The 56,692-nt window shown below is 52.9% G+C and carries 58 protein-coding genes, 1 pseudogene and 1 other annotated feature (2 of these 60 only partly in view); of the genes and pseudogenes, 29 read left to right on the top strand and 30 right to left on the bottom strand.

Going from position 1 to position 56,692, the window contains the following annotated elements; genetic code table 11:
• From pdeR to osmB, 4 genes are all read left to right on the top strand, one after another.
• Positions 1-1,913 carry the 3' portion of a cyclic di-GMP phosphodiesterase gene (gene pdeR / locus A6013_RS08210; protein WP_028013393.1) on the top strand. It extends 79 nt beyond the left edge of the window, so the window shows 1,913 of its 1,992 coding nt (coding positions 80-1,992); its start codon lies beyond the left edge, outside the window; it ends in the stop codon at positions 1,911-1,913.
• Positions 1,914-2,031: 118 nt separating this feature from the next.
• On the top strand, positions 2,032-2,214 hold the full coding sequence (locus tag A6013_RS08205) for a hypothetical protein (protein ID WP_041909652.1): 183 nt from the start codon (positions 2,032-2,034) through the stop codon (positions 2,212-2,214).
• 43 nt (positions 2,215-2,257) lie between these two features.
• Positions 2,258-3,010, top strand: coding sequence for a DNA-binding transcriptional regulator YciT (locus tag A6013_RS08200; protein ID WP_041909650.1), 753 nt, complete (start codon positions 2,258-2,260; stop codon positions 3,008-3,010).
• A 261-nt stretch (positions 3,011-3,271) separates the two neighbouring features.
• Positions 3,272-3,490, top strand: a complete 219-nt coding sequence (gene osmB, locus A6013_RS08195) for an osmotically-inducible lipoprotein OsmB (RefSeq protein WP_008501216.1) — start codon at positions 3,272-3,274, stop codon at positions 3,488-3,490.
• Positions 3,491-3,594: 104 nt separating this feature from the next.
• Here the strand turns inward: osmB and yciH are convergent, their stop codons facing one another.
• The 5 genes from yciH to pgpB form a co-directional block, all read right to left on the bottom strand.
• Entirely contained in the window at positions 3,595-3,921 is a 327-nt protein-coding gene (gene yciH / locus A6013_RS08190; RefSeq protein WP_069732848.1) for a stress response translation initiation inhibitor YciH, read from the bottom strand.
• A complete protein-coding gene (gene pyrF, locus A6013_RS08185; RefSeq protein ID WP_045260660.1) occupies positions 3,918-4,658 on the bottom strand; it encodes an orotidine-5'-phosphate decarboxylase in 741 nt (246 codons plus the stop codon). Before pyrF ends, yciH begins: the two co-directional genes overlap by 4 nt.
• A gap of 186 nt (positions 4,659-4,844) precedes the next feature.
• Positions 4,845-6,014: a lipopolysaccharide assembly protein LapB gene (gene lapB / locus A6013_RS08180; protein WP_041909646.1), complete on the bottom strand. Its 1,170-nt coding sequence runs from the start codon at positions 6,012-6,014 to the stop codon at positions 4,845-4,847.
• Positions 6,015-6,020: 6 nt separating this feature from the next.
• A complete protein-coding gene (locus tag A6013_RS08175; protein WP_069732847.1) occupies positions 6,021-6,329 on the bottom strand; it encodes a LapA family protein in 309 nt (102 codons plus the stop codon).
• Positions 6,330-6,477: 148 nt separating this feature from the next.
• Positions 6,478-7,245, bottom strand: coding sequence for a phosphatidylglycerophosphatase B (gene pgpB, locus A6013_RS08170; protein WP_028013400.1), 768 nt, complete (start codon positions 7,243-7,245; stop codon positions 6,478-6,480).
• 197 nt (positions 7,246-7,442) lie between these two features.
• On the opposite strand from pgpB, the gene ribA reads away from it, so the two are divergent.
• Positions 7,443-8,033 (top strand): GTP cyclohydrolase II, encoded by a 591-nt coding sequence (gene ribA / locus A6013_RS08165; RefSeq protein ID WP_028013401.1) that lies wholly within the window; start codon positions 7,443-7,445, stop codon positions 8,031-8,033.
• Positions 8,034-8,070: 37 nt separating this feature from the next.
• On the opposite strand, the gene acnA is transcribed toward ribA, so the two are convergent.
• From acnA to topA, 6 genes are all read right to left on the bottom strand, one after another.
• Positions 8,071-10,746, bottom strand: a complete 2,676-nt coding sequence (gene acnA / locus A6013_RS08160) for an aconitate hydratase AcnA (RefSeq protein WP_069732846.1) — start codon at positions 10,744-10,746, stop codon at positions 8,071-8,073.
• 163 nt (positions 10,747-10,909) lie between these two features.
• Positions 10,910-11,008, bottom strand: a complete 99-nt coding sequence (gene ymiC / locus A6013_RS27540) for a small membrane protein YmiC (RefSeq protein ID WP_032644994.1) — start codon at positions 11,006-11,008, stop codon at positions 10,910-10,912.
• A gap of 137 nt (positions 11,009-11,145) precedes the next feature.
• Entirely contained in the window at positions 11,146-11,316 is a 171-nt protein-coding gene (locus tag A6013_RS27270; protein WP_032644881.1) for a hypothetical protein, read from the bottom strand.
• 2 nt (positions 11,317-11,318) lie between these two features.
• Positions 11,319-11,459, bottom strand: a complete 141-nt coding sequence (locus A6013_RS08145) for a YmiA family putative membrane protein (protein ID WP_213743510.1) — start codon at positions 11,457-11,459, stop codon at positions 11,319-11,321.
• 338 nt (positions 11,460-11,797) lie between these two features.
• Entirely contained in the window at positions 11,798-12,772 is a 975-nt protein-coding gene (gene cysB / locus A6013_RS08140; protein WP_028013403.1) for an HTH-type transcriptional regulator CysB, read from the bottom strand.
• A gap of 187 nt (positions 12,773-12,959) precedes the next feature.
• Complete coding sequence (topA, locus tag A6013_RS08135) at positions 12,960-15,557, bottom strand: type I DNA topoisomerase (RefSeq protein ID WP_041909639.1); 2,598 nt, start codon at positions 15,555-15,557, stop codon at positions 12,960-12,962.
• 399 nt (positions 15,558-15,956) lie between these two features.
• Here topA and A6013_RS08130 point away from each other — a divergent pair, with 399 nt between their 5' ends.
• Positions 15,957-16,208 carry a YciN family protein gene (locus A6013_RS08130; protein WP_003856804.1) on the top strand — a complete coding sequence of 84 codons (252 nt, stop codon included), beginning with the start codon at positions 15,957-15,959 and terminating at the stop codon, positions 16,206-16,208.
• Between the two features lie 34 nt (positions 16,209-16,242).
• Here A6013_RS08130 and sohB read toward each other — a convergent pair whose 3' ends face one another.
• Complete coding sequence (sohB, locus tag A6013_RS08125) at positions 16,243-17,289, bottom strand: protease SohB (protein ID WP_069732845.1); 1,047 nt, start codon at positions 17,287-17,289, stop codon at positions 16,243-16,245.
• A gap of 251 nt (positions 17,290-17,540) precedes the next feature.
• On the opposite strand from sohB, the gene A6013_RS08120 reads away from it, so the two are divergent.
• Together A6013_RS08120 and cobO are read left to right on the top strand one after the other, a co-directional pair.
• Positions 17,541-18,302 carry a YciK family oxidoreductase gene (locus tag A6013_RS08120; RefSeq protein ID WP_069732844.1) on the top strand — a complete coding sequence of 254 codons (762 nt, stop codon included), beginning with the start codon at positions 17,541-17,543 and terminating at the stop codon, positions 18,300-18,302.
• Positions 18,299-18,889 (top strand): cob(I)yrinic acid a,c-diamide adenosyltransferase, encoded by a 591-nt coding sequence (gene cobO, locus A6013_RS08115; protein WP_069732843.1) that lies wholly within the window; start codon positions 18,299-18,301, stop codon positions 18,887-18,889. Before A6013_RS08120 ends, cobO begins: the two co-directional genes overlap by 4 nt.
• A gap of 35 nt (positions 18,890-18,924) precedes the next feature.
• Here the strand turns inward: cobO and rluB are convergent, their stop codons facing one another.
• Positions 18,925-19,800 carry a 23S rRNA pseudouridine(2605) synthase RluB gene (rluB, locus tag A6013_RS08110; protein WP_069732842.1) on the bottom strand — a complete coding sequence of 292 codons (876 nt, stop codon included), beginning with the start codon at positions 19,798-19,800 and terminating at the stop codon, positions 18,925-18,927.
• Between the two features lie 445 nt (positions 19,801-20,245).
• On the opposite strand from rluB, the gene A6013_RS08105 reads away from it, so the two are divergent.
• Both A6013_RS08105 and A6013_RS08100 read left to right on the top strand, forming a co-directional pair.
• Complete coding sequence (locus A6013_RS08105) at positions 20,246-20,716, top strand: PAAR domain-containing protein (protein ID WP_069732841.1); 471 nt, start codon at positions 20,246-20,248, stop codon at positions 20,714-20,716.
• Positions 20,716-21,870, top strand: a complete 1,155-nt coding sequence (locus A6013_RS08100; protein WP_069732840.1) for a PAAR domain-containing protein — start codon at positions 20,716-20,718, stop codon at positions 21,868-21,870. The genes A6013_RS08105 and A6013_RS08100 overlap by 1 nt, the downstream gene beginning before the upstream one ends.
• A gap of 586 nt (positions 21,871-22,456) precedes the next feature.
• Here A6013_RS08100 and A6013_RS08085 read toward each other — a convergent pair.
• Positions 22,457-22,681, bottom strand: a pseudogene (locus tag A6013_RS08085) (Sua5/YciO/YrdC/YwlC family protein); the annotation flags it as partial.
• Positions 22,682-22,901: 220 nt separating this feature from the next.
• On the opposite strand from A6013_RS08085, the gene A6013_RS08080 reads away from it, so the two are divergent.
• A complete protein-coding gene (locus A6013_RS08080; RefSeq protein WP_069732839.1) occupies positions 22,902-23,372 on the top strand; it encodes a PAAR domain-containing protein in 471 nt (156 codons plus the stop codon).
• The gene (locus tag A6013_RS08075; RefSeq protein ID WP_069732838.1) at positions 23,372-24,535 is read left to right on the top strand and encodes a PAAR domain-containing protein; all 1,164 of its coding nucleotides are present in this window, start codon (positions 23,372-23,374) and stop codon (positions 24,533-24,535) included. The genes A6013_RS08080 and A6013_RS08075 overlap by 1 nt, the downstream gene beginning before the upstream one ends.
• A gap of 343 nt (positions 24,536-24,878) precedes the next feature.
• Here the strand turns inward: A6013_RS08075 and A6013_RS08070 are convergent, their stop codons facing one another.
• Positions 24,879-25,499, bottom strand: coding sequence for an L-threonylcarbamoyladenylate synthase (locus A6013_RS08070; protein ID WP_003856793.1), 621 nt, complete (start codon positions 25,497-25,499; stop codon positions 24,879-24,881).
• Positions 25,496-26,377, bottom strand: a complete 882-nt coding sequence (gene rnm, locus A6013_RS08065) for an RNase AM (protein WP_028013409.1) — start codon at positions 26,375-26,377, stop codon at positions 25,496-25,498. Before rnm ends, A6013_RS08070 begins: the two co-directional genes overlap by 4 nt.
• Positions 26,378-26,516: 139 nt before the next feature.
• Between rnm and trpL the strand changes: the two genes are divergently transcribed.
• The 8 genes from trpL to yedF all read left to right on the top strand — a co-directional run bounded on the left by trpL (position 26,517) and on the right by yedF (position 34,811).
• Positions 26,517-26,561 carry a trp operon leader peptide gene (gene trpL, locus A6013_RS27865; protein ID WP_106993556.1) on the top strand — a complete coding sequence of 15 codons (45 nt, stop codon included), beginning with the start codon at positions 26,517-26,519 and terminating at the stop codon, positions 26,559-26,561.
• Positions 26,538-26,631: a sequence feature (Trp leader region), on the top strand. Its footprint overlaps the gene before it by 24 nt.
• A 25-nt stretch (positions 26,632-26,656) precedes the next feature.
• On the top strand, positions 26,657-28,219 hold the full coding sequence (locus A6013_RS08060) for an anthranilate synthase component 1 (RefSeq protein ID WP_069732837.1): 1,563 nt from the start codon (positions 26,657-26,659) through the stop codon (positions 28,217-28,219).
• Entirely contained in the window at positions 28,219-29,814 is a 1,596-nt protein-coding gene (trpD, locus tag A6013_RS08055) for a bifunctional anthranilate synthase glutamate amidotransferase component TrpG/anthranilate phosphoribosyltransferase TrpD (protein ID WP_028013411.1), read from the top strand. Before A6013_RS08060 ends, trpD begins: the two co-directional genes overlap by 1 nt.
• A gap of 3 nt (positions 29,815-29,817) precedes the next feature.
• The gene (gene trpCF / locus A6013_RS08050) at positions 29,818-31,176 is read left to right on the top strand and encodes a bifunctional indole-3-glycerol-phosphate synthase TrpC/phosphoribosylanthranilate isomerase TrpF (RefSeq protein WP_069732836.1); all 1,359 of its coding nucleotides are present in this window, start codon (positions 29,818-29,820) and stop codon (positions 31,174-31,176) included.
• A gap of 10 nt (positions 31,177-31,186) precedes the next feature.
• Positions 31,187-32,380, top strand: a complete 1,194-nt coding sequence (gene trpB / locus A6013_RS08045) for a tryptophan synthase subunit beta (protein ID WP_028013413.1) — start codon at positions 31,187-31,189, stop codon at positions 32,378-32,380.
• Complete coding sequence (gene trpA / locus A6013_RS08040) at positions 32,380-33,189, top strand: tryptophan synthase subunit alpha (RefSeq protein ID WP_063437440.1); 810 nt, start codon at positions 32,380-32,382, stop codon at positions 33,187-33,189. The genes trpB and trpA overlap by 1 nt, the downstream gene beginning before the upstream one ends.
• A 180-nt stretch (positions 33,190-33,369) precedes the next feature.
• On the top strand, positions 33,370-34,581 hold the full coding sequence (gene yedE / locus A6013_RS08035) for a selenium metabolism membrane protein YedE/FdhT (protein ID WP_069732835.1): 1,212 nt from the start codon (positions 33,370-33,372) through the stop codon (positions 34,579-34,581).
• The gene (gene yedF / locus A6013_RS08030; RefSeq protein WP_045260667.1) at positions 34,578-34,811 is read left to right on the top strand and encodes a sulfurtransferase-like selenium metabolism protein YedF; all 234 of its coding nucleotides are present in this window, start codon (positions 34,578-34,580) and stop codon (positions 34,809-34,811) included. Before yedE ends, yedF begins: the two co-directional genes overlap by 4 nt.
• Before the next feature lie 43 nt (positions 34,812-34,854).
• Here the strand turns inward: yedF and ompW are convergent, their stop codons facing one another.
• Complete coding sequence (gene ompW, locus A6013_RS08025) at positions 34,855-35,487, bottom strand: outer membrane protein OmpW (protein ID WP_045260668.1); 633 nt, start codon at positions 35,485-35,487, stop codon at positions 34,855-34,857.
• A 281-nt stretch (positions 35,488-35,768) separates the two neighbouring features.
• On the opposite strand from ompW, the gene A6013_RS08020 reads away from it, so the two are divergent.
• The 4 genes from A6013_RS08020 (at position 35,769) to yciA (ending at position 38,038) form a co-directional block, all read left to right on the top strand.
• Positions 35,769-36,173 carry a YkgJ family cysteine cluster protein gene (locus A6013_RS08020; protein WP_052682991.1) on the top strand — a complete coding sequence of 135 codons (405 nt, stop codon included), beginning with the start codon at positions 35,769-35,771 and terminating at the stop codon, positions 36,171-36,173.
• Positions 36,174-36,198: 25 nt separating this feature from the next.
• Complete coding sequence (locus A6013_RS08015; RefSeq protein WP_069732834.1) at positions 36,199-36,942, top strand: YciC family protein; 744 nt, start codon at positions 36,199-36,201, stop codon at positions 36,940-36,942.
• Positions 36,943-36,998: 56 nt separating this feature from the next.
• Positions 36,999-37,538, top strand: a complete 540-nt coding sequence (locus A6013_RS08010) for a septation protein A (protein ID WP_028013419.1) — start codon at positions 36,999-37,001, stop codon at positions 37,536-37,538.
• Positions 37,539-37,642: 104 nt separating this feature from the next.
• On the top strand, positions 37,643-38,038 hold the full coding sequence (gene yciA, locus A6013_RS08005) for an acyl-CoA thioester hydrolase YciA (protein WP_041909616.1): 396 nt from the start codon (positions 37,643-37,645) through the stop codon (positions 38,036-38,038).
• A 37-nt stretch (positions 38,039-38,075) separates the two neighbouring features.
• On the opposite strand, the gene tonB is transcribed toward yciA, so the two are convergent.
• On the bottom strand, positions 38,076-38,798 hold the full coding sequence (gene tonB, locus A6013_RS08000) for a TonB system transport protein TonB (RefSeq protein WP_049138284.1): 723 nt from the start codon (positions 38,796-38,798) through the stop codon (positions 38,076-38,078).
• Positions 38,799-39,020: 222 nt separating this feature from the next.
• Between tonB and A6013_RS07995 the strand changes: the two genes are divergently transcribed.
• Positions 39,021-39,317 carry a YciI family protein gene (locus A6013_RS07995; RefSeq protein WP_069732833.1) on the top strand — a complete coding sequence of 99 codons (297 nt, stop codon included), beginning with the start codon at positions 39,021-39,023 and terminating at the stop codon, positions 39,315-39,317.
• A gap of 34 nt (positions 39,318-39,351) precedes the next feature.
• On the opposite strand, the gene leuE is transcribed toward A6013_RS07995, so the two are convergent.
• Positions 39,352-39,987, bottom strand: a complete 636-nt coding sequence (leuE, locus tag A6013_RS07990) for a leucine efflux protein LeuE (protein ID WP_028013423.1) — start codon at positions 39,985-39,987, stop codon at positions 39,352-39,354.
• Between the two features lie 106 nt (positions 39,988-40,093).
• Positions 40,094-40,267, bottom strand: coding sequence for a YciY family protein (locus A6013_RS26760; protein ID WP_086379783.1), 174 nt, complete (start codon positions 40,265-40,267; stop codon positions 40,094-40,096).
• Positions 40,268-40,411: 144 nt separating this feature from the next.
• Between A6013_RS26760 and cls the strand changes: the two genes are divergently transcribed.
• On the top strand, positions 40,412-41,872 hold the full coding sequence (cls, locus tag A6013_RS07985; RefSeq protein ID WP_028013424.1) for a cardiolipin synthase: 1,461 nt from the start codon (positions 40,412-40,414) through the stop codon (positions 41,870-41,872).
• 33 nt (positions 41,873-41,905) lie between these two features.
• Entirely contained in the window at positions 41,906-42,235 is a 330-nt protein-coding gene (locus A6013_RS07980) for an HI1450 family dsDNA-mimic protein (RefSeq protein ID WP_006810881.1), read from the top strand.
• A gap of 31 nt (positions 42,236-42,266) precedes the next feature.
• On the opposite strand, the gene A6013_RS07975 is transcribed toward A6013_RS07980, so the two are convergent.
• The 7 genes from A6013_RS07975 to A6013_RS07945 all read right to left on the bottom strand — a co-directional run bounded on the left by A6013_RS07975 (position 42,267) and on the right by A6013_RS07945 (position 50,155).
• The gene (locus A6013_RS07975) at positions 42,267-43,103 is read right to left on the bottom strand and encodes an ion transporter (protein ID WP_045260682.1); all 837 of its coding nucleotides are present in this window, start codon (positions 43,101-43,103) and stop codon (positions 42,267-42,269) included.
• 48 nt (positions 43,104-43,151) lie between these two features.
• Entirely contained in the window at positions 43,152-44,156 is a 1,005-nt protein-coding gene (oppF, locus tag A6013_RS07970; RefSeq protein WP_041909608.1) for a murein tripeptide/oligopeptide ABC transporter ATP-binding protein OppF, read from the bottom strand.
• The gene (locus A6013_RS07965) at positions 44,153-45,166 is read right to left on the bottom strand and encodes an ABC transporter ATP-binding protein (RefSeq protein ID WP_028013427.1); all 1,014 of its coding nucleotides are present in this window, start codon (positions 45,164-45,166) and stop codon (positions 44,153-44,155) included. Before A6013_RS07965 ends, oppF begins: the two co-directional genes overlap by 4 nt.
• An 11-nt stretch (positions 45,167-45,177) precedes the next feature.
• The gene (gene oppC / locus A6013_RS07960) at positions 45,178-46,086 is read right to left on the bottom strand and encodes an oligopeptide ABC transporter permease OppC (RefSeq protein ID WP_028013428.1); all 909 of its coding nucleotides are present in this window, start codon (positions 46,084-46,086) and stop codon (positions 45,178-45,180) included.
• 14 nt (positions 46,087-46,100) lie between these two features.
• The gene (oppB, locus tag A6013_RS07955; RefSeq protein WP_028013429.1) at positions 46,101-47,021 is read right to left on the bottom strand and encodes an oligopeptide ABC transporter permease OppB; all 921 of its coding nucleotides are present in this window, start codon (positions 47,019-47,021) and stop codon (positions 46,101-46,103) included.
• Positions 47,022-47,104: 83 nt separating this feature from the next.
• Entirely contained in the window at positions 47,105-48,736 is a 1,632-nt protein-coding gene (gene oppA / locus A6013_RS07950; RefSeq protein WP_028013430.1) for an oligopeptide ABC transporter substrate-binding protein OppA, read from the bottom strand.
• Positions 48,737-49,507: 771 nt separating this feature from the next.
• Positions 49,508-50,155, bottom strand: coding sequence for a YchE family NAAT transporter (locus tag A6013_RS07945; protein WP_047368710.1), 648 nt, complete (start codon positions 50,153-50,155; stop codon positions 49,508-49,510).
• Positions 50,156-50,633: 478 nt separating this feature from the next.
• On the opposite strand from A6013_RS07945, the gene adhE reads away from it, so the two are divergent.
• Complete coding sequence (gene adhE, locus A6013_RS07940; RefSeq protein WP_028013432.1) at positions 50,634-53,312, top strand: bifunctional acetaldehyde-CoA/alcohol dehydrogenase; 2,679 nt, start codon at positions 50,634-50,636, stop codon at positions 53,310-53,312.
• A 65-nt stretch (positions 53,313-53,377) separates the two neighbouring features.
• On the opposite strand, the gene tdk is transcribed toward adhE, so the two are convergent.
• Entirely contained in the window at positions 53,378-53,992 is a 615-nt protein-coding gene (gene tdk / locus A6013_RS07935) for a thymidine kinase (RefSeq protein WP_028013433.1), read from the bottom strand.
• Positions 53,993-54,540: 548 nt separating this feature from the next.
• Here tdk and hns point away from each other — a divergent pair.
• Positions 54,541-54,954 (top strand): histone-like nucleoid-structuring protein H-NS, encoded by a 414-nt coding sequence (gene hns / locus A6013_RS07930; RefSeq protein ID WP_028013434.1) that lies wholly within the window; start codon positions 54,541-54,543, stop codon positions 54,952-54,954.
• 199 nt (positions 54,955-55,153) lie between these two features.
• Here hns and galU read toward each other — a convergent pair whose 3' ends face one another.
• The gene (gene galU / locus A6013_RS07925) at positions 55,154-56,062 is read right to left on the bottom strand and encodes a UTP--glucose-1-phosphate uridylyltransferase GalU (protein ID WP_028013435.1); all 909 of its coding nucleotides are present in this window, start codon (positions 56,060-56,062) and stop codon (positions 55,154-55,156) included.
• Between the two features lie 200 nt (positions 56,063-56,262).
• On the bottom strand, positions 56,263-56,692 hold the final stretch of the coding sequence (gene rssB / locus A6013_RS07920) for a two-component system response regulator RssB (protein WP_028013436.1). It continues 584 nt past the right edge of the window; the window shows 430 of its 1,014 coding nt (coding positions 585-1,014); its start codon lies off the right edge, out of view; the stop codon is at positions 56,263-56,265.

Here is a 56,692-nt window from a genome sequence, read left to right as displayed (position 1 = left end):
GCAACGCTCTGCACCTTGCCGCCAGCGAAAATGCTGACGTGACTCAGGAGATCGTACTGGATGATGAACAGGCCGCACAGATCCGTCAGCTAACGGTAATGACCACCAGCATTTCCCTGAACCTCTCTCTTTACGGCGAGCAAGTTCCCGTCCATCTTGTCGGACGCAAAATCACCCGAAACGAGTGGGCCGGAACGGCTTCCGCCTGGAACGATACGCCCTCCGTGGCACGCGATCTGGCTCAGGGACTCTCCTTTGCGGAACAGGTAGTTTCTGAAGCGAATTCCGTCATTGTCATTCTCGATCAAAACGGCAATATCCAGCGCTTTAACCGCCTGAGCGAAGAGTATACCGGTCTGAAAGAACATGAAGTCATTGGTCAAAACGTGTTTGAACTGTTCATGAGCCGCAGCGAAGCGGCAGCCTCGAAGCGCAACATTGCGGGTTTCTTTCGCAACGGCAGCTCCTACGAAGTCGAACGCTGGATTAAAACGCGAAAAGGGCAACGCTTGTTTCTGTTCAGAAATAAATTCGTTCACAGCGGCAGCGGTAAAAATGAAATTTTCCTTATCTGCTCCGGGACCGACATTACCGAAGAACGACGGGCACAGGAGCGCCTGCGCGTGCTGGCCAATACCGATACCATCACCGGCCTGCCCAACCGCAATGCGATCCATGAGCTGATTTCAGACGCCATCAATAGCCGCGGCGATACGCAGGTTGGCGTGGTTTACCTCGACCTCGATAACTTTAAAAAGGTTAACGATGCCTACGGGCATATGTTCGGCGATCAGCTCCTGCAGGCGGTTGCACTTGCCCTTCTGAGTTGTCTGGATGAAGGGCAGGTTTTAGCGCGGCTCGGCGGCGATGAGTTTATCGTTATGGCCACCAATACCTCTCAGGGCTCGCTGGAAGCGATGGCGTCGCGTATTCTGACCCGCCTGCGCCAGCCGTTCAGAATCGGTCTCATTGAGGTTTACACCGGTTGCTCCCTGGGGATCGCCCTCGCGCCGCAGCATGGGAACGATCGGGAAAGCGTGATTCGCAATGCCGACATCGCCATGTACACCGCCAAGGAGAATGGCCGTGGCAAATTCTGCGTCTTCTCCCCCGAGATGAACCAGCGCGTGTTTGAGTACCTGTGGCTGGACACCAACCTGCGTAAAGCGCTGGATAACGATCAGCTCCTGATCCACTACCAGCCGAAAATGACCTGGCGCGGCGAAGTCCGAAGCCTTGAAGCGCTGGTCCGCTGGCAGTCGCCCGAGCGCGGGCTGATCCCCCCTCTGGAATTTATCTCTTATGCCGAGGAGTCCGGTTTGATTGTGCCGCTGGGTCGCTGGGTGATGCTTGATGTGGTTCGCCAGGTGGCAAAATGGCGTGACAAGGGAATTAACCTGCGCGTGGCCGTGAACGTCTCTGCACGTCAGCTGGCCGACCAGACGATTTTCAGCGAGCTAAAGCAGGCGCTTAAGGATCTGCATTTTGAGTACTGCCCTATCGACGTTGAGTTAACCGAAAGCTGTCTTATCGAAAACGAAGAGCTGGCGCTCTCGGTGATCCAGCAATTCAGTCGGCTCGGGGCACAAATTCATCTGGACGATTTCGGTACCGGCTACTCCTCCCTTTCCCAGCTGGCGCGTTTTCCTATTGATGCCATTAAACTCGATCAGGCTTTTGTCAGAGATATTCACAAGCACTCTGTCTCCCAGTCTCTGGTACGCGCCATTGTCGCAGTGGCGCAGGCGTTAAACCTGCAGGTGATTGCCGAAGGGGTGGAGAACGCAAAAGAAGATGCCTTTCTGACCAAAAACGGCGTCAACGAACGGCAGGGTTTTCTTTTCGCTAAGCCGATGCCCGCTGCCGCATTCGAGCGCTGGCTAAAACGATATCAAGCGCGACAACAGCGTTAACGTCATACAGAGGTTCACTTTCGTATAGGTAATTTCGTTATGGCGTTTTTTCCCTTCTCTTTTGAACCTATTTTCTGCATCATTGAAATTATTAACTTTTCGCTCCTGGGGAGAGATGATGTCTACTATTGATCCACAAGCTGTAGCACAACGTATTGATACCGTGCTGGATATCCTGGTGGCGGGTGATTATCACTCTGCAATCCGTAATCTCGAGATCCTGAAGTCTGAACTTCTCGCTCAGGATGGCGCTGACAATGCCCCCGAAAACCGACAGCCTAAAGCGCCGTGGGAAGTCTAAACCCACTGTCTCAGACCTCGTTTCGCTTTATTAATTGGATGCTATGAATTCCCGACAACAACTCATTTTGCAGATGGTCATCGATCAGGGGCGCGTAAGCGTCGTTGAGCTGGCTAAAACCACCGGCGTTTCAGAAGTGACCATCCGTCAGGATCTTAATCTGCTGGAAAAACAGAGCTACCTGCGCCGTGCGCATGGCTATGCCGTGCCGCTGGACAGCGACGACGTTGAGACGCGCATGATGAATAACTACGCGCTCAAACGAGAACTGGCAGAATTTGCCGCATCGCTGGTAAACCCTGGCGAGACGGTCTTTATTGAAAACGGCAGCAGCAACGCCCTTCTGGCACGTACGCTCGCCGAACAAAAAGACGTTACCATCATCACCGTCAGCAGCTATATCGCCCATTTGCTCAAAGAGACGCGCTGTGAGGTGATTTTGCTGGGCGGCATTTACCAGAAAAAAAGTGAGAGCATGGTAGGCCCGCTAACCCGGCAGTATGTCCAGCAGGTTCATTTCAGTAAGGCGTTTATCGGTATTGACGGCTGGCAGCCGGAGACAGGCTTCACCGGCCGGGATATGATGCGATCTGACGTTGTGAATGCCGTTCTGGAAAAAGAGTGTGAAGCCATTGTGCTGACCGACAGCTCTAAATTTGGCGCCGTTCATCCTTACACCATGGGTCCAGCCTCACGCTTTAGCCGCGTAATTACCGACGAAAGGTTAAGCGACGAACATCGTAATAAACTGGAAGATGACGGTCTCATTGTCGATATTATTAAAACGCCCGCCTGAGTCCATTTGCGCCCGTATTCCGGGCGCATATGCCCCCTTCGTCTGAGAGGATTCCTATCCATCCTTTAAGAGTTTTTACCTGTTTAACCTGCCGTAAAGTCGTAAAATTAATGTTAGCGATATAACAGGAAGTGACTATCACCTGCGTGATTACGTAACGCCTGCGCGACCAGCTTTCACGGAAAAAAGAATTGAGTATTCATTTTGACTATACTTAATGTGTACATCTTTCCGTGAATCGATAATTCAGGAGAAAGTATTATGACCTTAACCAGCAAAAAATTAGCCGCCGCTGTTCTGGCAATCACTGTAGCAATGTCCCTGAGCGCGTGCTCTAACTGGTCTAAACGTGACCGTAACACCGCAATTGGCGCCGGTGCTGGTGCGCTCGGTGGTGCAGTATTAACGGATGGTAGTACGCTGGGTACATTAGGCGGCGCTGCTGTCGGTGGTATTATCGGTCACCAGGTTGGCAAATAATTATTCTATCAGCCTTCCCGTTAAGGCGATTTAGCATCGCATTTCAGGTCTGACTAACGCACGTATATAGCACGAGCCACGGCATTTGCCGTGGCTTATTTATTTTAGCCGCCTGCCAGTTTAACTTTCATGCCTTTGGCTTCAAGGAGCGATTTAATTAAATCGCGTTTATCACCCTGAATTTCGATAATGCCGTCCTTCACGGCACCGCCGCAGCCACATTTTTTCTTCAACTCTGCTGCCAGCTTGTTCAGCTCCGCATCATCCAGATCAATCCCGGAGATCAGGCAGACCCCCTTTCCTTTTCGCCCGCTGGTCTGACGCTTGATACGAACAATACCGTCACCTTTCGGACGTTCTGCTTTCGTTTTCGGTTCGTCTATGCGCCCGCTTTCCGTCGAGTAGACCAGCCGACTGTTGGAATCAGTCATTGCGCCCCCTTTTTCAGTGATGCGTTGATAGCCTTAAGCGTCTCCGCCGGGTTCGCAGACTGCGTCACCGGCCGGCCGATAACCATGTAGTCAACGCCTGCTGCCAACGCCTGCTCAGGCGTCATAATGCGTCGCTGATCGCCCACGTCGCTGCCAGCAGGACGAATGCCTGGCGTGACCAGTTTAAAATCTTTGCCCAATTCTGACTTAAAGCGTACCGCTTCCTGCGCGGAGCAAACGACGCCATCGAGACCACAACTCTGCGTCAGACGCGCGAGTCGCTCGGCGTGCCCGGCAGGTGACAACGTCACGCCAAGGTCGCGCAAGTCGCTGTCGTCCATGCTGGTCAGCACGGTAACCGCAATCAGTAATGGCGCATCGTTGCCGAACGGCAGGAGTGCTTCGCGAGCGGCTGTCATCATTCTCGCCCCGCCCGACGCGTGGACGTTGACCATCCATACCCCCAGTTCCGCAGCGGCGGCAACCGCGTGCGCCGTGGTGTTCGGGATATCATGGAATTTGAGATCGAGGAAGACATCGAAACCGCGCTGCTGCAGATCGCGGACAATTTGCGGTCCAAACAGCGTGAACATCTCTTTACCAACTTTCAGACGACAATCGCGAGGATCGATGCCGTCGACAAAGGCCAGCGCTGCGTCACGCTTATTGTAATCAAGCGCAACAACAACAGGAGAATCCGTAATAACGCGGGAAGTGGAGGAAGTAACAGACGTCATGACCAGCCCTTTTCGTCTATGGGCGCGCAGCGGCGCGGAACAGATAAACGGCCTGCATTCTACCTGCCGTCGCCGCAAAATGACAGAATCCATTTATGCCCCTGCCAGGCCAGCAAGCCGCACGGTGTTGAGAAAGCAGTAAAAGCCGTCAGTATGTTGTAACTAAAATGAAGGCTTTTAAAAAAATTACTGCCCATCCAGGCCGCGAATTGGCTTGATGGTAGACCAGGCCCGGCAGGACGGACAATGCCAGTAGAGCGTGTAGGCGGTAAAACCACACTTCTGGCAACGGTAGCGCGGCTTGCTGCGCACCTGCTCGCCAACCATGTCGCGCAGCACCATCAGGCTCTCTTTCGCGCGCCCTTCTTCCGCATCGTTCAGATGGTAGTCCATCAGCTTGTGGAATACGCGCATCGTGGGATGACGCTGCAGCTGACGGGTAATATAAACCTGTGCGGTGTCGCTCCCCTCATACTGCTCAACCACGTCAGAGAGCATCAGCTCAGCGGTCGCGCCGGTATTCTCTTCCACGCAACGGCGCAGAAATGCCACCCACTCTTCCTGCTTGTCCAGCTGTTGATAGCAGGTTTGCAGCATTTCAAGCGTTTCGCTGACCAGCTCTTTGTCCTGGTCAATCACCCGCATCAGGCTTTCAACGGCTTTAGCATAGTCGCCGCTGGCCATAAAAACGCGCCCCATCATGATAGAGATACGCGCGCTATTGCGGTCCGCGGCGGCACCTTTCTTCAGCAACGCCATGGCTTTGTCCATGTCGTCGTTGCCCATCTGCTGAAGGGCAAGCTCGCAGTAGAAATGCGCAATTTCAACGCGCTGCTTGTCTTTGCCCAGCTTCACCAGACGCTCGGCCGTATCAATGGCTTTCTGCCAGTCGCTGGTGGCCTGGTAAATCTGCAGTAACTGCTGCAACGCGCCGATACGGAAATCCGTTTCATCCACCAGCTGTGTGAACATATCTTCAGCGCGATCGTACAGCCCCGCGGCCATATAGTCTCGGCCCAGCTGTTGTACCGCCAGGAGACGTTGTTCGTAGGTCAGGGAGGCGCTTTCCATCAGAGTCTGGTGGATACGGATAGCGCGGTCAACCTCGCCGCGCGAGCGGAACAGGTTACCGAGAGTGAGGTGGGCTTCGACGGTCCCCGTATCCTCTTTCAGCATATCGAGGAACAGGTCTACCGCTTTGTCCTGCTGATTGCTCAGGAGGAAGTTCACCCCCGCAACGTAGTCGCGGGAGAGTCGGTTAGCCTCATCCTGTTTCGTTTGTTGCGCACTTCTGCGGCCCATATACCAGCCATAGGCTGCGGCTACAGGCAAAAGCAGAAACAACAACTCCAGCATAGTCGATTATTCCTTCACGACCGGCACACCTGAACTTTCCGGCATGTCGGACGCAGGCGCAATGTGCTGTTCAAGTCGTTTAATTTTACGTTCAGCGCGCGCAAGAGAAACACGAACTTTCAACCAGAAAAGACCGCAAACCAGCCAGCCGATGGCAAAGCCTGAAGCAAATAAGACCGCCAGCAGGCTGGAGACCCGATACTCACCCTGCGCCAGCAGATAGTTAAACGTCACCTGTTGATCGTTTTGTGCACCCAATGTGACTGAAATGACAAAAATCGCCAATACCAGTAAGAAAATGAGTAAATATTTCACATTACTTCCCGTTATGTGGTTCAAGCGAATAAAGTGTGTTCAACTCACCGCAATCAGCCTTATAAACTACCATTTTAGCGACGGGCGCGAAACGGAAAAAGTAACGCGCACGTCATGGATTTATGGGCAAAATGCACAATATCAACCGTCAGGCGTCGCTTTGCTCCCTTTCGGCGATCTCTTCTTTCTCTTCAGGTGGTGGCGTGAGCGGGCCGCAGAACCGTTCTGCAAGCCAGGTTGCCAGCGTCACCAGCATCCAGGAGATCAGCGTAGCGACCACCAGATCCCGCGGCCAGTGCATTCCCAGCAGCAAGCGGCTGCCCATCACCCCTGTCGCCCAAACCAGTAAAATCGCGATGGTCATGGTGCGACGTCGAGGCCAAAGCAGCCCAACGCCCAGCAACGCCCAGCTGGCTGCAAACATCGTATGGCCGGAAGGAAACGCGAATCCCGTCTCTTTTTGCCAGTGCTTACGCAGGAACTTTGGAATATCTTCCTGTTCTGAAAGCTGTTCTTTCACCAGCGCGCCGCGATCTTTACGCTTTAAATTGTAGAACTCATCCACCGGAACATGGTGCGCTTTTTCCAGCCAGACGACAAAAGGTCTGGGCTCCTGAACATGATCCTTCACCCAGGACTTCACGCCCTGTCCAATAACGATCGCGCCACCGAGGATAGCAAAGAGCATCAACGCCGCGCGCAGTCGAAAGCGCAGGCACCACAAGAACCAGCCGCAGAGGATAACGTGGGTAATAATTCCCCATGGCTGCGTGACCGTCTCCGTTACCCAGTATAACGTTTTCAGCCACGTGGCATTCTGCCCCGGCTGCCACATCCAGCCGGAGACCCACACGGCCAAAGGCATAATCAGTAAAATGGCCGCGCCTGCTGCCGTACGTCTGGCGATTGAAAGCATGTCTTCTCCTTTTTCGCTAAGCCTCACAATCATAACTGAAATTCATTCGATGGGTGGATATGTCGGATCGTGCGTTTAACGTTCATATAGCATGGCGCCCATTAGGCGAACGTGCTGAGCTTGTGGCAAAATGGACAAATACAGAAAGCAAAACAGGCGCAAGGCACGAAACGTGTCAGCCTACTCTGGAGAATCACATGCAGCTTAAACGTGTGGCAGAAGCCAAACTGCCAACCCCATGGGGCGATTTCCTGATGGTGGGGTTTGAAGAACTGGCAACCGGACAGGATCATGTCGCGCTGGTCTACGGCGACATTTCAGGGCAGACGCCGGTGCTGTCCCGTGTCCATTCGGAGTGTCTGACCGGCGACGCGTTGTTCAGCCTGCGCTGTGATTGCGGTTTCCAGCTCGAAGCTGCCCTTACCCATATTGCCGAAGAAGGCCGCGGCGTGCTGCTCTATCACCGTCAGGAAGGTCGTAACATTGGTCTGCTGAATAAAATCCGCGCTTACGCGCTGCAGGACCAGGGCTACGATACGGTGGAAGCCAACCACCAGCTCGGTTTTGCCGCCGATGAACGTGATTTCACCCTCTGCGCCGATATGTTCAAGCTGCTGGGCGTGGACGAGGTTCGCCTGCTGACCAATAATCCCAAAAAGGTGGAAATCCTCACCGAAGCCGGGATCAACATCGTCGAGCGCGTACCGCTGATTGTCGGCCGCAACCCGAAAAATGCCCACTATCTCGATACCAAGGCGGCTAAAATGGGACATCTTCTGAAAGAGTGAAAGTAAAAAGCCCGGCACAGATGCCGGGCTTTTTTTATCAATCCAGCATTTTACGAATCACATAATGTAAAATGCCGTCGTTCTGGTAATAGGTCAGTTCGGTTGCCGTATCAATACGACACCGGCATTCCAGTACCTCGCTTTTCCCGTCTCCTCGCGTAAGCTTCACCGGCACCGTTTTGCCCGGCTGCAGATTTTGCAGGCCGCTAATATCAATCTGCTCTTCCCCCGTCAGGCCCAGCGTTTTGCGCGTGACGCCCTGTGGGAACTCAAGCGGCAGGATCCCCATACCAATCAGGTTCGAGCGGTGAATACGTTCAAACGACTCGGCGATAACCACGCGAACGCCAAGCAGTCGCGGACCTTTCGCCGCCCAGTCACGACTGGAGCCGGAACCGTACTCTTTCCCGGCGATCACCGCCAGCGGCGTACCTTCCTGCTGATATTTGACGGCTGCGTCATAAATCGACACGACTTCCGTCCCCGGAAGATGGCGCGTCATCCCCCCTTCCACGCCCGGAACCATTTCGTTACGAATGCGGATGTTGGCAAACGTCCCGCGCATCATTACTTCATGGTTACCGCGGCGCGATCCGTAGGAGTTAAAATCGCGGCGCTCCACGCCCCGGCTTTGCAGATAACGGCCCGCCGGGCTGTCGGCTTTGATGCTCCCCGCCGGAGAAATATGGTCAGTGGTGACGGAATCCCCCAGCATCGCCAGTATGCGCGCCCCGTGAATATCCTGAAGCGGTGCAGGCTCGGCCAGCATTTCATCAAAGAACGGCGACAGGCGGATATAGGTGGAATCGTCCTGCCAGTCATAGGTGTCCGAGCCCACAACGTTGATGGCTTTCCATTCCGGCGTGCCTTCAAACACTTCCGCATACTCTTTGCGGAACATCTCGGTGGAGACCTTTTCAACGGCCATCGCAATTTCACGTGAGGACGGCCAGATATCTTTCAGATAGACCGGCTCATTCTTGCGGTCGTGACCAATAGGATCGGTAGCCAGGTTGATATTCATGTTCCCGGCGAGCGCGTAGGCCACCACCAGCGGCGGCGAAGCGAGCCAGTTGGTTTTCACCAGCGGATGAATACGTCCTTCAAAGTTACGGTTACCGGAAAGGACTGCGCCAACCGTCAGATCGCCCTGCTTGATCGCCGTTTCAATAGGTTCAGGCAGCGGGCCGGAGTTACCGATGCAGGTGGTACAGCCATAGCCCACGAGGTTAAAGCCCAGCTCATCAAGATACGGCGTTAGCCTGGCCTGCGCCAGGTAATCCGAGACCACTTTGGAGCCCGGTGCCAGGGAGGCTTTGACCCAGGGCTGTGGTTTCAGTCCCAGCTCAACCGCTTTTTTAGCCAGCAGGCCGGCAGCCATTAATACGCTGGGGTTTGAGGTGTTGGTGCAGGAGGTAATGGCGGCTATGACAACCGCGCCGTCCGGGAGCTGATACTGATGTCCGTTCAGAACATAGTCGATTGGGCGATGGTCCTTCTTCGCCACGTTAACTTCCAGCTCGTTGCTTGCGGCAAACGTTTTTGGCACGTCGCTTAACGCTACGCGATCCTGCGGACGTTTCGGACCGGCGAGGCTCGCCTCAACGCTTCCCATGTCAAGCGCAAGCGTGCTGGTAAATACCGGCTCATCCCCCGGATTGCGCCACATGCCCTGCGCTTTGGTATACGCCTCCACCAGCGCCACCTGCTCTTCGCTGCGTCCGCTCAGGCGCATGTACTCCAGCGTGACGTCATCAATGGGGAAAAATCCGCAGGTTGCACCATATTCTGGCGCCATGTTGGCGATGGTCGCGCGGTCAGCCAGCGGCAGCGAATCCAGCCCGTCACCGTAAAATTCAACAAATTTTCCCACCACACCATGCTTACGCAGCATCTGGGTTACGGTGAGCACCAGATCGGTGGCGGTAATGCCTTCAGACAGCTTCCCGGTGAGCTTAAAGCCCACAACATCAGGGATAAGCATGGAGACCGGCTGACCGAGCATGGCGGCTTCCGCTTCAATACCGCCGACACCCCAGCCCAGCACGCCGAGGCCGTTAATCATGGTGGTGTGGGAATCTGTACCCACCAGCGTGTCCGGATAAGCCACCCACTCTTTGTCCTGCAATTCACTCCAGACGGCTTTACCGAGATATTCAAGGTTAACCTGGTGACAAATACCGGTGCCGGGTGGAACCACGCTAAAGCGGCTGAACGCCTGCTGACCCCACTTCAGGAAGACGTAACGCTCGTGATTTCGCTCCATCTCGAGACGCACGTTCTCGCCAAAGGCATCGTCATCACCGAAGTGGTCAACGGTTACGGAGTGGTCAATCACGAGGTCGACGGGTGAAAGCGGGTTCACTTTAGCCGTATCGCCGCCGAGGCGTTTAACCGCCTCACGCATGGCGGCGAGATCCACCACGGCAGGAACGCCGGTGAAGTCCTGCATCAGGACCCTTGCCGGGCGGTAGGCAATTTCTCTGTCGGCATGGGCATTCTTAAGCCACCCTGCCAGCGCCTGAATATCGTCGAGGGTAACGGAGTCACCGTCCTGCCAGCGCAATAGATTTTCCAGCAAAACTTTCAAGGACTTGGGTAAACGCGAAATGTCCCCAAGCGTTCTGGCAGCCAGCGGCAGGCTATAGTAGTGCCAGGTTTTATTTTCTGCCTGTAACGTGTCCTTACTGGCTTCGCGTAGGGTTAACGACATAAGCTCCTCCTTAATTACAGAGATGTCCTGACAATCATCAGGGCCGTAATTAAAGATAACACAAAGATGTCGTAACGTTTTGATAACAACCCAAATTGATAAATTTAGGAATGGTCCAGAGGAGGGTAAAACAAAAAACCCCGCCGCAGCGAGGTTTTATGATTTAGTGGACGGCCAGCCAGATGAGCTGACTCCAGAACAGAATCGACAGGGTAAAAACGCCGATCCATGACCAGTATTTTTGAGACATCATGTTATTCATCATAGGGACACCAGGCATTATTTATTAAACATTCCGAGGCAGGTCCTCGTGCTATATTGCTGATGTGTATTTATTAAAGAGTACAAAGGCGCATAGTCATTATTCAGACTAACTGCATCATTACGCAATAAACTAAATTATTGTTTTTTGGGTTCGTCTTCCGCGAACACATCAATAAAAGCCTGCTGCTGCGGCGTCAGTTTCCAGGATGCTGGCACTGCTGTTGCAGGCGCTTTGCGTCCCTTGTGAACAGTGTCATGATGCTGACACATCCGCTTTGCCGTTTCTGTACGTACCGTCACTGCCATATTCAACCCCAATATTTCCAGGCCAGGAGAGCAACCATCACCCAGAACAGGGCGGAAACGAGAAAGACCGCCAGCCAGGCTTTACGCTTGAGCGCAGGATCCCTTTGCGGTTCTTCACTTCCTGAAGGCATTGCTAACCTCATACAATCGATATCGCTTATCATTTAGGACCAAACAATTGGTACAATTAATCATCTGTTGAGATAAATCCTAAAGAAACTTTAGCCGAAAAGCCAGTGAATTTACGCATCAAGAGGCATGAAATATTCAATCTTTTGACCAGAAATAAATATTTGAAAAGAAAAATTTGCGTAGCCGTTAATTAGTTTCTATTTTTGTCGCCAATTCACGACATTAAAGCCACACAAATTAAAAGGATAATGACAATATATGGCAGGGGAAGTGCAGATGATGATAATTCTAATTTAGCTTTAAGCCGATATTTCGGTATCTTTCCCTCAGGGAAAGATACCGGGTGTGATTATTTTTCGGGGAGTTTGATATCTTTAAACATCTCTTCGATATCTTCATTTGATCGTAATGCCACGGCGGTATCCACCACGTCACGCGTTAAATGCGGTGCAAAGCGCTGAATAAAATCATACATATAGCTTCGCAGGAAGGTACTGCGGCGGAAGCCAATTTTTGTCGTGCTGTGGCTGAAAATATCATGCGCATCAAGACGCACCAGGTCAGGATCTGACACCGGGTCGACCGCCATGCTGGCGATCACCCCTACCCCCAGGCCAAGCCGTACATAGGTCTTTATGACGTCTGCATCGGTGGCGGTAAAGACAATCCGCGGCGTTAACCCGGCCCGGTTGAAGGCGGTATCAAGCTCAGATCGTCCGGTGAAGCCAAACGTGTAGGTGACCAGAGGATATTGCGCCAGCTCTTCGATTGACACCGACCCTTTGCCCGCCAGCGGATGATCCGGGGTCACCACAATGGAGCGGTTCCAGTGATAGCACGGCAGCATGACCAGATCGTCATACAGATGGAGCGCTTCCGTCGCGATGGCAAAATCTGCATTGCCCTTCGACACCGCCTCCGCAATTTGCGTCGGCGATCCCTGGTGCATATGCAGGGAGACGCGCGGATAACGCTCGATAAAGCCCTTGATAACGCCCGGTAGCGCATAGCGCGCCTGGGTGTGCGTCGTGGCAATATACAGCGAGCCTTTATCCGGCCAGGTATGTTCCCCCGCCACAGACTTAATCGCATCGACTTTGGAAAGGACTTCCCGCGCAATACGGATGATTTCCTGCCCCGCTGGCGTCACCTGGGTAAGGTGCTTACCACTGCGGGCGAAAATCTGAATACCTAATTCATCCTCCAGCATGCGAACCTGCTTGCTGATGCCCGGTTGCGAGGTATATAGCCCCTCGGCGGTAGAAGAGACATTAAGGTTGTGATTCACCACCTCAACGATATAACGAAGCTGTTGTAATTTCATGCCAGACCATCCGATTTAGCGCACGCGGTCAATCGCTTAAGACTATTTGATAATAAAAAAAGGGTTAACTATAACCACTATATCACTTATAGCCTGACTGTATAGTACGGAACAAAAAATAATAATAAGGTAATAAAAAAGGGCCGGAAGTCCGGCCCTTTCACGGGTAAGCTACAGTTAAGAAAGATTATTTCTTGCCTTCAACCCATTTGCCATCGACAAAGAAGGCGGACCATCCGGTCGCTTTACCCTCTTTCTCTGCCGCAACGTACTGCTGCTTCGTTTTACGGCTAAAACGGACCACCGTCTTATTGCCTTCAGGATCCTGCTGTGGCGCATCGGCCAGATAACGCAGCTTCTCAGGCAGACGATCGCGGAAGCGATGCAGCTCTTCCACCAGCGGGGCGCGCGTTTCACGCGATTTCGGGAAGGTGTTGGCGGCCAGGAAGACACCTGCGGCACCATCACGCAGCACGAAGTACGCGTCGGATTTTTCACACGGCAATTCTGGCAGCGGAACCGGATCTTCCTTCGGCGGAGCAACCTCACCATTGCGCAGAATTTTGCGCGTGTTCTTACACTCGTCGTTGGTGCAGGCCATGTACTTACCGAAACGCCCCATTTTCAGGTGCATCTCAGAGCCACACTTCTCGCACTCCACAATCGGGCCGTCATAGCCTTTAATGCGGAACTCACCCTCTTCGATCTCATACCCGTCGCACGTTGGGTTGTTACCACACACGTGCAGCTTACGTTTAGGATCGATCAGATAGCTGTCCATCGCCGTGCCGCATTTTTTGCAGCGGCGTTTCGCGCGCAGGGCGTTGGTTTCCGCATCATCACCTTCCAGCACGTTGAGAACTTCGTTCTCCGGAACCAGGTTGATGGTTGTTTTGCAGCGCTCTTTTGGTGGCAGCGCATAGCCTGAACAGCCAAGGAACACGCCCGTTGTCGCAGTACGGATCCCCATCTTGCGGCCGCAGGTCGGGCAGTCGATGCTGGTCAGAACCATCTGGTTAGGCAGCATGCCGCCCTCTTCAGGATCTTTCTCCGCTTTCTCAAGCTGGTTGGTAAAGTCGCTGAAGAAGCTATCGAGAACCTTCTTCCACTCCGCCTTGTGACTGGCCACTTCGTCGAGGCTGTCTTCCATCTGCGCGGTGAAGTCGTAGTTCATCAATTCGCGGAAGTTAGCTTCCAGACGGTCAGTGACAATCTCACCCATTTTTTCGGCATAGAAACGGCGGTTCTCTACGCGAACGTAACCGCGGTCCTGAATGGTCGAGATGATTGACGCGTAGGTTGACGGACGGCCAATCCCGCGTTTTTCCAGCTCTTTAACCAACGACGCTTCACTAAAGCGCGCAGGCGGCTTGGTGAAGTGCTGGGCCGGAACCAGGTCGACAAGCGACAACTCGTCGCCTTTGTTTACCGCAGGCAGCGTACGGTCTTCATCACCTTTACGCAGTGCAGGCATCACTTTCGTCCAGCCGTCGAAGCGCAGGATACGACCGCGTGCTTTCAAACGGAAATCGCCCGCACCGACGGTCAGCGTAGTGGAATCATATTTCGCTGGCGTCATCTGACACGCGACAAACTGACGCCAGATCAGCTGATACAGCTTCTGGGCGTCGGCTTCCATATCCTTCAGCGACTCGGCTAAAACAGAGACATCAGAGGGACGAATCGCTTCGTGCGCTTCCTGAGAATTCTCTTTGCTGGCGAACTGGTTGGCGCTTTCCGGCAGGTATTTTTTACCGAAGTTATCGCTGATGTAGCCGCGCACCATGTTCACCGCGTCCTGGCTCAGGTTCGTTGAGTCAGTACGCATGTAGGTGATGTAACCCGCTTCATACAAGCGCTGGGCCATCATCATGGTTTTCTTCACGCCGTAACCCAGACGGGTGCTCGCCGCCTGTTGCAGTGTGGACGTGATAAACGGCGCGCCAGGCTTGCTGCTGGTCGGCTTATCTTCGCGTTCCAGTACCTGATAGCGCGCTTTTTCCAGCAGCGCCACGGCGGCCATGGTCTGATCGCGGTTTTCAGGACGGAAAGGCTTATCGTTGTGATGGCTTACCTGCAGCGGCAGCGCATCACCGCCCGGGGTGGTGACATTGGCGTCAACTTCCCAGAACTCTTCCGGCACGAAGGCTTTAATTTCGCGTTCACGCTCAACGACAAGACGCACGGCTACAGACTGCACGCGTCCTGCAGACAGGCCGCGGGCAATCTTTTTCCACAGCAGTGGAGAAACCATGTAGCCCACAACGCGGTCCATAAACCGACGCGCCTGCTGGGCGTTCACACGGTCGATATTCAGCTCGCCCGGCTTCTCAAACGCCTGACGAATCGCATTCTTTGTAATTTCGTTAAACACTACGCGGCTGTAGCGTTTGTCATCCCCTCCGATCACTTCCCGCAGGTGCCAAGCAATGGCTTCCCCTTCGCGGTCAAGGTCGGTTGCGAGATAGATGTGGTCTGCTTTTTCAGCCAGCTGCTTCAGCTCGTTAACGACTTTTTCTTTCCCGGGCAGCACTTCATATTGTGCATCCCAGTTGTGCCATGGGTTAACACCCATGCGGTTGACAAGCGCGCTACGTTCATCCTTTTTAGGCTTTTTAGCCCCTTTGGTGGAGGTAGAGTCTGCGCTCTTTTTGCTGGCTGAGCCACTGGTCGGCAAATCGCGGATGTGACCAACGCTGGACTTAACCACGTAGTCATTACCCAGATACTTATTGATCGTTTTGGCTTTTGCCGGGGACTCAACGATGACGAGAGCTTTACCCATATTCACCTTTACCTAATTTAATTCTTCCAGGAATACGCCGCACGTTGATTTCCCTTCCGCTGACGACGAGCCAATGATATTGCGACTGCGTCAGGGGATATCAACCCCTATGTCTTACCGAACGTCAGAATGGCGACATCCAGGTCATTGAGTTTTCGGGTATTTTTCTCACATCTCGTATAATTCGTGACGAATTCCCGGTCGAATGTCAAGCAATTCTGTTGCCAGAATGACGAAAGCGCACACTCTACCTGATAAAATTCGTTACGCAACTTTATTAGCATGCAAAAGCAAATCCCGCCAACCTGCCCTCTGCATCTTATCCCCTCACATTACAGGGAAAATTTGCCCCCAAAGCGCCCCCGGCGTAGACTATTGTCACTGTTTAAGGAGTGGATTATGCAGAATACGACCCAACCCATTGACCGAGCCTCTCTGCTTATCGAAGCAAACAAGCTTATTCGTGACCATGAAGATACGCTGGCAGGCATTGAAGCCACCGGCGTTGAGCAACGTAATGGCGTGCTGGTTTTCAGCGGCGAATACTTCCTTGACGAGCAGGGGTTACCGACCCCGAAAAGCACTGCCGTGTTTAATATGTTTAAATACCTGGCGCATACGCTTTCAGAGAAATATCACCTGGTCGATTAATGCAAAACGCGAGGCATATGCCTCGCGTTTTTGTTTACAGCAGCGGTTTTTGTCCGCGCTGTAGCCAGCGAAGCAGCAGGCGGTCCGCGCTTTCCGCTGCACTGTTGGTAAAGCGGTCCATCAGCCGTTTGCGCTGTGTAAAGCGCACGCCTACCAGTTCCCGGCCTTCCATCAGGTTGAGCAGCAGGTCATCACTGGTGCCCACTTCATCCACCAGCCCTTTTTCCTGCGCCTGGATGCCGTACCAGTGCTCACCGGTCGCCACCTGTTCAATATCCAGCGTTGGGCGCATGCGATGTACGAAGTCTTTAAAGAGATGGTGAGTTTCATTCAGATCTTCACGGAATTTTTGGCGCCCCTCTTCCGTGTTTTCCCCCAGCAGCGTCAGGGTGCGTTTGTACTGACCCGCCGTGTGAAGTTCGATATCAATCTCTTTATTTTTCAGGAAGCGGTTAAAGTTAGGGATCTGTGCGACCACGCCAATGGAACCTATGATGGAAAACGGCGCCGCAACGATTTTGTCCGCCACGCAGGCCATCATATAGCCGCCGCTCGCCGCGACTTTATCTACCGCCACGGTAAGTGGGATCTGCTTCTCGCGCAGGCGCTGCAGCTGTGAAGCGGCCAGCCCGTAACCGTGTACCACCCCGCCCGGGCTCTCAAGACGCACCACCACCTGATCCTGCGGCGTTGCCACGGCCAGAACCGCAGTCACCTCTTCGCGCAGCGAAGCGACTTCATGCGCATCCATGCTGCCTTTAAAATCGAGCACATAGACGCGGGGTTTTGCGTCGCCCTGCGGCGTCTCGAGCTTTGCCTTCGCCTTCGCGGCTTTGGCTTCCTGCTTGTGTTTTTTCTTCTGGGCTTTCAGCCACAGCTTCTGCTGATGGCTATCGAGCAGCGAGAGGGACATCTCTTCCTGCATCTCTTTATACTGCTCGCTCAGGCGGGTGATGCGTAACTCCCCACGCTGACGCTTGCGCTGCGTCAGGTTGACAATCAGAACGGCAACCATGGCAATGGCAATCACCACCGTCGCGATTTTGGCCAAAAACAACCCATATTGAGAAAGTAATTCCACGCGTTCCACCTTGATTTAACCACGAATCTTTCACGGCAGTGTACAACAGCCCTGCCCCTGCGTCTCGCCCGTGACATTACCTCTGCGAGCCGTCTTCAGGAATCCCCGCGCTGCGGTTTAAATATTTGCAAATTGTTAATTTTGCAGCAATGCGTCCTGTAGACTGATTGAATTCTCACGCTAATTCGGGCATAAAGCCGAAAAGTCATTATGAAGGCGTGATTGAGACACCGTGCGCCTGAGGAGTCACCGTGCATTATCAACCGCAAAAAAACCTGCTGCAGAACCGAATCATTCTTGTCACCGGCGCCAGCGATGGTATTGGTCGCGAAGCGGCCCTGACGTACGCTGAATATGGCGCAAGCGTTATTCTGATTGGGCGTAACGAAGAAAAGCTCAAAGGGGTCGCTCAGGAAATTGAGGCCGCAGGCGGGACACCTGCCCCCTGGTACACGCTCGATTTGATGACATGCACCCCAGCGCTCTGCCAGGAGCTTGCTCACCGTATCAGTACCCACTACCCACGTCTTGACGGCGTACTGCACAACGCCGGTTTGTTAGGTGAAGTGCGTCCAATGGATGAACAGGATCCTGAAATCTGGCAGCAGGTGATGCAGGTTAACGTTAATGGTACTTTTTTCCTCACGCAGGCCTTGCTTCCTTTATTACTCAAATCCGAGTCTGGATCTCTGGTCTTCACCTCTTCCAGCGTAGGCCGCGAGGGACGCGCAAACTGGGGGGCTTATGCTGTCTCAAAATTCGCGACCGAGGGCATGATGCAGGTGCTGGCGGATGAGTATCAGAGCCGCCATCTGCGCGTAAACTGCATTAATCCGGGGGGTACGCGCACCAGCATGCGCGCCAGCGCGTTCCCGACGGAAGATCCGCTGAAGCTGAAAACCCCGGCAGACATTATGCCGCTCTATCTCTGGCTGATGGGCGACGACAGCCGCCGCAAAACCGGAATGACCTTTGATGCCCAGCCGGGCCGCAAACCGGGAATTTCGCAATGAGTGAAGAACGTCATCAGCAGCGACAGCAGCGTCTGAAGGAACAGGTTGACGCGCGCGTCGCGGCAGCCCAGGACGAGCGAGGGATCGTCATCGTTTTTACCGGTAATGGTAAAGGCAAAACTACTGCCGCGTTTGGCACCGCTACGCGCGCCGTCGGCCACGGGCAAAAAGTGGGGGTCATCCAGTTTATCAAAGGGGAATGGCCCAACGGTGAGCGTAATTTGCTTGAACCTCACGGCGTTGAGTTTCAGGTGATGGCGACCGGGTTTACGTGGGATACGCAGAACCGGGAAACCGATACCATAGCCTGTCTGGCCGTCTGGGAGCACGCTAAAAGAATGCTGGCCGATCCCTCGCTGAATATGGTGCTACTGGATGAGATCACCTATATGGTCGCCTACGACTACCTGCCGCTGGAGGAGGTGCTGGATGCACTGAAGAGCCGCCCTGCGCACCAGACGGTTATCGTTACAGGTCGTGGGTGTCATCGTGAGATTCTGGAGCTGGCAGATACCGTCAGCGAGTTGCGTCCGGTCAAGCATGCGTTTGATGCAGGCATCAAAGCACAAATTGGCATTGATTACTAAAGAAAAAGCCCGGTGAGTTCACCGGGCTTTTTCGATTAAGCGTTGTTATTCCGGCTGCCAGAGCGACGATTGCTGTTCACCTGGCTGTGGCGTTTCACCGCACGACGGATCTGATTCGCCTTCATACGACGACGATCTTTCTCCACCGCCACTTTAGAAGTGGTTTCCGGCGTCAGGCCAACCAGCTCGCGCAGGTAGTTAGTCTGGGTAAGATCCAGCTCGGTATAACCACCGCGTGGCAGACCTTTCGGCAGCAGAATGTCGCCGTAGCGAACGCGGATCAGGCGGCTAACCTGCACGCCTACCGCTTCCCACAGACGACGCACCTCGCGGTTACGGCCTTCGGTCAGGGTCACGTTGTACCACTGGTTAATCCCTTCACCACCGGTAAATTTGATGGTTTTGAACGCCGCAGGGCCGTCTTCCAGCTGCACGCCACGCGACAGATCGCGCAGTTTATTTTCATCGACCTGGCCGAAGACGCGAACGGCGTATTCACGCTCAACTTCACGGCTTGGGTGCATCAGACGGTTTGCCAGTTCACCATCGGTGGTGAACAGCAGCAGACCGCAGGTGTTCACGTCCAGACGCCCCACCGCAATCCAGCGGGCGCCGCGCAGTTTTGGCAGACGGTCAAACACCGTTGGACGACCTTCCGGGTCGTTGCGCGTACACAGCTCGCCTTCCGGCTTGTAATACGCCAGCACGCGGCAGATCTGTTCCGCGGACTCTTTCACGGAGATAAGATGACCGTCAATGCGGATCTTGAGCCCCGGTACGATTTCTACGCGGTCACCCAGCGTGGCGATTTTACCGTCCACACTCACGCGGCCCGCTTCAATAATGGCTTCGATTTCACGGCGTGAACCGTGGCCGGCACGCGCCAGCACTTTCTGTAACTTCTCGCTCATTGAGCTTCCTCAGGTGTCGCCTTCACAGGCGTCTGGTGTACTTTCTAAAACAATGAGTTAGCGCCAACAATAACTTAACTCACTGATATGTAACTCTTTCAGGGTACACAGCATGGCAAACAATCTGTCACACAAGCTGTCACACAAGCTGTCACACATATGATTCGTGGGCGCACATACTACACTAACTTTAGACTAAATGATTCAACAAGTTTTGTGCATCTGAGTCTAGGTACTGACAGCCAAATACAAGCGAAAGTGGTTATGGGCCAGATCCGCCCATACACCCCATTCGTTCAGAATGGGACAAAGGACAGTTAGGAGTTCAAAATGAAGATTCTGGGTTACGGAACACAGTTTTGCTTAAGCCTAATACTTGTTGTGCATGTGGTTATTGTTTGTAAAATGACCGCTGTAATTATTTCTATAATAAGCAAAGGGACTTATGCAGCAATATAGTAATGAGATCACGCCTGGATTCCGAGATTCCACCTCTCTGCCACCCTACGATGAAGATTTCTTAGCGAGCTATGACAGCAAGACATGCGAACAATTTGAAGATTTTAACAAGCATGTTAGTCGCCCAGTAACTTATATTTTTCGATTCACTGTTGTGGGAATCGTTACCCGCAACGGGGGAGTGACCCGCAATGCTTCGGGAGGCAGTACGGATGGAGGGGAATGGATGGCACGAGTTGGAGATAAAGTTGTCTACGCTGAGGGCAGTGAAGCCACTATTATTTCCTGTGCAGGTGGAGTGCGTATTATGCAGGGCGCATCTGCGGCACTGTCTGGAAGTATGCTTGATAATGGCGACGAAATAATCTCAACACCACAATCCGGCAGCAGACTGGTTTTCTGTAAAGGCGACACATTCCCGAAAGAATTCTTAACCATGCCAGGGAGTGAGCGCTAATGGTAGCCAAAGGTTACTTTCTGTTCAGGGGTGATAAAACAGTATGCGGCGGTCGAATTATTGAAGGATGGAGTGATAACCAGTTTTTCGGTAAAGACATGGCCTGTGAAGGCCATCAAGTGACCTGTGGTAAACATCCTGGTCGTTACCGTATCTGTGGCGGTCTTGATACTGACAATATACATGGCAAAAGGATTGCCGGAACGTTGCACAGCTATAGCTCCTGCCCCTGCAAATCGAAATTCATTCCATCAAACTGGGATGATGATTACGAACTTGGTGGGGAAGTAACAGTGACCCATACCGATCTATCTCACCTCGTCGAGATGCCTGTACTCCCTGGGCCGATTGAGTCAGAACCGGAACAATACGCCCAGACAGCGAAGAAGCAAAACAGTTTTGCTGACATTTGCAAACCAGAAAATAACCCGCTATTGAACGGCGTCTACATCTGGACTGAAACCACCGAAACCGGACACACTTTTGTTTCCGTGCATGAAAACAATACTGTATACCTTTACACCTATGGCAGATACGGAAGAACTGGTGGGCCATTTGGAATGACAGGTGATGGCATTCTCGATTTTATGAAAGGTGATGATGCCCGAGACTATTACAGAAAAGAACTTTACGAAAACAACGCCCGAGTTTTTAAAATCAATGATGCTGTCATACCAGAAACCCGTGCTTTCTTTGAAAATTTGTGGCAAGAGGGGCGAAAGCCAATAGGGATAGAGGAAAACAGTGCTACAGCTCGAACTGGTCACTCTATTGACTCCTACGATGTAACGGGAAGCAACTGCACAACGCACACTGTTGCTGGCATAAAAGCCGCAGGCTCATCGATCTTTGATACAAGCTACAGATCAACAAGCACTCAGCTTCCTATTGAATCAGAAGAGCATTTTACCATACCAATATCACTGCAAAGTTATCTTCTCAGCAAAAGCTGTAGCCTACAGTCAATGGCTGTTGTAGAAGTTACTGACGAGTTTAAAAACCTCTATTCGAACGCGAACGGACAACACGTATCCCCGGAAGGAATGGCAGGCAAAGCCAAACGATACGCCGCAGAAACAATGTCTTCAATAGGTTCGATTTCTCCATACTCAGGCGAAAATGTTGGCGGTATTCTTGGAGATTATGATGAGTAGTTTAACTAAAACCATTCTTAGATGGGCTGGAATAGTCGCTGTATCACTTTGCTACCTTATTACTCTGATAGCATCAACATTCACATTTAGTGCATTCATGGAAAGAGAAAGTATGCGTTTTTCTGGCCCAATCTCATTAAAAGCTTACCATGCTTCGATAGACTCGATTATGCAAGCCACTGATGGCGTTTTTAATGTCGCCTTTTTTGGATTTGCGATCTGCGTGCCTCTTATTCTGCTTATCTTTAAAAAGGTGAGATGATGAATAAGAATTTTTGTATCAAATGGGTCAGTATCGCGCTGATCTGCGTAGCCTATTACGTTATCGTCCTTTACTTCGATCTGGTCTTCGCCGTTAACTTTTCAGAGACAGTGAGCCAAGGATGGGATTTTACCCCCTCTCAGCTAACGTCGTTTGTTATGGAGCTATCGCAAAATCATTCTGATTCGGCGTTAGCCTCTATCATTGGTTTCACTGTCTGCGTCCCTCTGATCCTGCTCATTTTCAAGAAGGTGAGATGACAGACAAAGGCTGGAGAAATCCAGCCTCCGCTCTTCCCTTAATTTCAGGCATTAAACACCTTATTTACAAGAAAGGCTTTACGTCACCCACGCCTTCACGAATCACTTCCGAGGTGTCTTCAGTTAAATCGACCACCGTAGTCGGCTGCTGGCCGAGATAACCGCCGTGAATAATCAACTCCACCACCTTCTCCAGACGATCCTTGATCTCTTCCGGATCGGACTCGGTAAACTCGCTGCCCGCCAGCATCAGCGAGGTAGAGAGCATCGGCTCGCCGAGGGTTTCCATCGTGATGAGTAATGCTTCTCGCGTTATCAAGAATATCTGTTGCTGCCGCTGTGCTTGCCAACACATCTGCCTAAGATTTATCAAAAAATAACCATTACTAGTTTAACGATAACCTTTTGTAACGAAACGCAGTTTCGCTTAAGCCTGATATATGTTGCGCATCTAAACATTGCTTGTAAAATAATCACCACGGTTATTTCCATAATAATTAAAGGGATTTATGCAACAATACACCAACGAAATCACTACTGAAATCCGTGGTTCCTCTTCGCAGCCAGCCTACGACGTAGATTTTTTAGCAAACTTTTACAACAAGACAAGGGAGGCGTTTGACGAATTTAACAAACCAGTTAGTCGCCCATTAACTCACATTCTTCGATTCGCTATGGTGGGAAGCGTTACCGGCAACGGTGGAGTGATCCGTAATGCTTCAGGGACCAGCACGGCTGGCGGTTATAAGATGGCACTAGTTGGAGATAAAGTTGTATACGCTGGGAGCGGTGAAGCCACTATTATTTCCGGTGCAGGTGGAGTGCGTATTATACAAGACACATCTGCGGCACTGTCTGGAAGTATGCTTGATAATGGCGACGAAATAATCTCAACCCTACAATCCGGCAAAAGACTGCTTTTCCGTGAAGGCGACACATTCCAGAAAGAATTCTTAACGATGCCAGGGAGTAAGCACTAATGGCAGGTAAAGGTTATTTTTTGTTCAGGGGTGATAAGACGGTATGCGGCGGTCGGATTATTGAAGGATGGAGTGATCACCAGTTTTTCGGCAAAGACATGGCCTGTGAAGGCCATCAAGTAACCTGTGGTAAACATCCTGGTCGTTACCGTATCTGTGGCGGTCTTGATACTGACAATATACATGGTAAAAGGATTGCCGGAACGCTGCACAGATATAGCTCCTGCCCCTGCAAATCGAAATTCGTTCCATCAAACTGGGATGATGATTACGAACTTGGTGGCGAAGCAACAGTAACCCATACCGATCTAGCTCACCTCGTCGAGATGCCTGTACTCCCTGGGCCGATTGAGTCAGAACCGGAACAACACGCCCAGACCGCGAAGAAGCAAAACAGCTTTGCTGACACCTGCAAACCCGAAGATAACCCGTTATTGAACGGCGTTTACATCTGGACTGAAATCACCGATGCAGGACACGCTTTCGTTTCGGTACATGAAAATAACTCGATCTACGTATACACCTACGGGCGCTTTGGTAGGAAAGGCCCCGCTACATTAACGGGTGATGGGATTCTTAACTTCCTAACTGGCGATGATGCTTGTCTTTACTACCGCGAAGAACTCTACAAATACCAAGCGAGAGTATTCCTGATCGATGATGTCACACCTGAGGAAACCCGCAGAATTTTTGAATCTCTATGGAACTCCGGTAAAAAACCAGTTTTCACGGATGCGATGGGAGATCGTACCAAACGACGCGGCAAGGTGATTGACGTTTACGATCTGACTGGCAGCAACTGCACAACTCACACTGTGCAAATGATCAAAGAAGCAGGGACTAAAATCTTCGATACCAGTTTTACATCAACAACAACGCAACTTCGTATCAAAAATGAAGAAGATTTCACTATCCCCGTATCTTTACAACGTTATTTGACGGAGAAGAGTGGCGCTCTGTCCTCAATGAACGTTTTGGAGGTAACCAGCGCGTTTAAAGAACAGTATCCGAACATCGAACACTTCAGACCAATCTCTGAAAGCTTCACAGGGCAAGTGGAAGAAGGGCTTGCTAACAGTGCATCAGCGGTTGGATCATCTTCGGGTTATTCTGGTGGCACAATTGGCGGCGTTTTAGGTGGTTCGTATGACATTGACGAATAGAGCAAAGACTATTCTTCGATGGGGAGGCATTTCTTTAGTATTCGCCATCTACTCTATCGCCTTGATGATACCAGTGCTTGATTTTGGGCTAACTCGGAAATACAACGCACCCCCTTTAACAGATGAGATGGAAGCCCGTTTATGTGAGGCGATCATAGATGACTTATCGCGTTCAGTGGATAACCTCCTAATCACAGCATTTTACGGGAGTGCTATCTGCCTTGTTTTGGTCTTGCTCATCTTTAAGAAAGTAAGATGACCGGCAAAGGCTGGAGATGACAGACAAAGGCTGGAGAAATCCAGCCTCCGCTCTTTCCTTAATTTCAGGCATTAAACACCTTATTTACAAGAAAGGCTTTACGTCACCCACCCCTTCACGAATCACTTCCGGTGCATCCTCGGTTAAATCGACAACCGTAGTCGGCTGCTGACCGAGATAACCGCCGTGAATAATCAGCTCCACCACCTTCTCCAGACGATCTTTTATCTCCTCCGGATCGGACTCGGTAAACTCGCTGCCCGGCAGCATCAGCGAGGTGGAGAGCATCGGCTCGCCGAGGGTTTCCAGCAGCGCCTGGGCAATCGGGTTCGACGGCACGCGCATGCCGATAGTCTTACGCTTTTCCTGCAGCAGGCGACGCGGCACCTCCTTCGTCCCTTTCAGGATGAACGTGTAGTTGCCCGGCGTATTGTTCTTAATCAGGCGAAACGCCACGTTGTCGACATACGCATAGGTCGACAGCTCAGAGAGATCGCGGCACATCAGGGTAAAGTTATGGCCGTCCGGCAGCTGACGAATACGGCAAATGCGTTCCATCGCTCCTTTATCTTCAATTTTACAGCCCAGCGCGTAGCCGGAATCGGTCGGGTAGACTATCACGCCGCCTTTGCGGACGATCTCCACGGCCTGGTTAATCAGACGTGGCTGCGGATTGTCCGGATGGATATAGAAAAACTGACTCATACTTCCCTCTCTTCAATTTGCTGCGGCTGCTCCCAGAGCTGCCAGACCGGCTCAACGCCAGCGGGTAGCCAGAGCTTGCGTCCCAGCTCGATCCACGCGCAGGGCTGGTGGAAATCAGAGCCCTGTGACCCTAGCAGGCCAAACTGGCGGGCGTAAGTCGCGAGCTGCGCGCGCTCGTTGGGCGCCTGCTGACACTGGGCGACTTCCATCGCCTCGCCACCGCATTCGGCAAAGTGCGCCAGCAGCCGTTTCAGCCATTTAGCAGAAAGATTATACCGTCCCGGATGGGCCAGCACGGCCTTACCGCCAGAATGATGAATGACATCAATAGCTTGTTTTATTGTACACCACTGTGGCGGAACGTATCCGGTTTTCCCGCGCGCCAGATACTTTTTAAAGACATCCGCCATGGTCGTCGCTTTGCCCGCTTCAACCAGAAAGCGGGCGAAATGACCGCGGGTGACCGCCCCGCCGTTCGCCAGCTTTTGCGCACCTTCCAGCGCGCCCGGAATATGCGCCTTCTCCAGACGCTCGCCGATCATCTCCGCGCGCTGGTTGCGGCGCGTTTTTTGTTCTTGCAAAAAGGCAAGAAGTGCCGGATGTTCTATATCAATGTTCAGGCCAACGATATGAATCTCATGGTTTTCCCAGACGGTCGAGATCTCGACGCCGGGCACCAGATTCAGCGCCAGCCCGCTGCGGGCAATCTCGGCGCGCGCTGCCGGAATGGCGTCGGTGGTATCGTGATCGGTTATCGCCAGCGTGCCGACACGCATTTCAACCGCGCGATGAACCAGGGCTTCGGGTGTCAGCAGGCCATCAGAGGCCTGAGTATGGCTGTGTAAATCATAAATAATCGCGTAGGTGGTATCGCTCAAAGCACTTCCCATAACAGGTTGGAGACATCCGAAAACGCCATGATACCGACTTAACGTGAAATTCTGAAATCAAGGGTTGACAATACGCCATCGAACTAGTTAACTAGTACGCAAGTTCACACGAGAAAGGTATCTGAAAATGACAGCACATTTCACTCTGCACGGTTGGTGGCGCACTTCCTGATCTTCGGGCAGTGTCACGCATCTGCGAAATGCAAACAGATACCCGCCCGCTACCCAGCGGGCTTTTTTTTGAACAGAATAAATGAGAATCACAACATGCAAACAGCCAAACCTCATCTCGAACTGTTGACCTGCGAGGCGGTCTATCGCCACAACCCGACGGCGCTGTTTCATCAGGTGTGCGGCGCGCGTCCGGCGACGCTGCTGCTGGAGTCTGCGGATATCGACAGCAAGGACGATCTGAAAAGCCTGCTGCTGGTCGACAGCGCGCTGCGCATTACCGCGTTAGGTGACACCGTCACCATTAAGGCGCTCTCTGATAATGGCGCATCGCTGCTGCCGCTGCTGGATGCGGCTCTGCCCGCGGGCATCGACAATGAACGTCACCCGGACCTGCGAATTCTGCATTTCCCGCCGGTAAGCCAGCTGCTCGACGAAGATGCGCGCCTCTGCTCGCTGTCCGTGTTCGATGCCTTCCGCCTGCTGCAAAATCTTGTCACCGTGCCGCAAGATGAGCGCGAAGCAATGTTCTTCGGCGGGCTGTTTGCTTACGACCTGGTCGCCGGTTTTGAAGATTTGCCGGAAACCGAGCAGGGCAACCGCTGCCCGGACTACTGTTTCTACCTGGCCGAAACCCTGCTGGTGATCGACCATCAGAAAAAATATACCCGCATCCAGGCAAGCCTGTTCACGCCGTCTGCGTTTGAGAAAAACCGCCTTGAGCATCGCATCGCTCAGCTCCAGCAGCAGATGACGGAAGCGCCGCCTGCGCTGCCGGTACAGCACGTGGAAAAAATGACATGCGACGTTAACCAGACCGACGATCAATACGGGGCCGTGGTTCGCCAGATGCAAAAGGCTATTCGCGCCGGGGAGATTTTCCAGGTTGTGCCGTCCCGCCGTTTCTCGCTGCCCTGCCCGTCACCGCTGGCGGCTTATGACGTGCTGAAGAAGAGCAACCCGAGCCCATATATGTTCTTTATGCAGGACAATGATTTCACGCTGTTCGGCGCCTCGCCGGAAAGCTCGCTGAAGTACGACGCCACCAGCCGCCAGATTGAGATCTACCCGATTGCGGGCACCCGTCCGCGTGGCCGTCGTGCCGATGGCTCGCTGGACCGCGATCTGGACAGCCGCATCGAACTTGAAATGCGAACCGACCACAAGGAGCTCTCCGAACACCTGATGCTGGTTGACCTGGCGCGTAACGACCTGGCGCGCATTTGCACCCCGGGCAGCCGCTACGTGGCAGACCTGACCAAAGTTGACCGTTACTCCTTCGTGATGCACCTGGTCTCCCGCGTGGTGGGTGAACTGCGCAGCGACCTCGACGTGCTGCACGCCTACCGCGCCTGCATGAATATGGGCACGCTGAGCGGCGCGCCGAAGGTGCGCGCCATGCAGCTTATCGCCGAAGCGGAAGGACGTCGGCGCGGGAGCTACGGCGGCGCGGTGGGTTACTTCACCGCCCACGGCGACCTCGATACCTGCATCGTGATCCGCTCCGCCTACGTCGAAGACGGTATTGCCACCGTTCAGGCCGGCGCCGGGATTGTTCTTGACTCTGTTCCGCAGTCTGAAGCTGACGAAACCCGCAGTAAAGCACGCGCGGTATTGCGCGCCATCGCTACCGCACACCACGCACAGGAGATTTTCTGATGGCTGACATTCTGCTGCTCGATAACATCGACTCCTTTACCTACAACCTGGCAGATCAGCTGCGTGCGAATGGTCACAACGTCGTTATCTACCGCAACCACGTTCCGGCTCAGACCCTGATTGACCGTCTGGCGACCATGCAAAACCCAGTGCTGATGCTCTCCCCGGGGCCGGGCGCGCCGAGCGAAGCGGGCTGTATGCCCGAACTGCTGACCCGCATGCGCGGCAAGCTGCCGATTATCGGTATCTGCCTTGGTCACCAGGCAATCGTGGAAGCCTACGGCGGTTACGTCGGCCAGGCGGGCGAGATCCTGCACGGTAAAGCCTCCAGCATTGAACATGACGGCCAGGCAATGTTTGCCGGGCTGCCGAATCCGCTCCCGGTCGCGCGCTATCATTCGCTGGTCGGCAGCAACATTCCGGCCGGGCTGACCATCAACGCTTCGTTTGAAGGAATGGTGATGGCGGTACGCCACGATGCGGATCGCGTCTGCGGGATGCAGTTCCACCCGGAATCTATTTTGACCTCCAATGGCGCCCGCCTGCTGGAGCAGACCCTTGACTGGGCGTTGCAGAAGCTGGAGCAGACCAACACCCTGCAGCCGATTCTGGAAAAACTGTATCAGGCCCAGACCCTGAGCCAACAGGAGAGCCACCAGCTTTTTTCCGCCGTGGTGCGCGGCGAGCTGAAGCCTGAGCAGCTGGCCGCTGCGCTGGTGAGCATGAAAGTGCGCGGCGAAAGCCCGCAGGAGATCGCCGGTGCGGCAACCGCGCTGCTGGAAAATGCCGCTCCGTTCCCGCGCCCGGACTATCAGTTTGCCGATATCGTGGGGACCGGCGGTGACGGCAGCAACAGTATCAATATTTCGACCGCCAGCGCCTTTGTGGCGGCGGCCTGCGGCCTTAAGGTGGCCAAGCACGGTAACCGCAGCGTCTCCAGCCGTTCAGGCTCGTCCGATCTGCTGGCCGCGTTTGGCATCAATCTGGAGATGAATGCCGAACGTTCGCGTGAAGCGCTGGACGATTTGGGCGTTTGCTTCCTGTTTGCACCGAAGTACCACACCGGTTTCCGCCACGCGATGCCGGTTCGCCAGCAGCTTAAAACCCGCACGCTGTTTAACGTGCTCGGCCCGCTGATCAACCCGGCCCATCCGCCGCTGGCATTAATTGGTGTTTACAGCCCTGAGCTGGTCCTGCCGATTGCCGAGACGCTGCGCGTGCTGGGTTACAAACGCGCCGCCGTGGTGCACAGCGGCGGAATGGATGAAGTTTCGCTGCATGCGCCGACGCTGGTGGCCGAGCTTAACGATGGTGAAGTACTCAGCTATCAGCTTGAGGCGTCTGATTTCGGCTTAACGCCGTACCATCAGGAAGCGCTGGCAGGCGGTACGCCGGAAGAAAACCGTGACATTCTGACGCGCTTACTACAAGGTAAAGGTGAGGCCGCTCATGAGGCCGCCGTGGCTGCCAACGTCGCCATGCTGATGCGTTTGCACGGTGAGGAAGACCTGAAGGCCAATGCTCAAAAAGTTCTGGATGTACTGCGCTCCGGTGCAGCTTACGATCGCGTTACCGCACTTGCGGCAAGAGGGTAAAGAATGCAGACCGTTTTAGCGAAAATCGTTGCCGATAAGGCCATCTGGGTGGAAGCACGCAAAGCAGAGCAGCCGCTTGCCAGTTTCCAGAATGACGTCGTCCCAAGCAGCCGTCGTTTCTATGACGCCCTGCAGGGTGCACGTACCGCCTTTATTCTGGAGTGCAAAAAGGCCTCTCCCTCAAAAGGCGTTATTCGTGACGATTTCGACCCGGCGCGTATCGCCGGTATTTATAAGCATCATGCGTCGGCAATCTCCGTGCTGACGGATGAGAAATATTTCCAGGGCAGCTTCGATTTTCTGCCGATCGTCAGCGGCATCGCACCGCAGCCGATCCTGTGCAAAGACTTTATTATCGACCCGTATCAGATCTGGCTGGCGCGTTTCTACCAGGCCGATGCCTGCCTGCTGATGCTCTCGGTACTGGATGACGAACAGTATCGCCAGCTTGCTGCCGTGGCGCACAGCCTGAAAATGGGCGTGCTGACCGAAGTGAGTAACGAAGAAGAGCTTGAGCGCGCCATCGCGCTGGAAGCCAAAGTGGTCGGCATCAACAACCGCGATCTTCGCGACTTGTCGATTGACCTGAACCGCACCCGCCAGCTGGCGCCACGTCTGGGTGCGGGCGTCACGGTGATCAGCGAGTCCGGCATTAACAGCTACGCCCAGGTGCGCGAGCTGAGCCACTTCGCCAACGGTTTCCTTATTGGCTCCGCCATGATGGAACATGACGACCTCAATGCGGCGGTGCGTCGCGTGCTGCTGGGTGAAAACAAAGTCTGCGGCCTGACCCGCGAACAGGATGCGCTGGCCGCGTATGAGGCTGGAGCAATCTATGGCGGTTTAATCTTCGTCGACACCTCTCCTCGTGCAGTCAATGAGGAACAGGCCCGCAAGGTAATCGCGGCGGCCCCGCTGAGCTATGTTGGCGTGTTCCGCAATGCGGATGTCGCGGACGTTGTGGCAAAAGCCGACGCGTTATCCCTGCGTGCCGTTCAGCTTCATGGAGATGAAGATCAGGCGTACATCAATGCCCTGCGCGACGCGCTGGCACCGCAGGTTCAAATCTGGAAAGCACAAAGCGTGGGCACCACCCTGCCCGCACGTAATCTTCACCACGTTGACAAATACGTGCTCGACAACGGCCAGGGCGGCACCGGACAACGTTTTGACTGGTCGCTGCTGAACGGCGAAACGCTGGACAACGTCCTGCTGGCGGGCGGACTAAGCCCGGATAACTGTGTGGAAGCCGCGAAAACCGGCTGCGCAGGCCTCGATTTCAATTCAGGCGTAGAGTCGCAACCGGGTATCAAAGATGCCAGCAAGCTGGCCTCGGTGTTTAAAACTCTGCGTGCATATTAAGGAAGAGAAGATGACGACATTACTTAACCCGTATTTTGGTGAATTCGGCGGGATGTACGTTCCGCAAATCCTGATGCCCGCGCTGCGCCAGCTGGAAGAAGCGTTCGTGAGCGCGCAGAAAGATCCGGCGTTTCAGGCGGAGTTTACCGACCTGCTGAAAAACTACGCCGGGCGTCCAACCGCGCTGACCAAATGCCGCAACCTGACCGAAGGCACCAAAACCACGCTGTATCTTAAGCGTGAAGATCTGCTGCACGGCGGCGCGCATAAAACTAACCAGGTGCTGGGCCAGGCGCTGCTCGCGAAGCGTATGGGTAAAACCGAAATCATCGCCGAAACCGGCGCGGGCCAGCACGGCGTGGCTTCTGCGCTCGCCAGCGCCCTGCTCGGCCTGAAGTGCCGCATCTATATGGGTGCTAAAGACGTTGAGCGTCAGTCGCCGAACGTGTTCCGTATGCGCCTGATGGGTGCGGAAGTGATCCCGGTGCACAGCGGTTCTGCGACGCTGAAAGATGCCTGTAACGAAGCGCTGCGCGACTGGTCCGGCAGCTACGAAACCGCGCACTATATGCTCGGCACCGCGGCAGGTCCTCACCCGTTCCCGACCATCGTGCGCGAATTCCAGCGCATGATCGGTGAAGAGACCAAAGCGCAGATCCTTGAAAAAGAGGGTCGCCTGCCGGATGCAGTCATTGCCTGCGTCGGCGGCGGGTCTAACGCCATCGGCATGTTTGCCGATTTTATCGACGAAACCCGCGTAGGGCTGATTGGCGTCGAGCCTGCCGGTCATGGGATTGAAACCGGCGAGCACGGCGCGCCGCTGAAGCATGGCCGCGTGGGGATCTACTTCGGCATGAAAGCCCCGATGATGCAGACCGATGAAGGGCAGATTGAAGAGTCTTACTCAATTTCTGCCGGACTGGACTTCCCGTCCGTTGGGCCACAGCACGCGTTCCTGAACAGCACGGGGCGCGCGGACTATGTCTCCATTACCGATGACGAAGCGCTGGAAGCCTTCAAAACGCTGTGCCGCAGCGAAGGGATCATCCCGGCGCTGGAGTCTTCTCACGCGCTGGCGCACGCGCTGAAAATGATGAAAGAGAACCCGGAAAAAGAGCAACTGCTGGTGGTGAACCTTTCCGGTCGCGGTGACAAAGATATCTTCACCGTTCACGATATTTTGAAAGCACGAGGGGAAATCTGATGGAACGCTACGATAACGTATTTGCTGAACTGAAATCCCGCCAGGAAGGCGCGTTCGTCCCCTTCGTTACCCTGGGCGACCCCGGCCCTGAGCAGTCTCTGAAGATTATCGACGCCCTGATTGAAGCCGGCGCCGACGCGCTGGAGCTGGGTATTCCGTTCTCCGATCCGCTGGCGGATGGCCCGACCATCCAGAACGCCACCCTGCGCGCCTTTGCGGCAGGCGTGACCCCAACCCAGTGCTTTGAAATGCTGGCGGCGATCCGCCAGAAGCACCCGACCATTCCGATTGGTCTGCTGATGTACGCCAACCTGGTGTTCAACCGTGGTGTTGACGAGTTCTATGCAGAATGCGCGCGCGTGGGTGTCGACTCGGTCCTGGTAGCAGACGTGCCCGTGGAAGAGTCCGCGCCGTTCCGCCAGGCTGCGATGCGTCACAATGTCGCCCCTATTTTCATCTGTCCGCCAAACGCCGATGATGAACTGCTGCGCCAGATAGCCTCTTACGGGCGCGGGTATACCTATCTGCTTTCGCGCGCGGGCGTGACCGGCGCCGAAAATAAAGCTGCACTGCCGCTGCATCATCTGGTGGAAAAGCTGGCCGAGTACCATGCCGCGCCGCCGCTGCAGGGCTTCGGGATCTCCTCTCCGGATCAGGTCACCGCGGCGATTGACGCGAAGGCAGCGGGTGCCATTTCCGGCTCTGCGATTGTGAAGATCATCGAGAAGAACGTGGACAAACCCGAGCAGATGCTGAGCGAATTGAAAGCGTTCGTGACCGCAATGAAAGCAGCGACGCGTAAAGCATAATCCCTCTACCGTCTGGCAACCCTGCCAGACGGTTACTCCTCCTTCTCCATCCTCTCCAAAGGATTACGTCAAAATTGATCCCGTCGATATTTTCGGTGTGAATAGCTTTTCAAACTTTCGCGTAAGCGTATGATCTGGACTCTTTTTAGCACTAATCCTTCTGAGTTCAGAGGCTTATTCATGTCATGGCAATCCTTCAAACAGACTTACCTGGTTAAGTTCTGGTCACCTGTTCCGGCCGTCATCGCGGCAGGCATTCTCTCTACTTATTATTTCGGCATTACCGGCACCTTCTGGGCCGTCACCGGTGAATTCACCCGCTGGGGTGGGCAACTGCTGCAGCTCGCAGGCGTACACACCGAAGAGTGGGGATACTTCAAACTTATTCACCTGGACGGCACCCCGCTTACCCGCATCGACGGAATGATGATTATTGGCATGTTCGGCGGCTGCTTCGCTGCGGCGCTGTGGGCAAACAACGTTAAGCTGCGCATGCCAAAAAGCCGCGTTCGCATCATACAGGCGGTAGTCGGGGGTATGATTGCCGGGTTTGGCGCCCGCCTGGCGATGGGCTGTAATCTGGCCGCGTTCTTTACGGGGATTCCGCAGTTCTCCCTTCATGCCTGGTTTTTTGCCGTGGCCACGGCGATTGGCTCTTACTTCGGAGCAAAATTCACCCTTCTGCCGCTGTTCCGCATTCCGGTGAAAATGACAAAAGTCAGCGCGGCGTCCCCGCTAACCCAAAAACCGGAGCAGGCAAAGCGCCGTTTCCGCCTGGGTATGCTGGTCTTTTTTGCTATGATCGCATGGGCCATTTGCACGGCGATGAATCAGCCGAAGCTTGGCCTGGCGATGTTGTTCGGCGTCGGCTTTGGCCTGCTGATCGAACGCGCGCAGATCTGCTTTACCTCTGCGTTTCGCGATATGTGGATCACCGGAAGGACGATGATGGCGAAGGCAATCATTGCCGGCATGGCGGTGAGCGCTATCGGCATTTTCAGCTATGTTCAGCTCGGTGTTGAACCGAAGATCATGTGGGCTGGCCCGAACGCGGTGATTGGCGGTCTGCTGTTTGGCTTCGGGATTGTGCTGGCGGGCGGGTGTGAAACCGGCTGGATGTACCGCGCGGTTGAGGGACAGGTGCACTACTGGTGGGTCGGGCTTGGGAATGTCCTTGGATCCACACTCCTCGCATACTTCTGGGACGACATGTCCCCGGTGCTTGCCACAAACTGGGACAAGGTTAACCTGCTGAGCGCTTTCGGCCCTCTCGGCGGCCTGCTGGTGACTTATGCCCTGCTGCTGGTCGCTTTTTTACTGGTTGTCGCGCAGGAGAAACGCTTCTTCCGCCGTGCCGTCGTCAAAACTGAAACGCAGGAGAACGCTGCATGAAAGAGATCGTCCCCGACTATCGTCTGGATATGGTCGGTGAACCCTGCCCGTATCCGGCGGTTGCCACGCTTGAGGCACTGCCGCAGCTGGAAAAAGGTGAAATTCTGGAGGTGGTGAGCGATTGTCCGCAATCCATCAACAACATTCCGCTGGATGCAAAAAACCACGGTTATACGGTGCTGGATATCCAGCAGGACGGGCCAACCATTCGCTATTTGATTCAGAAGTAATAGACGAAATGCGCCCCCTCGGGGGCGCATTAAACATACAGAATTAGAAACGATAACCCGCAGAGAACATGAACACCCACGGATCCAGACGCGTATTGATGCTTTGCTGCTCGCCGCCCGCCTTGAAGCGTACGTCCGTATCAATATCCATATACCAGACCGAGGCGTTGATCAGCCAGTCGCGGTTAATCAGATAGTCCAGACCAACCTGCCCAGCCATACCCCACGAGTCTTTCAGACTGAGATCGGAGAGTCCTGCTTCTTTGCCGGTATCGTTGAATTTCTCATCGAAGAAGGTGGTGTAGTTCACACCCGCGCCAATATATGGACGCACCTTACTGCTGGCATCGCCAAAGTACCATTGCGCCATCAGCGTTGGCGGTAAATGGTGAACCGTGGCGATATCACCGGTCGCACCAAGACCGACACGGTGACGGAACGGTGTTGCCGCCAGAAGCTCAACCCCAACGTTATCCGTCGCCATCCAGGTGAATGTTAAACCTAACTGGGTGTTGTTACTGACGTTAAAACCGCCCATACCCAGCACGTTATCCGATCCTTCAGTTGGGCGAACCGTAGCCGAACCGGCACGAATAAAGAATTCGCCTGCTTCATGCGCATACGCGCCGCCAGAGAGACTGCTTAATACAAGGGCTGCCACCGCTAATTTTTTCATATCCGCTCCATCGTTGTGGTTTTAATCGCGGATGAGAATATACTCACAAAAGAGTAATAAGTGATCTGCCACAGATCACATTAAAACCAGTAAGTTAACATTCATTGATCTGGGTTAATTTTTTGTGGCGCCTTGAAAAGCAATAAGTTGTTTCTATGTCAATTTTTGGCATTTCACAGTTACAAAATTTTCTCTTTTCCCCCTCTTGCTCTTCCTCTGTCGGCTGGATAATTTATCGCTCTCACAAGTTGATTTGATGCGTTCTTTTTTGCAGGTGTGCTATGAGTGAAGTTAACCCGTGCATGACGTGCGGAGCCTGTTGTGCGTATTTTCGAGTCTCTTTCTACTGGGCTGAAGCCAGCGATGGCGGCGGTACCGTTCCGGTTCATCTTACTGAGCCGTTAACCCCCTTTCTGCGCTGCATGAGCGGCACCAATCAAAAGCAGGCCCGCTGCGCGGCCTTACAAGGGGAGCCCGGGGTTTCGACCCGGTGCGCAATCTATGAGGATCGCCCCAGCCCGTGCCGGGAATTTGCCATGTCGGGGGAAGATGGGCAGGTCAACGAAGCCTGTAATCGCGCACGCGCGCGCTTTGGATTACCGCCGCTTTACAAAGATATGCTTTTCCATACAAGCCTTGATGCTGCCACAGCAGGTTCATCCGGTGTACAATTGCCGGCTAATTAACACCTGCAATACGCAAGGAGAGTGCATGTCTATCACGGCGAAGTCTGTCTACCGTGACACGGGAAATTTTTTCCGCAATCAGTTCATTACCTTTTTACTGATCGCGTTGCTTTGCGCCTTTATCACTGTGGTGCTGGGTCATGCGTTCTCACCGAGTGAAGAACAGATTGCCAGCCTGAGCCAGGGCGACCATCTTGCAGGAAGCGTGGGGCTATTTGAACTGGTGCAAAACATGACGCCAGAGCAGCAACAAATTCTGCTGCGGGCGTCTGCCGCATCCACGTTTTCTGGCCTGATTGGTAACGCCATTCTGGCGGGCGGCGCTTTGCTGATGATCCAACTGGTGTCGGCGGGCCACCGGGTCAGCGCCTTGCGGGCGATAGGCGCCAGCGCGCCGGTCTTACCTAAGCTGTTTATCCTGATCTTTTTAACCACAATGCTGGTGCAGATGGGAATTATGCTGGTTGTGGTGCCGGGCGTGTTACTGGCTATTGTGCTTGCTTTTGCCCCAGTAATGGTCGTGCAGGATAAAATGGGAATTTTTACCGCGATGCGCAGCAGCATCCGACTCGCATGGGCTAATATGCGTCTGGTGGCTCCCGCAGTCATTGCCTGGCTGCTGGCAAAAACGCTCCTGCTCCTGTTTGCTCCGAATTTTGCGGTATTAACCCCGAACGTCGGCGCGGTGGTCGCGAATACATTGAGCAACCTGATTTCAGCGGTGCTGCTTGTCTATCTGTTCCGCCTGTATATGTTAATTCGTCAGTAACCCTGATGCCGGGTGCATGACAGGGTCCGGCTCAACAAAGAAGATGGAATCACAGAATGAAGCAGTTTCTTGATTTTTTACCGCTGGTGGTCTTTTTCGCGTTTTACAAACTGTATGACATTTATGCTGCCACCACAGCGCTGATTATTGCGACAGCGGTTGTGCTGATCTACAGCTGGGTGCGCTACCGTAAAGTTGAGAAAATGGCGCTGGTAACGTTCGTCCTGGTCGCCGTATTCGGTGGGCTAACCCTCTTCTTCCACAATGATGAATTTATCAAGTGGAAAGTGACGGTGATCTACGCGCTGTTTGCGGGTGCGCTGCTCATCAGCCAGTGGGTGATGAAAAAGCCGCTGATCCAGCGCATGCTCGGCAAAGAGCTGACGCTGCCTCAGGAAGTCTGGTCGCGCCTGAATATCGCCTGGGCGGTGTTCTTTATACTTTGCGGTCTTGCCAATATCTATATCGCTTTCTGGCTGCCACAGAATATCTGGGTCAACTTTAAGGTCTTCGGCCTGACGGCCCTGACGCTGATATTCACCCTGCTAAGCGGCATTTATATCTATCGCCACATGCCGCAGGACGACAAGCACTGATTGCTGGCTGACCAGAACGTGTTCGACAGGCGTTCTGGTCTATTCTCTCCGCTGTGAAATCATAGTAGCATCCCGCCTGAAGTCTTCCGTTATGAGTTAAAACAATGACAACAAATAACGCCCCTCAGGGCGAACTGGTTTTACGCACACTGGCAATGCCCGCTGACACCAATGCCAATGGCGATATTTTTGGCGGCTGGCTGATGTCGCAGATGGATATGGGCGGCGCAATTCTTGCAAAAGAGATTGCTCACGGACGCGTGGTGACCGTGCGGGTGGATGGAATGACCTTCCTGCGTCCGGTTGCGGTAGGTGATGTGGTTTGCTGTTACGCCCGCTGCGTAAAGCGCGGCAATACATCCATCTCCATCAACATTGAAGTCTGGGTGAAGAAAGTCTCTTCTGAACCGATTGGACAGCGCTATAAAGCAACTGAAGCGCTGTTTATTTATGTCGCTGTCGATAGCGACGGTAAACCTCGTCAGCTTCCGCCAGCCTGAATGGCAGGCAAAAAAAGCCTCCTTTCGGAGGCTTTTCTTATTCCATCTGCGCCCCGCCATTCAGGCGGAAAACAATGTTCACGATCAGTCCGCTTCCCGGTTTACCGGGTTCGTAGCGCCATCTGCGCATCGCCGACTTCACTTCGCGCTCAAACATATTTGAAGGTTGCGCAGACAGAATTTCCACGTTATCCACGCGGCCATCCGCAGTCACGTCAAATTTCACCCGTACGCGACCTTCAATACGCAAGGCCTGAGCCCGCGCCGGATACTGAGGCTGATTACGGCTCAACGCACGTGGGCCCGCTGGTGCGGCAACCGTCGGCTTTGCCGCCGGTGCGCTGTTATTCATGACCGGACGCGAAGGCGCTGTATTCTCGACCGGCTGGGTCGCGCGCGGTTCAACCGGGCGTTCTTCACGTTTCGGACGCTCCTCGACCTTCTTCACCGGCTTTGGCTTCGGCTTAGGTTTTGGCTTCGGTTCAGGTTTGTGGATCACCACCGGTGCCTCCTTCGGTGGCTCCGGTACAGGCTCGGGTTCCGGTTCAGGCTCAGCAACCGGCTGTGGCGGTGGTGGCGCAACCTGCGGCGGTTCGAGATCCGCTGGCGAGACCATGGTTACCGAGATCGGCTGGGCGGGTGCGGGCATTTCAATAACCTGATGAACCGAGGTGTAGAGCAAACCCGCCACGACGGCACCGTGAATCACGACGGACAACAGCGTCGGCCAGGGAAAGCGGCGAGGTAAATCAAGGGTCATCGAAGTCATAATCATCAACGTTAAAAAACCGGACCCTGATTTTAAATGCAAATAGCAATCATATTCAATAAGACACTTTGTTCTGGCGCAATTTAAGCGCAGGAGTGGTCAAAAAAAGGACATCCAGATCGGGGTATTAACGTTGTTTTTATCTTTACATTGCAGTCAATTGCCCTTTCACATAACGTAACTGACACTTTATAACGCTTAAGGAGCTTCACCGTGCTTTACGTGATTTACTCTGAAGATGTCGCTGATTCCCTCGAAAAACGTCTCTCTGTTCGCCCTGCCCATCTGGCTCGCCTGCAGCTGCTCCAGGACGAAGGCCGTTTGCTGACCGCGGGTCCAATGCCTGCTGTTGACAGCAATGACCCGGGAGCCGCCGGTTTTTCTGGCTCCACGGTTATTGCTGAGTTTGAGTCTATTGAAGCGGCGCAGGCCTGGGCTGACGCAGACCCATACGTTGCGGCGGGTGTGTATGCAAAAGTGACGGTGCGACCGTATAAGAAAGTGTTCTGAGGTAAAAAGGCTCCCGCAGGAGCCTTTCTTCACATCAATGCAGTGACGCTAACCGCGCCGCAAACCCGACAAACAGCAGCCCTATCAGCCCGTTCCCCAGCTTTGCCAGTTTCTTTTTGGTTTTCAGATAACGCGTAACAAACGCCCCAGAGAAGATCAGGAAGCTCATGTACATAAAGCTAATCAGCTCAAGCGTGGTAGCGAGGATCAGGAAAGAGGTCCCGGTATTTTGCGCATTCACGTCGATAAACTGCACAAAGAACGAAACGTAGAACAGAATCGCTTTTGGATTGGTCAGGCTCAGGACGAGGGAGCGTTTCATGATCGTGCTGGCAGGCTCGGTTCCGCTCTCTTGAGCGTTATTCTGACGTGTGATCACCGACCAGAGCATTTTTCCGCCCAACCACAGCAGATAGAAAGCCCCGAGATAGCGCACGATATTAAAGAGTACGGGGGTCGTCTGGATCAATGCCGCAACACCCGCCCAGGCCAGGAACATCAATACCGCATCACCGATAAACACGCCGGTCGCGGCAAGATACCCTTTTTTCACACCGTGACCGATCCCCGTTTTCAGCACAAACAGGGTGTTTGGCCCGGGAACCAGCACGATAAAAAATGCGCCAACAACATACGTCCAGAAATTCAGTACACCAAACTCCGCAAACACCTCTCCCTCCTTTTGCTAAAAATAACCGGAATATCGCCGCAATAACGATATTCGCAAAATAAGACACAATATAATCAGCGGGCACCTTGCGGTGCCCTCATGGGTTTCAGATATCCTGGACTGCGAACAGCAACGCATTGCGGTGCCGGGTCAATCCACATTTTCTGATGGCGTGGATACGCATATTGCGGCGGGATTGTGCTTCCAGCCAACGAGCCTTGCGACGACTCACCTGTCGCAACATACGCCAGCGCCCTACTTCTGTTCTACTGCGCTTCATGTCTACAACTCTTTCTCAAACAGAGCCGCCATTATAAACCCAACCCGACAGCAAACCAGCGCTTTTACCTGGCGTTTTTATTTGCCAGATGAATCCTGATGCGTACACTCATAACAATACGCTTTCAAAAGGATTTTTTTATCTATGACAACCTTCTACACCGTGGTGAGTTGGCTGGTCATTCTGGGATACTGGCTGTTAATCGCGGGTGTGACGTTACGCATCCTGATGAAGCGCAGAGCCGTACCCTCTGCCATGGCCTGGCTTCTGATCATTTATATCCTCCCACTGGTGGGAATTATTGCCTATCTCTCTTTCGGTGAGCTTCATCTGGGTAAACGCCGTGCCGAGCGCGCGCGCGCAATGTGGCCTTCTACCGCGAAGTGGCTTAACGATCTCAAAGCCTGCAAGCATATCTTTGCAGAGGAGAACAGCAGCGTCGCCTCCTCGCTGTTTAAGCTCTGCGAGCGCCGCCAGGGGATTGGCGGCGTTAAGGGCAATCAGCTCCAGCTTCTGACGTCGTCCGATGATGTCATGCAGGCGTTAATCCGCGATATTCAGCTGGCTCGCCATAATATTGAGATGGTGTTTTATATCTGGCAGCCCGGCGGCATGGCTGACCAGGTCGCTGAATCCTTGATGGCGGCCGCACGCAGGGGGATCCACTGCCGTCTGATGCTGGACTCCGCGGGCAGCGTGGCATTTTTCCGTAGCCCTTGGGCGGGCATGATGCGTAACGCCGGTATCGAGGTGGTTGAGGCACTGAAGGTGAATCTGCTGCGCGTGTTTCTGCGCCGGATGGACCTTCGCCAGCACCGTAAAATGGTCATGATCGATAACTATATTGCCTACACCGGCAGTATGAACATGGTTGACCCGCGCTTCTTTAAACAGGACTCCGGCGTCGGGCAATGGGTGGATCTGATGGCGCGAATGGAGGGGCCGATTGCCACCTCGATGGGCATCGTTTACTCCTGCGACTGGGAGATAGAGACCGGCAAGCGTATCCTGCCGCCACCGCCGGATGGCAATATTATGCCGTTTGAAGAGGCCAGCGGTCATACAATTCATACTATCGCCTCCGGACCGGGCTTCCCGGAGGACTTGATTCACCAGGCGCTGCTGACGGCAACCTACTCCGCGCGTGAATATCTGATCATGACGACGCCCTACTTTGTCCCCAGCGATGATCTGCTGCACGCGATTTGTACCGCAGCGCAGCGCGGCGTCGATGTCAGTATCATTCTGCCACGCAAAAATGACTCCCTTCTGGTGGGCTGGGCCAGCCGTGCCTTTTTTAGCGAACTGCTTGCCGCCGGGGTGAAAATTTACCAATTTGAAGGCGGGCTCCTGCATACCAAGAGCGTGCTGGTCGACGGCGAATTAAGCCTGGTGGGCACGGTTAACCTTGATATGCGCAGCCTGTGGCTAAACTTTGAAATCACCCTGGTGATTGATGACGCCGGCTTTGGCGGTGACCTGGCGGCGGTTCAGGATGACTATATATCCCGCTCGCGGCTGCTGGATGCCAGGCTGTGGGTAAAACGTCCGTTATGGCAGCGAATAGCTGAACGACTGTTTTACTTCTTTAGTCCGTTGCTGTAAAACGTGCCCAACGATGTTAAACAGGTAGTCATCATGGAAATGGATCTGAACAATCGCCTGACCGAAGACGAAACGCTCGAGCAGGCCTATGACATTTTTCTCGAACTGGCGGTTGATAACCTCGATCCCGCAGACGTGATCCTCTTTAATCTGCAGTTCGAAGAGCGCGGCGGTGCCGAATTGTTCGACCCTTCAGAGGACTGGGCCGAACATGTAGATTTCGACCTGAACCCTGACTTCTTTGCCGAAGTGGTTATTGGGCTGGCTGATGAAGACGGCGGTGAAATTAACGACATTTTTGCGCGCGTCCTGCTGTGTCGTGAGAAAGACCACAAGCTGTGTCACATACTCTGGCGCGAATAATAAAAAAGGCTGCGATAGCAGCCTTTTTTATTTAATCCGGTAACGCGCTTCCGCAGCGGTTGCAAAACCGCGCGCTGTGTTCATGATCGGCCTGGTGGCAGTTCGGACATTTGCGCCGCTGTTTATGGTTCTGAAACGCGCTGCTCATGTGCGTGGTAATAAGCCCCGTCGGAATGGCAATTACCGAATACCCAATCAGAATCAGCACGGATGCCACAATCCGTCCCAGCGGCGTATGGGGCGTGATATCGCCATACCCCACGGTCGTAACGGTCACTATCGCCCAGTAGACGGAAGCGTTGAGCGTCGTGAAGCCATATTTCGGCCCTTCGATCAAATACATCAGCGCGCCAAAAACAATCATCACAATGGCAATGAACGAATAGAACAGAATAAGCTGATGGCGTGCGCTGACGATCGCGCTCCAGAATACGCGCAGCGACGGCATAAAGCGCAGTAACTTCAGAATACGCAAGACCCGAATAACGCGCATCGCTCGCCAGGCGAAAACATAGTTGAGGCTGATCTCCGGCCACAGCCACATCACATAGAGCGGCAGGATCGTCGCTAAATCAATAAAGCCCCAGAAGCTAAAGACGTACTTTGCCGGGTTGGGCCAGCAAACAACACGCAGAATATACTCTGCGGTAAAGACCAGGGTAATAATAAGTTCCAGCCAGACAAACGCATGCCATTCCTCAAATGTCAGGTGATATTGCGTCCCCACACCCGATTCAATAAAGATGACCACTACGCTCAGTAGCGCAAACAGCGCACACAGACCTTCAAAACGGCGTCCCGATACCGTTTCAGGATCGAATAAAAGATGATAGAGCCGCCGACGGGCTGAAGTGAATAAACGCGACACGGTAACCTCGCAAAAAAATAAGGGCTGACATCATGTCAGCCCTTGCGATTATAGCGGGTCTACTTTCAGGCAGGAAACCGCATGTCGGAAACTGCCCTCCAGCACCGGTCGCGTTTTCGCGCATTCCGGCCCGGCCATTGGGCATCGCGTGCGGAACACGCAGCCCGACGGCGGATTGATCGGCGACGGCAATTCCCCTTCCAGAAGCTGAATCGTTTTATTCTTTTCCAGATCCGGATCGGGGATCGGCACAGCCGACATCAGCGCTTTGGTATAAGGGTGCAGCGGGTTATGGTACACCTCGTCATAGGTTCCCAGTTCCACGGCATGGCCCAGATACATCACCAGCACGCGGTCGGAGATGTGTTTTACCACCGCCAGGTCGTGCGCAATGAAGATTAGCGACAGCCCCATTTCGCGCTGTAGTTTCTGAAGCAGGTTAACCACCTGCGCCTGAATCGACACGTCCAGCGCGGAGACCGGTTCATCACAAATAATCAGTTTCGGCTCAAGGATAAGCGCACGCGCAATGCCAATACGCTGACACTGGCCGCCTGAAAATTCATGCGGGTAACGGTTAATGAGGTTAGGCAACAACCCGACTTTGAGCATCATCGCCTTCACGCGGTCGCGGACTTCCTGACGCGGCATCTTTGGATGATAGGTGCGCAGCGGTTCGGCGATAATCTCACCGATGGTCATACGCGGGTTTAATGACGCCAGCGGATCCTGGAAAATCATCTGGATATCGCTGCGCACGTCGCGCCACTCGTCAGGCTTCATGCCCAGCAGATCTTTACCCAGCCAGGCCACTTTGCCGCCGGTGGCTTTCACCAGACCGATAATCGCACGCGCAAAGGTGGATTTACCGCAGCCGGATTCGCCCACCACGCCCAGGGTTTCCCCCTCGTACAGACGCAAGGTGACGCCATCTACCGCTTTCAGGGTCTTCGGCGGCTGCCAGAACCACTGCTTGCCATCTTTGATGTCGAAATGCACCTTGAGGTCGGCGATTTCGAGCAGCACGTTGCGTTTTTCATCTACTGCGTTCATACCAGCTCCTCCTGCGGCTTAAAGCAGGCGCGCAGACGGCCTGGGGCAAATTCTTCCAGCGGCGGCGCGCTGTTACAGATTTCCATCGCGTGCGGGCAGCGCGGCTGGAACGGACAGCCTTTCGGCAGTCGCAGCAGGTTTGGCGGGTTGCCCGGAATGGTGAGCAGGGATTCCCCTTCCGCATCAAGACGCGGTACCGCGTTCAGCAGGCCAATCGAGTACGGATGGGCTGGCTGATAGAACACGTCGCGCGCTTTGCCGTATTCCATGGTGCGCCCGGCGTACATCACCAGCACTTTGTCACAGATACCGGCAACCACGCCCAGATCGTGGGTGATCATGATAATCGCCGTGTTGAACTCACGCTTAAGCTCGTTCAGCAGGGTCATGATTTGCGCCTGCACGGTGACGTCCAGCGCGGTAGTCGGTTCATCGGCAATCAGCAGTTTTGGCCGGCACAGCAGCGCCATGGCAATCATCACGCGCTGACGCATACCGCCAGAGAACTCGTGCGGGAACATGCGCATGCGCTTGCGCGCTTCCGGCATTTTTACCGCATCCAGCATTTTAACGGACTCCTCAAAAGCTTCCGCTTTGCCCAGACCTTTGTGCAGCATCAGGACTTCCATCAGCTGCTCACCGACGCGCATATACGGGTTCAGGGAGGTCATCGGATCCTGGAAAATCATTGAGATCTGTTCGGCGCGAAGCTTGTTCAGCTCGAGCTCCGGCAGGTTAAGAATTTCGCGACCGTTGAATTTCGCCGAACCGCCAATCACGCCGTTAGCGGCCAGCAGGCCCATTAACGCAAATGCCGTCTGGGATTTTCCGGAGCCGGATTCACCCACGATCCCCAGCGTTTCCCCTTTGCTCAGGTTAAAGTTGAGATCGTTGACCGCAGTAACATCGCCGTCCGGGGTTTTAAAGGTCACGCGGAGGTCTTTAACATCCAGCAGAAGATTGCTCTGCTGCTGCGCCTGTGGCGCGGTGGCCGTTTCAATAATTGTCATGACGGCGCTCCTTAACGGTCTTTCGGGTCGAGGGCATCACGCAGGCCATCGCCGATAAAGTTAAAACAAAACAGGGTAACGACCAGGAAACCCGCCGGATAAAGCAGCAGCCACGGTGAAACTTCCATCGAGTTTGCGCCGTCGCTCAGCAGCGCACCCCAGCTGCTCAGTGGCTCCTGCGTGCCCAGCCCCAGGAAGCTGAGGAAGGATTCAAACAGAATCATGCTTGGCACCAGCAGTGAGGCATAGACCACCACCACGCCCAGCACGTTAGGCACGATATGACGAACCACGATATTACTGGTTGATACGCCCCCTACCTGCGCCGCTTCGATAAACTCTTTGCGTTTGAGGCTCAGCGTCTGGCCGCGCACGATACGCGCCATATCCAGCCAGGAAACCATCCCGATGGCCACGAAGATCAACAGGATGTTCTGGCCGAAGAAGGTCACCAGCAAAATCACGAAGAACATAAACGGGAAGGAATTCAGGATTTCCAGGAGACGCATCATCACCGAGTCTACTTTGCCGCCAAGGTAGCCGGAAAGCGCGCCGTAAAGCGTCCCCACGATCACCGCCACCAGCGCGGCGGCGATACCGACCATCAGAGAAATACGGCCACCAATCGCCACGCGCACCAGCAAATCACGGCCGGATGAATCGGTACCGAAATAGTGGCCGGACTCCATATCAGGCGCGCTGGACATCATGCCCCAGTCCGTATCGAAATAGGTAAATTGCGACAGCATCGGCGCCAGGGTGACAAACAGCGCGATGATCACCAGCACAACCAGGCTGGCGACCGCCGCACGGTTATGCATAAAGCGACGGCGCGCGTCCTGCCAGAGGCTACGACCTTCTACTTCCAGTTTTTCACTGAAGTTTTCCAGCGCCTCGCTGTTTTTCTTACTCAACATCATGGCGTGCTCCAGCGTTAGTAACGAATTTTCGGGTCGATAACGGCATAAAGCACATCGACAACGGCGTTAAAGAGAATGGTCAGTGCGCCCACGAGGATCGTGAGGCTCAGAACGAGCGAGTAGTCACGGTTAAGCGCTCCGTTTACGAACAGTTGACCAATACCCGGCAGGCCGTAAATTGTTTCGATAACCATTGAACCCGTAATGATGCCGACGAATGCCGGTCCCATATAGGAGAGCACAGGCAGCAGCGCCGGCTTGAGCGCGTGGCGGAAGATGATCCGGCGCATCGGCAGCCCTTTCGCGCGCGCGGTGCGGATGAAGTTTGAGTGCAGCACTTCGATCATTGAACCACGGGTAATACGCGCGATACTGGCGATGTAGGCCAGCGATAATGCCACCATCGGCAAAATCATGAACTTCAATGCCCCGCCGTTCCAGCCGCCCCCGGGCAGCCATTTCAGCGTGATGGCAAATATCATCACCAGCAATGGCGCGACAACGAAGCTGGGTATGACTACCCCGGTCATTGCCACCCCCATTACGGCATAATCCCATTTGGTATTTTGTCTGAGCGCGGCGATAACGCCTGCGGTGACCCCGAGAACGACGGCCAGAATGAATGCTGCAGCACCCAGTTTTGCCGAGACCGGGAAGCTGGAGGCCACCAGATCGTTAACGGAATAGTCTTTATATTTAAATGACGGTCCAAAATCACCGTGCGCCAGCTGCTTCAGATAGTTGAAGTATTGGGTGGTGATGGGATCGTTTAAGTGATACTTCGCCTCGATGTTGGCCATGACTTCTGGCGGCAACGTACGTTCACCGGTAAATGGACTTCCCGGCGCGAGACGCATCATAAAGAAGGAAATCGTAATTAGAATAAATAACGTTGGTATCGCTTCTAGACAGCGACGCAGGATAAATTTCAACATTGCCCGTACCTTCTGGCGTGTGCCTGATGAATGTTACAAAGTAGACACAGTGGGGCAAGCCAGGCTCGCCCCACGTATTGCCATTAATGCTTGATAATATAAAGATTCTTAACGGAAATATTATCCAACGGGTCTTTACCGGTATAACCCCCTACCCACGGTTTCACCAGACGGGCGTTAACGTAGTAGTAAACCGGTACAATTGCAGAGTCTTTATCGAGCTGTTCTTCTGATTTCGCGTACAGCTCTGCGCGCTGCGCATCGTCAGACACTTTCAGGGTTTCAGCGATGATCTTGTCAAACGCCGGGCTCTTATAGTGCGCCGTGTTGTTTGAACTGTCGCTGAGCATGGTGTTCAGGAATGATGTCGGTTCGTTATAGTCCGCACACCAGCCCGCACGCGCCACGTCGAAGGTCCCCTGATGACGCGTATCGAGGAAGGTTTTCCACTCCTGGTTTTCCAGCTTAACGTTCACGCCCAGGTTTTTCTTCCAGATAGACGCGACGGCAATCGCCAGTTTTTTATGCAGATCTGATGTGTTATACAGCAGGTTGAACGTCAGCGGCTTGTCTGCGGTGTATCCTGCTTCCGCCAGCAGTTTTTTCGCTTCTTCGTTACGTTTTTCCTGCGACCATTTGAACCACTCAGGCTCAACCAGTTTCATCCCATCGGTATACGGAGGCGTGTAGCTGTACGCCGGCAGATCGCCCTGGTTTTTCACTTTGTTCACGATGATATCGCGATCCAGTGCCAGCTTCAGCGCGGTACGAACGCGCACGTCGGTGAACGGTGCTTTCTGGTTGTTGATTTCGTAATAATAGGTGCACAGATATGGATCGACGTGAACTTCTTTCGGGATCTCTTTCTTCAGCTTCTGGAACAGTTCAATCGGCATGTTGTTATAGGTCATGTCGATTTCACCGCTGCGGTAGCGGTTAACGTCGGTCACTTCGGAAGAGATTGGCAGGTAGGTGACCTGATTAATCACGGTCTTCGCGTTATCCCAGTACTGCGGGTTACGCTCCAGCACCATACGTTCGTTGACCACCCAGTCTTTAAGCTTATAGGCACCATTGGTCACGATATTGGCAGGCTGCGTCCATTTTTCACCAAATTTTTCCACGGCGGATTTTGGTACCGGCGAGACGGATGGGTGAACCAGCAGCTTATAGAAGTACGGAACAGGTTCGCTCAACGTCACTTCAAAGGTATTAGCATCGATCGCCTTCACGCCCAGGTCGGTGACCGGCTTTTTACCGGCGATAATGTCATCGATATTGGCGATGTGGCCATACTGCAGATAGCTCGCATACGGAGAGGCGGTATTTGGATTCGCCAGGCGCTGCCAGCTATATACGAAATCTTCGGCGGTAACCGGTGTACCGTCGGACCATTTGGCATCTTTACGCAGATGGAAGGTCCAGACTTTGAAATCTTTATTTTCCCACTTTTCTGCCACACCCGGTGCCGGGTGGCCGTCTACGTCAGTCACCAGCAGACCTTCGAACAGGTCGCGGTTAACGTTTGACTCAGGAACGCCTTCAATTTTATGCGGATCGAGAGACTGCACTTCCGCACCGTTGTTACGCACCAGCGTCTGTTTTTCCGCCAGTTGAACACCTGCAGGAACGTCCGCAGCCATTGCAGCGTTTCCCGCGATTAGCGCAGTTAAAATCCCCGCCGCTACCAGATTTTTTTTTGTGATGATGGACATTGTGTTGGTACTCCACTCATTATAATTACTGGCTTTCGCCAGCTGTCTAATCCCCTGTTGGGGCCTGTACAGCGCAGGAGTTTTTTTTGCTGCTGTCAGGTTCTTTTTTTACTGCTTGCTATCACCGACTTTTTTATTACTGACCGCTCGTATGGCCGTCTTGCGTCGATTCTTGCCAGGCCTCCCCTGTTTGAGACCTGTGCTGGATATCTGAGAAGAGGATTATATGAAAATAATTCTCATCTACTTGTTTTAGGCTGCAAAATAGTAGGCCGGAAAGTATCAAATGGCGTAAACACGCGCCAATACATTTTGCAAATTTGTTAAGCAATTCTCTTTTACGGCCCAGGTCGTATCGTCCTGCCCAGCCCTTCCATACTTTAATCATCCTAAAAAATACTTAAAATTCAAACCAATATGGAAGATATTCCGTTCAGGCGCGTCGCTGCATTTTCATCGCGTAGTTTTGTACGAAAATTTAACAATTGATTATTATTTAGCACATTCATCTAACGAAATGTTGAAATTACTAATATCATTTCGGTTATCCCGCAGCAAGCCCAAGACTATCGTGTGAGTAAAATAACAGTGCGTTCGAAGATTTTCTGTGCAGGCAGGCTTGAGATGAATTCATAACTCTATGAAATATATGAGATGAACATTATTAGTAGAATTTATTATGACAGGTAAGCTTTTCAACTTTATTTATATGATTTGCTGATATTGATACAAAAAAAACGGCGCCGAAGCGCCGTTCTTTCATATGAAATATCAATGTAACAAGCCGGGGAAAATGCTTTTAATACCCGTGACAATGAATTCGATCCCGAGTGCCATTAACAGCAGCCCCATGATACGCGTAATAACGTTGATGCCGGTCTGCCCCAGCAGGCGTACCAGCCACGGCGCCATGCGGAATACGCCCCAGCAACAGAGTGCGAAAACGGCAATCGCGACAGAAAAACCAATCAAATGCATGAGGCTATGGTAACGCGTGCCCCAGACAATAGTTGAACTGATGGCACCCGGCCCGGCCATAAGGGGCAATGCCAACGGAACCACGCCGATACTTTCGCGGATGGCGGTTTCTGACTTTTCCTGCTTGTTCTGCTTATCCTCACCCAGCTTACCGCTGATCATGGACATGGCAATGGTCACCACCAGGATCCCGCCTGCAATGCGGAAGGAGTCAATCGAAATGCCAAAGAGCTGGAGAATGGCATCACCCAGGAAAAGCGAGGTGAGCAAAATGATTGCCACAGACAGGTTAGCGGTAAGATTGGTTTTGTTCCGGGCCGCCGCCGTCTGGTAACTGGTCATACTAATGAAGACAGGAATGATACCCACCGGGTTGACCAGGGCAAACAGACCAATAAAAAATTTGAAATACGTTGGAAAATCAAAGAGCGTTTGGATCACGTTTTGCTCCGCTTTTGCGCATGCCCGGGACAGTTACATTGTTAGGAAAAATCGCGCTGAAGATACGCTTTTTATTAGCATACTTCACCAGAAATCTGTGCCAAAACGTTAGCATTTCAGAATGTTAAACATATGTTGAGACAATGATAGCGTCACTTCCAATAGTTACTTAATTAATTAACAGTGGAAATATATCCATTAAATAACCCTGCTGAAAGGTATCAGCTTGGTGGAAAATTGATGCAGATCATGATTTCCGTACTCAGAAGTGAGTAATCTTGATTACGCCCCCAGGGAGGTCACCTGACAAAAAGGGATGATGCTAAGGTAAGGCTCTTTTAGTAAATTAGTGTACTGGAGCATAAAGTAACCCTTTGTTTTACTTTATGTAACGCAAGTCGTATTGGCACTGTCTATACTGTCTGACGTATCGAGCGCTGGTTTACTAAAAGAGTTTAAACATTATCAGGAGAGCATTATGGCTGTTACTAATATCGCTGAACTGAACGCCCTCGTCGAGCGCGTTAAAAAAGCCCAGCGTGAATATGCCAATTTCACCCAAGAACAGGTTGATAAAATCTTCCGCGCGGCCGCTCTGGCTGCTGCAGATGCTCGAATCCCTCTCGCTAAAATGGCCGTTGCCGAATCTGGCATGGGTATCGTTGAAGATAAAGTGATCAAAAACCACTTTGCTTCTGAGTATATCTACAACGCCTATAAAGATGAGAAAACCTGTGGCGTTCTGTCTGAAGACGACACCTTCGGGACGATCACCATCGCCGAACCTATCGGCATCATTTGCGGTATTGTTCCAACGACTAACCCTACTTCAACGGCTATCTTCAAATCGCTGATCAGCCTGAAGACCCGTAACGCAATCATCTTCTCTCCACATCCACGTGCGAAAGACGCAACAAATAAAGCAGCAGACATCGTTCTGCAGGCAGCAATTGCTGCGGGCGCACCAAAAGATCTGATTGGCTGGATCGACCAACCTTCTGTTGAGCTGTCTAACGCGCTGATGCATCACCCGGACATTAACCTGATTCTGGCGACCGGTGGTCCTGGTATGGTTAAAGCAGCATACAGCTCCGGTAAACCAGCAATCGGTGTAGGCGCAGGTAACACCCCCGTTGTTATCGATGAAACCGCTGACATCAAACGTGCTGTTGCGTCTGTGCTGATGTCTAAAACCTTCGATAACGGCGTTATCTGTGCATCTGAACAGTCTGTAGTTGTTGTTGATTCCGTGTACGACGCAGTACGCGAGCGTTTCGCCAGCCACGGCGGCTACCTGCTGCAGGGCAAAGAGCTGAAAGCGGTTCAGGACATCATCCTCAAAAATGGCGCGCTGAACGCTGCTATCGTAGGTCAGCCAGCCTATAAAATCGCTGAACTCGCAGGCTTTACCGTTCCGGCGACCACCAAGATCCTGATCGGTGAAGTTAAAGTTGTTGACGAAAGCGAGCCGTTTGCTCACGAAAAACTGTCTCCTACGCTTGCTATGTACCGTGCGAAAGATTTCGAAGACGCGGTAGAAAAAGCCGAGAAGCTGGTTGCCATGGGCGGTATCGGTCATACCTCATGTCTATACACCGACCAGGATAACCAGCCAGAGCGTGTTGCCCACTTCGGTCAGATGATGAAAACTGCCCGTATCCTGATTAACACCCCTGCTTCTCAGGGTGGTATCGGTGACCTGTATAACTTCAAACTCGCACCTTCCCTGACTCTGGGTTGTGGTTCCTGGGGTGGTAACTCCATCTCTGAAAACGTTGGTCCAAAACACCTGATCAACAAGAAAACCGTTGCTAAGCGAGCTGAAAACATGTTGTGGCACAAACTTCCGAAATCTATCTACTTCCGCCGTGGCTCTCTGCCAATCGCGCTGGATGAAGTGATTACTGATGGCCACAAACGTGCGCTCATCGTGACTGACCGTTTCCTGTTCAACAACGGCTACGCTGACCAGATCACCTCTGTGCTGAAAGCGGCTGGCGTCGAAACTGAAGTGTTCTTCGAAGTTGAAGCTGACCCAACCCTGAGCGTTGTACGCAAAGGTGCTGAACTGGCGAACTCCTTCAAACCAGATGTGATTATCGCACTGGGTGGTGGTTCCCCAATGGACGCCGCGAAAATCATGTGGGTTATGTACGAACATCCGGAAACCCACTTCGAAGAGCTGGCGCTGCGCTTTATGGACATCCGTAAACGTATCTACAAGTTCCCGAAAATGGGCGTGAAAGCGAAAATGATCGCCGTCACCACTACTTCCGGTACCGGCTCAGAAGTGACGCCATTCGCGGTAGTAACAGATGACGCAACAGGTCAGAAATACCCGCTGGCTGACTACGCGCTGACGCCAGATATGGCTATCGTTGATGCCAACCTGGTCATGGAAATGCCGAAGTCTCTGTGTGCGTTCGGTGGTCTGGATGCCGTGACTCACGCGCTGGAAGCCTACGTTTCTGTACTGGCGTCTGAGTTCTCTGACGGTCAGGCTCTGCAGGCTCTGAAACTGCTGAAAGAAAACCTGCCAGCGTCCTACAACGAAGGTTCTAAAAACCCTGTAGCACGTGAACGTGTCCACAGTGCAGCAACCATCGCCGGTATCGCGTTTGCGAACGCCTTCCTGGGTGTTTGCCACTCTATGGCGCACAAGCTGGGTTCACAGTTCCACATTCCTCACGGTCTGGCAAACGCCTTGTTGATCAGCAACGTTATCCGCTATAACGCCAACGACAACCCAACCAAGCAGACTGCGTTCAGCCAGTATGACCGTCCGCAAGCGCGCCGTCGTTATGCTGAAATCGCTGACCACCTTGGTCTGAGCGCACCGGGCGACCGTACTGCTGCGAAGATTGAGAAACTGCTGGCATGGCTGGAAAGTCTGAAAGCTGAACTGGGTATTCCTAAATCTATCCGTGAAGCAGGCGTTCAGGAAGCTGACTTCCTCGCTCACGTAGACAAGCTGTCTGAAGATGCCTTCGATGACCAGTGTACTGGTGCTAACCCGCGCTACCCACTGATCTCCGAGCTGAAACAGATTCTGCTGGATACCTACTACGGTCGTGAGTTCAAAGAAGGTGACGTTGCTGCTGTGAAAACAGAAGCTCCGGTCATTAAAGCTGACAAGAAAGCGAAGAAAAGCGCTTAACTGACAGCCTGAGGAAAAAACCCGCCTGTATGGCGGGTTTTTTTATGTCTGAATAACGGCGGATATTATTTTCTGTTGTCGTGCTGGATCGCCGTCAGCGAGCCTACGGACAACGCTTCCTTATAATGCTTACGACAGACCGACACATAGCGTTCATTGCCACCAATCACCACCTGCTCACCGTCCGCATAAGGTTTTCCAGCCTGGTCGAGACGAAGCACCATGCTGGCCTTGCGTCCGCAGAAACAAATAGTTTTCAGTTCAACCAGCTTATCTGACCAGGCAAGCAAATACTGGCTTCCGGCAAACAGCTCCCCGCGGAAGTCCGTACGCAGCCCGTAGCACAGAACGGGGATATCGAGCTCATCAACCACTTCAGAGAGCGCGTGCACCTGTTCACGCGTCAGGAACTGGCTCTCATCAACCAGCACGCAGTGAATGGGCTCTGACGCATGCGCAGCGCGGATATCCTCCAGCAGGTCAGTTTGCGGGTTAAACAGCCTGGCTGGCGAAGAGAGGCCTATTCTGGAACTCACCTTCCCTGCACCGAAGCGATCGTCGATTTCAGCGGTATAAACAACGGTACGCATTCCTCGTTCCTGGTAATTGTATGAGGATTGCAGCAGTGCGGTGGATTTCCCGGCATTCATTGCCGAATAGTAGAAATAAAGTTGTGCCATTGGCCGTAAAACCCTAATCAATGTGTAATATTCCCGATGATTCATTGTACCATATTTTGTCTGGTCATCAGCGACACGCCGCACAAACGATGCCGTGCTGAAAGGTGTAAAACGCCGTCTTTTCGCAAAAATAATCCGCTAAAACAGAGAGTAATGACGGTCATGCTGGTGAATTGGTTATATGGTTAACCAAACATAACACTTCTTTTTATAGTGGGATCTGCGTTCATTAAAATTCACTATTTATTAACTATTCCTGCCTTAACACCGTCGCCTGGAACTAATACAAAAGGCTGATATTTATCCGCCGAAACTATAATTCCTGCGGCAAATGTCACAAAAAAAAGATGCAAGTGGCGGGGTTAAGCAGGTTATCGTGATAACAAGCGAGACTGCCAAAGAGGAAATTTAAGTTAGCGTAATTAATAATAGCGGCTTTATTTAGTATTTTTTGAATTCCTTACATTCCTGGCTATTGCACATCTGAATTTATGGCTCTATTATTAGGTCAACAAACCACCCCCCATTATAAGTTTGAGATTACTACAATGAGCGAAGCACTTAAAATTCTGAACAACATCCGTACTCTTCGTGCGCAGGCAAGAGAATGTACCCTTGAAACGCTCGAAGAAATGCTGGAAAAATTAGAAGTTGTAGTTAATGAACGTCGCGAAGAAGAAAGCGCTGCTGCAGCTGAAATCGAAGAGCGTACGCGTAAACTGCAGCAATATCGTGAAATGCTGATTGCTGATGGTATCGATCCTAATGAATTGCTGAACAGCATTGCTGCTGCAAAAACCGGTACCAAAGCAAAACGCGCTGCCCGTCCTGCTAAATATAGCTATGTTGATGAGAACGGCGAAACTAAAACCTGGACCGGCCAGGGCCGTACTCCTGCTGTAATCAAGAAAGCTATGGATGAGCAAGGTAAACAGCTGGATGACTTCCTGATCAAGGATTAATCAAGCCGAATTCAGAAAAATCCCGCCTCTGGTGGGATTTTTTTTTGCCCGCAATTTATCACTAACATCCTCTTACACTCCGTCATAAAGCGTTATTCGGCTATTTAGTTTCGCTTACAAACAGGCTGATCATGGCGTTTTATGGGCATAAAAAAACCGGTGGGCAGCGCCACACCGGTTTCATAGATTTACGCCTGGATTATTTCTTAATACCCATACTCTCTTTGAGCCAGCCTTTAAATTCTTCACCCAGCGTATTATGGCGAATGCCGTATTCAACGAACGCCTGCATATAACCGAGCTTATTACCGCAGTCATGGCTCTTACCTTTCATGTGGTAAGCCTCAACGGTCTCTTTCTCGATCAGCATATCAATGGCATCCGTCAGCTGGATTTCATCCCCTGCTCCTGGAGGCGTTTTCGCCAGCAGTGGCCAGATTTCAGCACTCAGGACATAGCGACCCACCACTGCAAGATTAGACGGCGCTACGTCGGCTTTAGGCTTCTCTACGACACCAACCATTGGCACGCTTTCGCCTGGCTCAAGGTTCACGCCCTTGCAGTCAACCACACCGTAAGCGGTCACGTCTTCAACTGGCTCAACCATAATCTGGCTGCAGCCCGTTTCGTCAAAGCGGTGGATCATCTCAGCCAGGTTGTCCTGGGAAAGATCGGATTCGTATTCATCCAGAATCACGTCAGGCAGAATAACCGCGACGGGCTCATCACCCACAACCGGGTGTGCACACATAACCGCGTGGCCCAGGCCTTTAGCCAGCCCCTGACGAACCTGCATAATGGTGACGTGCGGAGGGCAAATAGACTGAACTTCTTCTAACAGTTGACGCTTAACGCGTTTTTCCAGCATGGCTTCGAGTTCAAAACTTGTATCGAAGTGGTTTTCGATAGAGTTTTTAGATGAATGCGTAACCAGCACAATTTCAGTAATGCCGGCCGCGATACACTCATTAACGACATACTGGATTAATGGCTTATCAACCAGAGGCAGCATCTCTTTAGGAATCGCCTTAGTTGCTGGTAACATCCTGGTCCCCAATCCCGCTACCGGGATGACGGCCTTTCTGACTTTCGAATTTAGGGCAGCCATTCAAATTCTCCTGAGCTGTTCAAGTTTTGAACTTTTATGCAATAAATAACGCGTTGAGTATATCAGCCTCGCCCCGCAGTCCGGGTCTGAAAAGAACGCGTTGCCGATGAATTAGGACAAATACGCATGAATCTGGGCAGCGATAGTAGCACTCCCGAGAAAACACAGGTAAAGCAATCTTAAAATTAAGATCCAATTGCTTATTCCGTGGACAACATTAAGCGAAGCCTTCCCCCGGCACCCCAAATTTGGCACTGCCAGGAAGAACAGCGATGGCTAATTTGATTTAGATACGCCGTTCCCAGTGTTCCAAGCGGCACCCCGTTACTCACCTGAATATGGTGTTCCCCGGTATTCAGTGACGCGTTGAGACCTGCAGAAACGAGGATAAGATTCTTTAAACCGCTATGGTAATAACCAACCAGCAGCGGGAACTGTCCGGGTAAATTGGCCTGACGAAAAAGCTGGTTTACCTGTTTGAGTAAACTGCCTAACTCTGGGAGCCGTTGTCCCTGATGTGATAACTGTTCCTGCAATAATCCATTAAAGAGTGCGCGAAGTAACAATGCAGCTAATACGCCATTATCCCCTGCACGGGTTACGTCCAGAGAATAAAATGCGAGGTCGGAA

It is taken from the genome of Enterobacter sp. IF2SW-B1 (assembly GCF_001743375.1).
GTDB classification, from domain to species: Bacteria; Pseudomonadota; Gammaproteobacteria; order Enterobacterales; family Enterobacteriaceae; genus Enterobacter; species Enterobacter bugandensis.
Note: the sequence above shows the minus strand (reverse complement) of the source record. Positions and strands in the feature narration are given on the sequence as shown.

Bases quoted from the DNA above. Each gene is read 5' to 3' on its own strand.
- A6013_RS08205 (WP_041909652.1), top strand. From the start codon at position 2,032: ATGTCTACTATTGATCCACAAGCTGTAGCACAACGTATTGATACCGTG.
- A6013_RS08200 (WP_041909650.1), top strand. From the start codon at position 2,258: ATGAATTCCCGACAACAACTCATTTTGCAGATGGTCATCGATCAGGGG.
- osmB (WP_008501216.1), top strand. From the start codon at position 3,272: ATGACCTTAACCAGCAAAAAATTAGCCGCCGCTGTTCTGGCAATCACT.
- yciH (WP_069732848.1), bottom strand. From the start codon at position 3,921: ATGACTGATTCCAACAGTCGGCTGGTCTACTCGACGGAAAGCGGGCGC.
- pyrF (WP_045260660.1), bottom strand. From the start codon at position 4,658: ATGACGTCTGTTACTTCCTCCACTTCCCGCGTTATTACGGATTCTCCT.
- lapB (WP_041909646.1), bottom strand. From the start codon at position 6,014: ATGCTGGAGTTGTTGTTTCTGCTTTTGCCTGTAGCCGCAGCCTATGGC.
- pgpB (WP_028013400.1), bottom strand. From the start codon at position 7,245: ATGCTTTCAATCGCCAGACGTACGGCAGCAGGCGCGGCCATTTTACTG.
- ribA (WP_028013401.1), top strand. From the start codon at position 7,443: ATGCAGCTTAAACGTGTGGCAGAAGCCAAACTGCCAACCCCATGGGGC.
- acnA (WP_069732846.1), bottom strand. From the start codon at position 10,746: ATGTCGTTAACCCTACGCGAAGCCAGTAAGGACACGTTACAGGCAGAA.
- ymiC (WP_032644994.1), bottom strand. From the start codon at position 11,008: ATGAATAACATGATGTCTCAAAAATACTGGTCATGGATCGGCGTTTTT.
- A6013_RS27270 (WP_032644881.1), bottom strand. From the start codon at position 11,316: ATGGCAGTGACGGTACGTACAGAAACGGCAAAGCGGATGTGTCAGCAT.
- A6013_RS08145 (WP_213743510.1), bottom strand. From the start codon at position 11,459: ATGAGGTTAGCAATGCCTTCAGGAAGTGAAGAACCGCAAAGGGATCCT.
- cysB (WP_028013403.1), bottom strand. From the start codon at position 12,772: ATGAAATTACAACAGCTTCGTTATATCGTTGAGGTGGTGAATCACAAC.
- topA (WP_041909639.1), bottom strand. From the start codon at position 15,557: ATGGGTAAAGCTCTCGTCATCGTTGAGTCCCCGGCAAAAGCCAAAACG.
- A6013_RS08130 (WP_003856804.1), top strand. From the start codon at position 15,957: ATGCAGAATACGACCCAACCCATTGACCGAGCCTCTCTGCTTATCGAA.
- cobO (WP_069732843.1), top strand. From the start codon at position 18,299: ATGAGTGAAGAACGTCATCAGCAGCGACAGCAGCGTCTGAAGGAACAG.
- rluB (WP_069732842.1), bottom strand. From the start codon at position 19,800: ATGAGCGAGAAGTTACAGAAAGTGCTGGCGCGTGCCGGCCACGGTTCA.
- A6013_RS08105 (WP_069732841.1), top strand. From the start codon at position 20,246: ATGCAGCAATATAGTAATGAGATCACGCCTGGATTCCGAGATTCCACC.
- A6013_RS08100 (WP_069732840.1), top strand. From the start codon at position 20,716: ATGGTAGCCAAAGGTTACTTTCTGTTCAGGGGTGATAAAACAGTATGC.
- A6013_RS08080 (WP_069732839.1), top strand. From the start codon at position 22,902: ATGCAACAATACACCAACGAAATCACTACTGAAATCCGTGGTTCCTCT.
- A6013_RS08075 (WP_069732838.1), top strand. From the start codon at position 23,372: ATGGCAGGTAAAGGTTATTTTTTGTTCAGGGGTGATAAGACGGTATGC.
- A6013_RS08070 (WP_003856793.1), bottom strand. From the start codon at position 25,499: ATGAGTCAGTTTTTCTATATCCATCCGGACAATCCGCAGCCACGTCTG.
- A6013_RS08060 (WP_069732837.1), top strand. From the start codon at position 26,657: ATGCAAACAGCCAAACCTCATCTCGAACTGTTGACCTGCGAGGCGGTC.
- trpD (WP_028013411.1), top strand. From the start codon at position 28,219: ATGGCTGACATTCTGCTGCTCGATAACATCGACTCCTTTACCTACAAC.
- trpCF (WP_069732836.1), top strand. From the start codon at position 29,818: ATGCAGACCGTTTTAGCGAAAATCGTTGCCGATAAGGCCATCTGGGTG.
- trpB (WP_028013413.1), top strand. From the start codon at position 31,187: ATGACGACATTACTTAACCCGTATTTTGGTGAATTCGGCGGGATGTAC.
- trpA (WP_063437440.1), top strand. From the start codon at position 32,380: ATGGAACGCTACGATAACGTATTTGCTGAACTGAAATCCCGCCAGGAA.
- yedE (WP_069732835.1), top strand. From the start codon at position 33,370: ATGTCATGGCAATCCTTCAAACAGACTTACCTGGTTAAGTTCTGGTCA.
- yedF (WP_045260667.1), top strand. From the start codon at position 34,578: ATGAAAGAGATCGTCCCCGACTATCGTCTGGATATGGTCGGTGAACCC.
- ompW (WP_045260668.1), bottom strand. From the start codon at position 35,487: ATGAAAAAATTAGCGGTGGCAGCCCTTGTATTAAGCAGTCTCTCTGGC.
- A6013_RS08020 (WP_052682991.1), top strand. From the start codon at position 35,769: ATGAGTGAAGTTAACCCGTGCATGACGTGCGGAGCCTGTTGTGCGTAT.
- A6013_RS08015 (WP_069732834.1), top strand. From the start codon at position 36,199: ATGTCTATCACGGCGAAGTCTGTCTACCGTGACACGGGAAATTTTTTC.
- A6013_RS08010 (WP_028013419.1), top strand. From the start codon at position 36,999: ATGAAGCAGTTTCTTGATTTTTTACCGCTGGTGGTCTTTTTCGCGTTT.
- yciA (WP_041909616.1), top strand. From the start codon at position 37,643: ATGACAACAAATAACGCCCCTCAGGGCGAACTGGTTTTACGCACACTG.
- tonB (WP_049138284.1), bottom strand. From the start codon at position 38,798: ATGACCCTTGATTTACCTCGCCGCTTTCCCTGGCCGACGCTGTTGTCC.
- A6013_RS26760 (WP_086379783.1), bottom strand. From the start codon at position 40,267: ATGAAGCGCAGTAGAACAGAAGTAGGGCGCTGGCGTATGTTGCGACAG.
- cls (WP_028013424.1), top strand. From the start codon at position 40,412: ATGACAACCTTCTACACCGTGGTGAGTTGGCTGGTCATTCTGGGATAC.
- A6013_RS07980 (WP_006810881.1), top strand. From the start codon at position 41,906: ATGGAAATGGATCTGAACAATCGCCTGACCGAAGACGAAACGCTCGAG.
- oppF (WP_041909608.1), bottom strand. From the start codon at position 44,156: ATGAACGCAGTAGATGAAAAACGCAACGTGCTGCTCGAAATCGCCGAC.
- A6013_RS07965 (WP_028013427.1), bottom strand. From the start codon at position 45,166: ATGACAATTATTGAAACGGCCACCGCGCCACAGGCGCAGCAGCAGAGC.
- oppC (WP_028013428.1), bottom strand. From the start codon at position 46,086: ATGATGTTGAGTAAGAAAAACAGCGAGGCGCTGGAAAACTTCAGTGAA.
- oppB (WP_028013429.1), bottom strand. From the start codon at position 47,021: ATGTTGAAATTTATCCTGCGTCGCTGTCTAGAAGCGATACCAACGTTA.
- oppA (WP_028013430.1), bottom strand. From the start codon at position 48,736: ATGTCCATCATCACAAAAAAAAATCTGGTAGCGGCGGGGATTTTAACT.
- adhE (WP_028013432.1), top strand. From the start codon at position 50,634: ATGGCTGTTACTAATATCGCTGAACTGAACGCCCTCGTCGAGCGCGTT.
- tdk (WP_028013433.1), bottom strand. From the start codon at position 53,992: ATGGCACAACTTTATTTCTACTATTCGGCAATGAATGCCGGGAAATCC.
- hns (WP_028013434.1), top strand. From the start codon at position 54,541: ATGAGCGAAGCACTTAAAATTCTGAACAACATCCGTACTCTTCGTGCG.
- galU (WP_028013435.1), bottom strand. From the start codon at position 56,062: ATGGCTGCCCTAAATTCGAAAGTCAGAAAGGCCGTCATCCCGGTAGCG.